The 46,152-nt window shown below is 67.5% G+C and carries 44 protein-coding genes and 1 riboswitch; of the genes, 19 read left to right on the top strand and 25 right to left on the bottom strand.

Features of this window, described 5'->3' with window-relative positions; translation table 11 throughout:
* Window positions 1–129: 129 nt before the first annotated feature.
* The 3 genes from VK682_RS00220 to VK682_RS00210 are packed head-to-tail and all read right to left on the bottom strand — an operon-like array spanning window position 130 to window position 3,387.
* Complete coding sequence (locus tag VK682_RS00220; protein ID WP_230797793.1) at window positions 130–1,395, bottom strand: acetylornithine deacetylase/succinyl-diaminopimelate desuccinylase family protein; 1,266 nt, start codon at window positions 1,393–1,395, stop codon at window positions 130–132.
* A 45-nt stretch (window positions 1,396–1,440) separates the two neighbouring features.
* On the bottom strand, window positions 1,441–2,412 hold the full coding sequence (locus VK682_RS00215) for a M23 family metallopeptidase (RefSeq protein WP_230797792.1): 972 nt from the start codon (window positions 2,410–2,412) through the stop codon (window positions 1,441–1,443).
* A 39-nt stretch (window positions 2,413–2,451) separates the two neighbouring features.
* The gene (locus VK682_RS00210) at window positions 2,452–3,387 is read right to left on the bottom strand and encodes a DUF2125 domain-containing protein (protein WP_324781276.1); all 936 of its coding nucleotides are present in this window, start codon (window positions 3,385–3,387) and stop codon (window positions 2,452–2,454) included.
* Between the two features lie 66 nt (window positions 3,388–3,453).
* Here VK682_RS00210 and VK682_RS00205 point away from each other — a divergent pair, with 66 nt between their 5' ends.
* The 4 genes from VK682_RS00205 to VK682_RS00190 are packed head-to-tail and all read left to right on the top strand — an operon-like array spanning window position 3,454 to window position 7,698.
* Complete coding sequence (locus VK682_RS00205) at window positions 3,454–3,996, top strand: gamma-glutamylcyclotransferase (RefSeq protein ID WP_089841866.1); 543 nt, start codon at window positions 3,454–3,456, stop codon at window positions 3,994–3,996.
* Between the two features lie 55 nt (window positions 3,997–4,051).
* The gene (locus VK682_RS00200) at window positions 4,052–5,272 is read left to right on the top strand and encodes a biopolymer transporter ExbB (RefSeq protein WP_089841863.1); all 1,221 of its coding nucleotides are present in this window, start codon (window positions 4,052–4,054) and stop codon (window positions 5,270–5,272) included.
* A 3-nt stretch (window positions 5,273–5,275) separates the two neighbouring features.
* On the top strand, window positions 5,276–7,114 hold the full coding sequence (locus VK682_RS00195; protein ID WP_230797789.1) for a peptidoglycan -binding protein: 1,839 nt from the start codon (window positions 5,276–5,278) through the stop codon (window positions 7,112–7,114).
* The gene (locus tag VK682_RS00190) at window positions 7,111–7,698 is read left to right on the top strand and encodes a YdeI/OmpD-associated family protein (RefSeq protein ID WP_230797788.1); all 588 of its coding nucleotides are present in this window, start codon (window positions 7,111–7,113) and stop codon (window positions 7,696–7,698) included. The genes VK682_RS00195 and VK682_RS00190 overlap by 4 nt, the downstream gene beginning before the upstream one ends.
* Before the next feature lie 3 nt (window positions 7,699–7,701).
* Here the strand turns inward: VK682_RS00190 and VK682_RS00185 are convergent, their stop codons facing one another.
* The 3 genes from VK682_RS00185 to gloB form a co-directional block, all read right to left on the bottom strand.
* Window positions 7,702–8,655 carry a M23 family metallopeptidase gene (locus VK682_RS00185; RefSeq protein ID WP_230797787.1) on the bottom strand — a complete coding sequence of 318 codons (954 nt, stop codon included), beginning with the start codon at window positions 8,653–8,655 and terminating at the stop codon, window positions 7,702–7,704.
* A 6-nt stretch (window positions 8,656–8,661) separates the two neighbouring features.
* A complete protein-coding gene (gene clpA / locus VK682_RS00180) occupies window positions 8,662–10,989 on the bottom strand; it encodes an ATP-dependent Clp protease ATP-binding subunit ClpA (RefSeq protein WP_089841849.1) in 2,328 nt (775 codons plus the stop codon).
* A 152-nt stretch (window positions 10,990–11,141) separates the two neighbouring features.
* Window positions 11,142–11,897, bottom strand: coding sequence for a hydroxyacylglutathione hydrolase (gloB, locus tag VK682_RS00175; protein ID WP_324781275.1), 756 nt, complete (start codon window positions 11,895–11,897; stop codon window positions 11,142–11,144).
* Between the two features lie 69 nt (window positions 11,898–11,966).
* On the opposite strand from gloB, the gene VK682_RS00170 reads away from it, so the two are divergent.
* From VK682_RS00170 to VK682_RS00145, 6 genes are all read left to right on the top strand, one after another.
* Window positions 11,967–12,716: a methyltransferase domain-containing protein gene (locus VK682_RS00170; protein WP_089841844.1), complete on the top strand. Its 750-nt coding sequence runs from the start codon at window positions 11,967–11,969 to the stop codon at window positions 12,714–12,716.
* Window positions 12,717–13,088: 372 nt separating this feature from the next.
* On the top strand, window positions 13,089–13,655 hold the full coding sequence (locus VK682_RS00165; RefSeq protein ID WP_089841841.1) for a F0F1 ATP synthase subunit delta: 567 nt from the start codon (window positions 13,089–13,091) through the stop codon (window positions 13,653–13,655).
* The gene (gene atpA / locus VK682_RS00160) at window positions 13,656–15,194 is read left to right on the top strand and encodes a F0F1 ATP synthase subunit alpha (protein ID WP_089841837.1); all 1,539 of its coding nucleotides are present in this window, start codon (window positions 13,656–13,658) and stop codon (window positions 15,192–15,194) included.
* Window positions 15,195–15,215: 21 nt separating this feature from the next.
* Window positions 15,216–16,091, top strand: a complete 876-nt coding sequence (locus VK682_RS00155; protein ID WP_089841833.1) for a F0F1 ATP synthase subunit gamma — start codon at window positions 15,216–15,218, stop codon at window positions 16,089–16,091.
* A 16-nt stretch (window positions 16,092–16,107) separates the two neighbouring features.
* Entirely contained in the window at window positions 16,108–17,532 is a 1,425-nt protein-coding gene (gene atpD, locus VK682_RS00150) for a F0F1 ATP synthase subunit beta (RefSeq protein WP_089841829.1), read from the top strand.
* 49 nt (window positions 17,533–17,581) lie between these two features.
* Window positions 17,582–18,019, top strand: coding sequence for a F0F1 ATP synthase subunit epsilon (locus tag VK682_RS00145; RefSeq protein ID WP_089841826.1), 438 nt, complete (start codon window positions 17,582–17,584; stop codon window positions 18,017–18,019).
* Window positions 18,020–18,088: 69 nt separating this feature from the next.
* Here VK682_RS00145 and VK682_RS00140 read toward each other — a convergent pair whose 3' ends face one another.
* Complete coding sequence (locus VK682_RS00140) at window positions 18,089–18,970, bottom strand: LysR family transcriptional regulator (RefSeq protein ID WP_230797785.1); 882 nt, start codon at window positions 18,968–18,970, stop codon at window positions 18,089–18,091.
* Window positions 18,971–19,068: 98 nt separating this feature from the next.
* Between VK682_RS00140 and VK682_RS00135 the strand changes: the two genes are divergently transcribed.
* Window positions 19,069–20,388, top strand: coding sequence for a serine hydroxymethyltransferase (locus VK682_RS00135; protein WP_230797784.1), 1,320 nt, complete (start codon window positions 19,069–19,071; stop codon window positions 20,386–20,388).
* 36 nt (window positions 20,389–20,424) lie between these two features.
* On the opposite strand, the gene VK682_RS00130 is transcribed toward VK682_RS00135, so the two are convergent.
* On the bottom strand, window positions 20,425–21,891 hold the full coding sequence (locus VK682_RS00130; RefSeq protein WP_230797783.1) for a mannitol dehydrogenase family protein: 1,467 nt from the start codon (window positions 21,889–21,891) through the stop codon (window positions 20,425–20,427).
* Window positions 21,888–23,105, bottom strand: coding sequence for a mannonate dehydratase (gene uxuA / locus VK682_RS00125; protein WP_230797782.1), 1,218 nt, complete (start codon window positions 23,103–23,105; stop codon window positions 21,888–21,890). The genes VK682_RS00130 and uxuA overlap by 4 nt, the downstream gene beginning before the upstream one ends.
* Window positions 23,106–23,207: 102 nt before the next feature.
* Between uxuA and VK682_RS00120 the strand changes: the two genes are divergently transcribed.
* From VK682_RS00120 to VK682_RS00095, 6 genes are all read left to right on the top strand, one after another.
* Window positions 23,208–23,948 carry a GntR family transcriptional regulator gene (locus tag VK682_RS00120; protein ID WP_230797781.1) on the top strand — a complete coding sequence of 247 codons (741 nt, stop codon included), beginning with the start codon at window positions 23,208–23,210 and terminating at the stop codon, window positions 23,946–23,948.
* A gap of 3 nt (window positions 23,949–23,951) precedes the next feature.
* Window positions 23,952–24,923, top strand: a complete 972-nt coding sequence (locus VK682_RS00115; RefSeq protein ID WP_380714853.1) for a TRAP transporter substrate-binding protein — start codon at window positions 23,952–23,954, stop codon at window positions 24,921–24,923.
* A gap of 75 nt (window positions 24,924–24,998) precedes the next feature.
* Window positions 24,999–25,511, top strand: coding sequence for a TRAP transporter small permease (locus VK682_RS00110; RefSeq protein WP_230797780.1), 513 nt, complete (start codon window positions 24,999–25,001; stop codon window positions 25,509–25,511).
* A gap of 3 nt (window positions 25,512–25,514) precedes the next feature.
* The gene (locus VK682_RS00105; protein WP_089841801.1) at window positions 25,515–26,792 is read left to right on the top strand and encodes a TRAP transporter large permease; all 1,278 of its coding nucleotides are present in this window, start codon (window positions 25,515–25,517) and stop codon (window positions 26,790–26,792) included.
* Between the two features lie 17 nt (window positions 26,793–26,809).
* Window positions 26,810–27,856 (top strand): L-idonate 5-dehydrogenase, encoded by a 1,047-nt coding sequence (locus VK682_RS00100; RefSeq protein WP_230797779.1) that lies wholly within the window; start codon window positions 26,810–26,812, stop codon window positions 27,854–27,856.
* A gap of 63 nt (window positions 27,857–27,919) precedes the next feature.
* Window positions 27,920–28,972 (top strand): Ldh family oxidoreductase, encoded by a 1,053-nt coding sequence (locus tag VK682_RS00095; RefSeq protein WP_324781274.1) that lies wholly within the window; start codon window positions 27,920–27,922, stop codon window positions 28,970–28,972.
* 191 nt (window positions 28,973–29,163) lie between these two features.
* On the opposite strand, the gene VK682_RS00090 is transcribed toward VK682_RS00095, so the two are convergent.
* The 13 genes from VK682_RS00090 to VK682_RS00030 all read right to left on the bottom strand — a co-directional run bounded on the left by VK682_RS00090 (window position 29,164) and on the right by VK682_RS00030 (window position 38,843).
* Window positions 29,164–29,901 carry an ABC transporter permease gene (locus VK682_RS00090; RefSeq protein ID WP_324781273.1) on the bottom strand — a complete coding sequence of 246 codons (738 nt, stop codon included), beginning with the start codon at window positions 29,899–29,901 and terminating at the stop codon, window positions 29,164–29,166.
* Entirely contained in the window at window positions 29,898–30,620 is a 723-nt protein-coding gene (locus VK682_RS00085; RefSeq protein ID WP_324781272.1) for an ABC transporter ATP-binding protein, read from the bottom strand. The genes VK682_RS00090 and VK682_RS00085 overlap by 4 nt, the downstream gene beginning before the upstream one ends.
* The gene (gene tenA / locus VK682_RS00080) at window positions 30,617–31,288 is read right to left on the bottom strand and encodes a thiaminase II (protein WP_324781271.1); all 672 of its coding nucleotides are present in this window, start codon (window positions 31,286–31,288) and stop codon (window positions 30,617–30,619) included. Before tenA ends, VK682_RS00085 begins: the two co-directional genes overlap by 4 nt.
* Complete coding sequence (locus VK682_RS00075; protein ID WP_324781270.1) at window positions 31,285–32,220, bottom strand: ABC transporter substrate-binding protein; 936 nt, start codon at window positions 32,218–32,220, stop codon at window positions 31,285–31,287. Before VK682_RS00075 ends, tenA begins: the two co-directional genes overlap by 4 nt.
* Entirely contained in the window at window positions 32,217–33,221 is a 1,005-nt protein-coding gene (locus VK682_RS00070) for a ThiF family adenylyltransferase (RefSeq protein WP_324781269.1), read from the bottom strand. The genes VK682_RS00075 and VK682_RS00070 overlap by 4 nt, the downstream gene beginning before the upstream one ends.
* The gene (locus VK682_RS00065; RefSeq protein WP_230797772.1) at window positions 33,218–33,814 is read right to left on the bottom strand and encodes a thiamine phosphate synthase; all 597 of its coding nucleotides are present in this window, start codon (window positions 33,812–33,814) and stop codon (window positions 33,218–33,220) included. The genes VK682_RS00070 and VK682_RS00065 overlap by 4 nt, the downstream gene beginning before the upstream one ends.
* Window positions 33,811–34,584 (bottom strand): thiazole synthase, encoded by a 774-nt coding sequence (locus tag VK682_RS00060; RefSeq protein WP_230797771.1) that lies wholly within the window; start codon window positions 34,582–34,584, stop codon window positions 33,811–33,813. Before VK682_RS00060 ends, VK682_RS00065 begins: the two co-directional genes overlap by 4 nt.
* A gap of 1 nt (window position 34,585) precedes the next feature.
* The gene (thiS, locus tag VK682_RS00055) at window positions 34,586–34,783 is read right to left on the bottom strand and encodes a sulfur carrier protein ThiS (RefSeq protein WP_089841769.1); all 198 of its coding nucleotides are present in this window, start codon (window positions 34,781–34,783) and stop codon (window positions 34,586–34,588) included.
* Complete coding sequence (locus tag VK682_RS00050) at window positions 34,768–35,739, bottom strand: FAD-dependent oxidoreductase (RefSeq protein WP_230797770.1); 972 nt, start codon at window positions 35,737–35,739, stop codon at window positions 34,768–34,770. Before VK682_RS00050 ends, thiS begins: the two co-directional genes overlap by 16 nt.
* Window positions 35,736–36,539, bottom strand: a complete 804-nt coding sequence (gene thiD, locus VK682_RS00045; protein WP_269062093.1) for a bifunctional hydroxymethylpyrimidine kinase/phosphomethylpyrimidine kinase — start codon at window positions 36,537–36,539, stop codon at window positions 35,736–35,738. The genes VK682_RS00050 and thiD overlap by 4 nt, the downstream gene beginning before the upstream one ends.
* 59 nt (window positions 36,540–36,598) lie before the next feature.
* Window positions 36,599–36,699: riboswitch (TPP riboswitch) on the bottom strand.
* Between the two features lie 43 nt (window positions 36,700–36,742).
* A complete protein-coding gene (locus VK682_RS00040; protein WP_089841759.1) occupies window positions 36,743–37,786 on the bottom strand; it encodes an AI-2E family transporter in 1,044 nt (347 codons plus the stop codon).
* A 151-nt stretch (window positions 37,787–37,937) separates the two neighbouring features.
* Window positions 37,938–38,540: a response regulator transcription factor gene (locus tag VK682_RS00035; protein WP_089841756.1), complete on the bottom strand. Its 603-nt coding sequence runs from the start codon at window positions 38,538–38,540 to the stop codon at window positions 37,938–37,940.
* Window positions 38,541–38,681: 141 nt separating this feature from the next.
* Entirely contained in the window at window positions 38,682–38,843 is a 162-nt protein-coding gene (locus VK682_RS00030) for a hypothetical protein (RefSeq protein WP_230797769.1), read from the bottom strand.
* 10 nt (window positions 38,844–38,853) lie between these two features.
* Here VK682_RS00030 and VK682_RS00025 point away from each other — a divergent pair, with 10 nt between their 5' ends.
* Entirely contained in the window at window positions 38,854–41,445 is a 2,592-nt protein-coding gene (locus tag VK682_RS00025; protein ID WP_230797768.1) for a hybrid sensor histidine kinase/response regulator, read from the top strand.
* A gap of 538 nt (window positions 41,446–41,983) precedes the next feature.
* Here VK682_RS00025 and rlmN read toward each other — a convergent pair.
* On the bottom strand, window positions 41,984–43,174 hold the full coding sequence (rlmN, locus tag VK682_RS00020; protein WP_230797767.1) for a dual-specificity RNA methyltransferase RlmN: 1,191 nt from the start codon (window positions 43,172–43,174) through the stop codon (window positions 41,984–41,986).
* A gap of 126 nt (window positions 43,175–43,300) precedes the next feature.
* Window positions 43,301–43,834 carry an invasion associated locus B family protein gene (locus VK682_RS00015; protein ID WP_089841747.1) on the bottom strand — a complete coding sequence of 178 codons (534 nt, stop codon included), beginning with the start codon at window positions 43,832–43,834 and terminating at the stop codon, window positions 43,301–43,303.
* A 169-nt stretch (window positions 43,835–44,003) separates the two neighbouring features.
* On the opposite strand from VK682_RS00015, the gene VK682_RS00010 reads away from it, so the two are divergent.
* A complete protein-coding gene (locus VK682_RS00010) occupies window positions 44,004–45,011 on the top strand; it encodes an asparaginase (RefSeq protein WP_230797765.1) in 1,008 nt (335 codons plus the stop codon).
* 90 nt (window positions 45,012–45,101) lie between these two features.
* Here the strand turns inward: VK682_RS00010 and serB are convergent, their stop codons facing one another.
* The gene (gene serB, locus VK682_RS00005) at window positions 45,102–45,968 is read right to left on the bottom strand and encodes a phosphoserine phosphatase SerB (RefSeq protein ID WP_230797764.1); all 867 of its coding nucleotides are present in this window, start codon (window positions 45,966–45,968) and stop codon (window positions 45,102–45,104) included.
* Between the last annotated feature and the right edge of the window lie 184 nt (window positions 45,969–46,152).

Here is a 46,152-nt window from a genome sequence, read left to right as displayed (position 1 = left end):
CGCTCCCCCCCCACCCCCGGGATATTTTACCCAAGAAGAAAGAGCGGACCGTCCCCTTCTTCTTGGGCAAAATATCCCCGCCGGAGGCAGGCGTGACCGTGCCGAAGTGGGGCGCGGGGCAGGGGCGGATCAGGCCAGCAGGATCTTTTCAAGGCTGCGGCCCATGACGCGGGCGCTGTCGAGCATGTCGGTCACGCCGATCCATTCATCGGGCTTATGCGCCAGTTCCAGCACGCCGGGACCATAGGCGATGCAGTTTTTCAGCCGCCCGATCCGGTCGATATGTTTCTGGTCGTAGCTGCCCGGCGAGGCGACATAGGACGGATCAACGCCCAGCATCTCGGTGATGGCGGCGGCGACCGTTGTGACGACGGGGGCTGTGCGGTCGGTCATCGAGGGCAGCACGCGGTTCAGTTCGCGCAGTTCATAGTCGAAATCGGGGCGGCGGGTTTTCAGATCCTCCAGCAGCGCCACGATTTCGGCGCGCACGCCCTCCACGGTTTCCTCCATCAGGAAGCGGCGGTCGATGACGATGCGGCAGCTGTCGGGCACGCAATGGGCGGGCAGGCCGTCGTGATGGTCTGGCTGGCCGCCATGGATCGAATTGATGTTCATGGTGGAACTGCGCGCGCCCTCGGGCACCACCGGCATGTCGGTGCGGCGCTGCGCCATGGCGGGAAAGAGGTGCTCCTCGAAGGCCGCAAGCACGGCGCCCATATGGCGCACCGCGCAGTCGCCCAGAAAAGGCATGGATCCATGCGCGATCTCGCCCTTGGTCTCGATCTCGGCCCACCAGCCGCCGCGATGGCCAAGGCAGATGCGGTGCTTGTCCAGCGGTTCGGGGATGATGACATGCTGCACCCGCTCGGGCGCGAACCAGCCCTGCTGTGCCAGATGCGCCACGCCGCCATAGCCGCCGGTTTCCTCGTCGGCGGTGGCGCTGAGTTCGATGGCGCCGCAATAGCCGGGGTGCTGGTCCAGAAACGCCTCGACCGCGATGACCGAGGCGGCAAGCCCGCCCTTCATGTCGCAGGCACCGCGCCCGTAGATGCGGTCGCCCTCCAGATCTGCGGCAAAGGGATCGCGGGTCCAGCCCGCCCCCAGCTCGACCACGTCATGATGCGAATTGAAATGCACGCAGGGGCCGGGGCGCGGCCCTTCGTGCCGGGCCACGAGGTTCCAGCGCGGATACCTGTCGCTGTCCCCCGGCGCGCCTTCGGCACGGATCAGCGTGGTGTCAAAGCCGCGCGCGGCCAGCCGTGCCTGCAGCAGGTCGCAGATCTCGCGGTAATGCTGACCGGGCGGGTTCAGCGTGGGAATGCGGATCAGCGCCTGCGTCAGCGCGATCAGCGCGTCGCGGCGGGTGTCGATGCGGTGGGACAGGGCGTCGGGCATGGCATCAGTCTTTCGCTGTTCCGCCGCTCTGGCAAGGGGGCTGCGTCAGGGGGCGGGGCGGATGGTCTGTCCCCGCTCCGGTTCGCCGCGCGCAATCGCGGCGCCCTCGGCGACATAGTCCTGAAACTGCGCGGGCAGGCCAAAGCCTCGGCCCAGTTCGGGCGTGGTCTGCAGATGCAGGTGCAGATGCGGCTCCGTGCTGTTGCCGCTGTTGCCGCAGCGGCCCAGCCTCTGGCCGCGCGTCACCTCTGCGCCGGGGGCGACCGCCACGCTGCCCTGCCGCAGATGGGCGAGAAAGGCATATTCGCCAGCGCCCAGATCCAGCACCACATGGTTGCCAAGCGGGCGCCGGGCCTCGGTGCTGCCGATGGGCTGGTCGGGCAGCCCGTCCTCCGCGCGCAGCACCACGCCCGGGGCGGGGGCGAGGATGGGCTGGTCCCAGCAGTGATAGCTGTCGCGCCGTGCGGGATCGCCGTCATGGCTGGCGCCGTCCCGCATCACCAGAAGATCCAGCGCAAACCGCTGGCCCGGGTCGGCGGCGTGATAATTCTGGTCGATGCTGCGCCCGCCCCAGACCACCTGCCAGTCGCCGGTGACGGGCAGGTGCAGATCGGCCTTGGTGCGGTAGGCCAGATAGGGGCTGTCGGCGGGCTGGGGAACGGGGCGGACCAGAAACCCCGCCACCCGCCCGGCGCTGTCCAGCGTCACGAGGATCTGCAGCGGCTGATCCGATCCCGACCATGCGGAGCGGCGGTCAAAGACCTGTGCCGCGCCTTCGGTCCGGGTCTCTGTGGACAGCAGCGCCGTTTCGGTGCCGAAGGCCGCCGCCAGATCGGTGCGCAGATCGCGCAGCGCCTGTGGCGTGCCCAGCACTGCCTGCAGATCCGGGGTCATCCGGTCCCAGAGCGCCGCCGCCTCGCCGTCCAGAAAGGCGCGCGCCGCCGTGGCGCCCGCCTCGGGGGCTTCGGCCAGGGCGGTGCCTGCGGCCAGAACAAGCGGGAGGGCGAGCAGCTTCATGCGGGCAGACTGCCGAAACACCCGCAGCAGGGCAAGCGGTCAGAAGCGCAGGCGCGGAGCCTCGCCGAGCGGGATCGGCCCCAGCCGCGCCATGCCCCTGTCCAGCGTCAGCGGCAGATCCAGCCGGTCCGGCGTGGCGGTGAAACTGGTGGCCAGCGTCAGCGCCTCCTCCAGCACCTCGGCCATGGCGGCGGGGATCTGGCCGCTGTCGCGCGCCAGCGCCAGCAGCGCCCGCCAGTTGTCGGCGCGCACCGTCACCTGACCGTCCATCCGGCCTTCGGCATCCAGCTCTGCCGCGCCGGTCAGCCGCAGCGCCATATCGCCCAGCGTGTATTCGGCCAGCCGCAGATCCACATGGGTCAGCTGCGGGCGATCCGCCAGACCCGGGGCCAGCGCCGCATCCAGCGTCACCACCCCGTCCAGCCGCAGCGCGCCGGTCAGCGCAGAATCGGGCAGCGCTGCTGCATCGGCGGCCAGCCCCAGATGATAGGCCGTGCCCTGCTGCCGGACCAGCGCCGCCGTCATCCCGGCCAGCGCAAGGCGGTGCGCGCCGCCAAGGTTCAGCACCCGTGCTTCCAGATTGGCGCGCAGCACCTCGCCGTTGTCCTGCACCAGACTGGCGCGCAGCCCGTCGGAGGTGATCGTGGTCTCGCCCTTGGGCCCGGTCACGGTCTGGTCGGGGGCAAAGGCAAAGATGCGGTGCCCGGCATTATAGACCATGCGGAAGGACTGGAAAAACGGCGCCTGCCAGACATAGCCTGCCTGCGGATCGGCCAGCCGCAGATCGGTGAAGCTGGTGTCGATGCGGTTGGGAAAGCCGCGCACGCTCAGATCGGCATAGCTGACCTCGGCCCCGGCGGCGCGGCGCGCCTCGGCCCAGTCGGTGACGGCGCGGCGTTCGGCCATGGCGGCCCAGACCCAGACCCCGGACCACAGCAGCGCCGCGGCGATCACCGCAATGGCAAGATGTTTCATGCGGCGGCCCCTTTTCTGCACAAACGAGTTGGTGTTTACAGCCGCCATTCGGAAAGGACCAGAACGATGGCGCTTTGGATCTTTGGCTATGGCTCGCTGCTGTGGAATCCCGGCTTTGCCGTGGCCGAGCAGGTGCATGCCAGCCTGCCCGGCTATCGCCGCAGCTTCTGCATGCGGTCGATCCATCATCGCGGCACGCCAGAGGCGCCGGGGCTGGTGCTGGCGCTGGATGCCGAACCGGGCGCTGTCTGCGACGGGCTGGCGCTGCGCGCGGCGCCGGGCACGGAAGAGGCGACGCTGGCCTATCTGCGCGACCGCGAACTGGTCTCTGCCGCCTATCTGGAGGCGCGGCTGCCGCTGACCCTGCGCGACGGGCGCAAGGTCGAGGCGGTGACCTATGTGATCGATGCCGATCACGTGCAGTATTGCGGCGGGCTGGATCTGGAAGATCAGGCGCGGATCATCGCGCAGGCCATCGGCGGGCGCGGTCCGAACCGCGAGTATCTGTGGAATACTGCCGCACATCTGGACCATCTGGGCATCCCCGATGCCGAACTGCACTGGTTGGCGGGCCGTGTGCGGCATCTGGTGGATAACGGCTTGGCTTGACCGGGGCAAACCTCTAGGGTTTCAGGCGAATTACCGCATAAGTCAGGTGTCCCGAATGGACCGACGCGACCTCGAGGCCGAGGCCCATTTCAGCCAGCCGATCCGCCAGATCCTTCTGATGCTGGCCGTGCTGGGCCTATCCGCGGCAGGCGCCGTACTGGCGCTGCCCCGCGTGCTGCCCGTGTTTCAATCGAACCCCTATCTGAACGGGTTCATCCTGCTGGTCTTCGGGCTGGGGGTGCTGGCCTGCTTCTTTCAGGCCGCGCAGCTGATCCAGTCGGTGCGCTGGATCGAAAAATTCGCCGCCGGTCAGGACACCGGGCAGGCGCCGCGCCTGCTGGCGCCGCTGGCGGCCTTGCTGCGCAGCCGCGACCGGCGGCTGCAGATCACCACCACCTCCACCCGGTCGATCCTTGATTCGGTGGCGCAGCGGATCGACGAGGCGCGGGAAATCACCCGGTACATCGTCTCGCTGCTGATCTTTCTGGGGCTTCTGGGCACGTTTTACGGTCTGGCCACCACGGTGCCCGCGCTGGTCGACACGATCCGCAGCCTTGCCCCGCAGGAGGGCGAGACCGGGGTTCAGACCTTTTCGCGGCTGATGAGCGGGCTTGAGGGCCAGCTGGGCGGCATGGGCGTGGCCTTTGCCTCCTCGCTGCTGGGTCTGACTGGATCGCTGGTGGTGGGCCTGCTGGAACTGTTCGCGGGCCATGGCCAGAACCGGTTTTACCGCGAACTGGAAGAATGGCTCAGCTCCATCACCAAGCTCAGCTTTTCCTCGGGCGATGGCGAGGGCGGCGGCGAGGCCGGGGTCATCGGTCTGGTGCTGGACAAGATGACCGAGCAGATGGAGCGGATGACCGCGCTTTTTGCCGAAACCGAACAGGGCCGCATGGATATCGAGCTGCGACTGGGGCAGCTGGCGGATTCGCTGGAACGGATGACCGAACGGATCGAGGCGACGGCGCCGTCGTCCAATTCGCTGGCGCGCATCGCCGAAGGGCAGGAACGCCTGATCGACGTGCTGGAAAGCCGCGAAAGCACCGAGGGGCTGGATGCCGAAAGCCGGATGCGCCTGCGGTCGATCGACGTGCAGATGCTGCGCATTCTCGAGGAAATCGCCGCCGGTCGGCAGGAAAGCATGGCGGAACTGCGCACCGATCTGGCCACCCTGACCCGCACCATCGCCCAGATCGGACGCACGCCGCAGCCGGGCGCCACGCCGATCCGTCCGGTACGGCCCGGCCCCGCGCGCTCTGGCGGAACCGAGGGTTAAGCCATGGCCCTGTCCCGGCGCAGCGGAGCACGGTTGCAGGCCAATATCTGGCCCGGCTTTGTCGATGCCATGACCGGGCTGCTGCTGGTGCTGATGTTCGTGCTGACCATCTTCATGGTCATCCAGTTTGCGCTGCGTGAAACCATCACCGGGCAGGAAACGCAGCTCTCCTCGCTGTCGGGGGAGGTGGCGGCGCTGGCGCAGGCGCTGGGGCTGCAGGAGCGGCGCAATTCCGAACTGAACGCCCAGCTTGGAGAGCTGGAATCCACCCTGTCGGACACCGAGGCGCAGCTGGCCGAGCAGCAGTCGCTGATCGCGTCGCTGACCGCCACCCGCGACCGGCAGGCCGCCGACCTGACCGAGGCGCAGGGCCGCATCAGCGATTTCGAGGCGCAGGTCGCCGCGCTGATTTCGGAACGCGATGATCTGGCGCAGACGCGCGACCAGCTCGCCGCCGAACGGGACACGCTGGCCGAGGATCGCGACAGCCTTGATGCGGCGCTGGCCTCCACCCGCAGCGAAATGGATGCCCAGACCGAAGCCGCCCGGCTTGCCGCCGCCCGCCGCGAGGCGCTGGAGGCGCTGGTGGCTGATCTGCGCGCCCGCAGTGCCGATCAGGAGGCGCAGATGGGCGGTCTGTCGGCGCAGGTGTCGGAGCTTGAAGCCGAGCTGTCCGAGGAAGAGGCGCAGCGTCTGGCCGAGGCCGAGGCCGCCGCCGCCCTGCGCGCCCGTCTGGAAAACGCCGATACCGAACTGACCGCCATGACCATGGCGCTGGAGGATGAACGCCGCCGCGCCGAAGAAACGCTGACGCTGCTTGCCGCCGCGCGCGAGGCCGAAGGTGATCTGAACGCGCGGCTGGCCGCAGCCCTTGCCGCCGACCAGTCCGACGAGCTGCGCGCCGATCTTGAACAGGCCCGCGCGGCGCAGGCCAAGGCCGAGGCCGATCTGGCCGAGGCGCAGGCCGCCCGCAGCGAGGTGGAACTGACCGCCGACGAGGTGCGCGACCGTCTGACCGCAGCGCTTGCCGCCCGCGCCGCCGCCGAGGCCGATCTGGCGCAGACCCGCGACCGGGCGGCGGAACGGCAGGCGCTGCTGGCGCAGGCGCGGTCCGAACTGGCCGACAGCGAAGCGGAAACCGACGCGGCACAGCGCCAGACCGAACTGCTGAACCAGCAGATGGCGGCCTTGCGCACCCAGCTGTCGCAGCTGCAGGGGCTTCTGGACGAATCGCGCGAGAAAGACGTGCAGGCGCAGGTGCAGCTGCAGTCGCTGGGCACCGATCTGAACGCCGCACTGGCCCGTGCCGCTGCCGAGGAACGCCGCCGCCGCCAGCTGGAAGAGGCCGAGCGCAAGCGGCTGGAGGCCGAGGCGCAGGATCTGGAACGCTACCGTTCGGAATTTTTTGGCCGTCTGCGCGACGTGGTGGGCGCGCAGGAAGGCATCCGCATCGAGGGCGACCGGTTCGTGTTCTCCTCCGAAGTGCTGTTCCCGCCGGGGGGCGCCGACCTTTCGCCCGCGGGCGAGGCGGAGATCGCCAAGATCGCCGGGATCATCCGCGCCATCGCCGAGGACATCCCCGAAGGCATCGACTGGGTGCTGCGCGTCGATGGCCATACCGACGACACGCCGCTGCGCCTTGGCGCGCCCTTCCGTGACAACTGGGAGCTGAGTCAGGCCCGCGCGCTGTCGGTGGTGCGCTATATGGTCGATTACCTTGGCATTCCGCCGCAGCGGCTGGCCGCCAACGGGTTCGGGCAGTTCCAGCCGGTGAATACCGAGGACACGGCAGAGGCCCGCGCCCAGAACCGGCGGATCGAACTGAAGCTGACCGAACAATGACCGAGGAGGAGGCCCGCCTGGAGGCCTTCTTCGCGGAGGCGGCCCCGTGGGAGACAGAGCTGCGCCACCTGCGCGCGATCCTGCGTGCGGGACCGGTGACCGAGACCCTCAAGTGGAAACAGCCCTGCTATACCGCGCATGGCGGCAATGTCGCGATCTTGTGGGGGATGAAGGGTCGGTTCGGCCTGTCCTTCTTCAAGGGAGTGCTGCTCACCGATCCGGAGGGGATTCTGGTGGCGCCGGGGGAAAATTCCCGATCGTCCCGCATGGTGGTCCTGACCGATCTGGCGCAGGTGGCACCTTTGGCCGACGTGCTGCAGCGCTATCTGGCCGAGGCGGTGGCGCTGGAGGCCGATGGGCGCCGCGTGACCTTTGCCAAGGACGATCTGGATCTGCCCGAAGAACTGACCGAGGCGCTGGCGCAGGATCCGGCCTTGGCCGCAGCCTTTGACGCGCTGACCCCGGGGCGGCGGCGTGGCTATATCCTGCATTTTGGAAAGGCGAAACAGGCCGATACGCGGCGGGCGCGCATTGCCCGATGGGCGCCGCGCATCCTTGCGGGCAAGGGCATGCAGGACCGCTGAGGGTCAGCGCACCGTCACATGGGCGTGGCGATGGGCGATCACCACACCGTCGCGGGTCAGCAGCGCCTCGCCCAGATATTCGCCCATGGCCCAGCCCTGCGGCGGCGCCCTGCGGCCAAAGGCGCGCATCAGGCTGACCTGCGGATCCTCCAGCACCATCCGTTCGCGAAACACCTCCGCACCATCGGGGCCGCGCGCTGACAGCACCAGCACGTCGCCGGGTTCGCCATGGCCGACATGGCCATAGACCACCAGCGGTTCGGTCGCACCAAGGCTGTCGCGCCGCGCGGTGCCCGAAGTGACCTCGGCCAGTTCCGGCACCTTGGCGGAAAACCCTGCCGTGACCAGCCCGGTGGCGGTATAGGGCGGCGGATCGGCCCAGAGCGTCACCTGCTGCGGGCCGCAGGGCAGGGCGGCATCGGGGGCGAAGGGATCCACCTCGGTGCCGTTATGCAGCACGGTCAGATGCAGATGCGGGTGGTTGGTCTGGCCCGACAGTCCCACCTCGCCCAGCAGGTCGCCGGTTGCGACGGTCTGGCCGGGGGTGACGGCGACCGAGCCGCGCTTCATGTGGCAGGACAGCGTCTGCCAGCCGTCGCCATGGTCGATCAGCACCGCATTGCCGCAGGCGTTCTGGTCGGTGACCCCGGTCATCAGCCGGTCATCGGCCATGCTGTCGCGCAGGCGCAGCACCGTGCCGGGGGCCGCCGCCCGCACGGCAACGCCCCGGTCCATCAGGTCAAAGGAGATCAGCGCCAGATCGGTGCCTTTATGGGCGTCGCGGGAATTGAGGCCGCAGGCAAAGTCACGCTGCTGCCCCGGCGCGGGGTCGTCATCGACATAATCCTCGATGAAACAGTCCTGCCCCAGCGTGCAGTCGAGCGGCCAGTGCAAAACAAAACTCTCCGCCGCGACGGGCGCGGCGGAGAGCATCAGAACCAGTGCGGCGGCGCGCATGGTGGATCAGTCGGCGGTCAGCAGCGGCGGCTTGCGCGATGACAGCCGCAGCTTGTCCGGGCCTTCGGTCTTCAGCACCAGTTCGCCATCCTTGACGGTGACCTTGACCAGACCGCCCTTGGTGAGCTTGCCGAACAGCAGTTCTTCGGCCAGCGGCTTCTTGATGTGCTCCTGAATCACGCGGCCCAGCGGGCGGGCCCCCATCTTGTCGTCATAACCCCGGTCCGCGAGCCATTCGGCGGCGGGCTTGGTCAGTTCGATGGTCACGTTGCGGTCCATCAGCTGCGCTTCAAGCTGAAGCACGAACTTTTCGACCACGGACAGGATCACCTGCTTCGGCAGCGGCTGGAAGCTGATCACCGCGTCCAGACGGTTGCGGAATTCCGGCGTGAACGTCCGTTCGATCGCCGCCGTATCCTCGCCCTCGCGCCGTTCGCGGCCAAAGCCGATGGCGGCCTTGGCCATGTCCGCCGCCCCCGCGTTCGAGGTCATGATCAGGATCACGTTGCGGAAATCCACCGACCGGCCGTTATGGTCGGTGAGCGTGCCGTGGTCCATCACCTGCAGCAGGATGTTGAACACATCCGGATGCGCCTTCTCGATTTCGTCGAGCAGCAGCACGCAATGCGGATGCTGGTCAACGCCATCGGTCAGCTGCCCGCCCTGATCAAAGCCGACATAGCCCGGAGGCGCGCCGATCAGACGGCTGACCGCGTGTTTCTCCATGTATTCCGACATGTCGAAGCGCAGCAGTTCCACCCCAAGCGACGAGGCCAGCTGTTTTGCGACCTCGGTCTTGCCCACGCCGGTCGGCCCCGCGAAGAGGTAGTTGCCGATGGGCTTTTCCGGCTCGCGCAGGCCGGCCCGCGCCAGCTTGATCGCCGAGGACAGCGCCACGATGGCGTCGTCCTGACCAAAGACCACGCGCTTCAGCGTCGCCTCCAGATCCTTCAGAACCTCGGCATCGTTCTTGCTGACGTTCTTCGGCGGGATGCGGGCGATCTTGGCGACCACATCCTCGATCTCCTTGGCACCGATGGTCTTGCGCCGCTTGCTTTCGGCAACAAGATGCTGCGCCGCCCCCGCCTCGTCGATCACGTCGATCGCCTTGTCGGGCAGCTTGCGGTCGTTGATGTAGCGCGCGGACAGTTCCACCGCCGATTTGATCGCGTCAGCGGTGTATTTGACGTGGTGATGGTCCTCGAAATAGGGCTTGAGACCCTTGAGGATTTTCACCGTGTCTTCCACCGACGGCTCGTTCACGTCGATCTTCTGGAACCGGCGCGACAGTGCGCGGTCCTTTTCGAAGTGCTGGCGGAACTCCTTGTAGGTGGTGGAGCCCATGGTGCGCAGCTTGCCGCCCTGCAGGGCAGGTTTCAGCAGGTTGGAGGCATCCATCGCCCCGCCGGAGGTGGCGCCCGCGCCGATCACCGTGTGGATCTCGTCGATGAACAGCACCGCGTCGGGATGTTCTTCCAGCTCATTGACCACGGCTTTCAGCCGCTCTTCGAAATCGCCGCGATAGCGGGTGCCCGCCAGCAGGGCGCCCATGTCCAGCGAATAGATCGTGGTCTTGGACAGCACCTCGGGGGTGTCGCCGTTGACGATCTTGCGCGCCAGACCTTCCGCGATGGCGGTCTTGCCGACGCCGGGGTCACCCACCAGCAGCGGATTGTTCTTGCGACGGCGGCACAGCACCTGAATGCAGCGTTCCACCTCGGAATGGCGCCCGATCAACGGATCCACGTCGCCCTTGCGGGACTTCGCGTTCAGATCGACGCAATATTTGGCCAGAGCCGATTCCTTGTTGTCGGCGGCCTGTGCGGTCTCGGCTTTCGTTTCTTCCTCCGACTCCTGCGCGCCGGTGACCGGGCGGCTCTCGCCATAGGCGGGGTTCTTGGCCACGCCATGCGCGATGAAATTGACCGCGTCGTAGCGGGTCATGTCCTGCTCCTGCAGGAAATAGGCGGCATTGCTTTCGCGTTCGGCAAAGATGGCGACCAGCACGTTGGCGCCCGTCACCTCGGTACGGCCGGAGCTTTGCACATGGATGGCGGCGCGCTGGATCACCCGCTGGAAGGCGGCGGTCGGCACGGCTTCGGAACCCTCGACATCGGTGACGAGGTTCGACAGATCTTCGTCGATGAATTCCACCAGCGTGGTGCGCAGTTCCTCGGTGTCGACGGAACAGGCCTTCATGACACGGGTGGCGTCGGGCTCGTCCACCAGTGCCAGCAGCAGGTGTTCAAGGGTCGCGAATTCGTGGCTGCGCGAATTGGCCAGCGCCAGCGCCGAATGGATTGCCTGCTCCAGAGTGTTAGAGAATGAAGGCACGGCGTGCTCCTTCCTGTCTGCGTCGGACCTGCGCCCAACTTTGCCTCTTGCGGTTAAAGTTTGGTCGATACCGACCATCCTTCAAGTGTTTTCTGGGGGCGCGCCGCTCACATTTGCCGCGAGGTCCGCAACGTGGCGTGAAAAGCAGCGGCTCAGAAGCGGTCCTTCCTGGCACGTATTTCGGCAAAAACCTCGGCATCGGTGGCCTTGGTCATACCGAGCCCCGCCCGGATGGCGGGAACGTGCGGGCGCAAGAAGGGGTTGGTGGCCAGTTCCTCGGACAGCATGCAGGCGGCGGTGGGGCGTCCCTCTGTCCGGGCTTTGGCGATGGCGTCGACCCGAGATTTAAGCGTGGCGCTGTCTGGTTCAATGGTCAAAGCAAATTTCGCATTTGATGTGGTGTATTCGTGTCCGGAATAAACAATTGTTTCGGACGGCAGGGCGGCCAGCCGCTGCAGGCTGTCCCACATCATCGCGGGCGTGCCCTCGAACAGCCGACCGCAGCCAAGCGCCATCAGGCTGTCGGCGGTGAACACGGCCTCCGCCTCCGGCATGTAGAACGCCACATGGCCCAGCGTATGGCCGGGCACGTCGATCACCCTGACCGCGAGTCCCGCCACCTGCAGACTGTCTTCGCCGCGAACTGCCTGATCCATGGGCGGAATCTTGTCCGCCTCGGCGGCGGGGCCGATCACGCGGCAGCCATAGCGGGCGCGCAGCGGCTCGATGCCGTCGACATGATCCCAGTGGTGATGCGTGACCAGAATCGTGTCCAGCCCCCAGCCCCGCGCGTCCAGAGCGGCCTCGATCGGGGGTGCGTCGGGTGCGTCAATCAGGCAGACTCCGTCGGGGCCTTTCACCAGATAGGCATAATTGTCGTCTAGGCAGGGGACGGTGACGATTTCCATAGGCATTTACTTTTCCTTCTCGGCTTTGCCAGACTGCACTCAGCTTGACGGAAGGGGCGCGGAGCCGCAATGCATCTGGATGTTCAGACCCTGCGCGATTTTTACTACCGCAGTGCGCTTGGGCGCGCAGCGCAGCGCGCCGTGCGCGATCAGGTGCTGCGATTCTGGCCCGAAGCGCAGGGCCAGACCGTAGCGGGATACGGCTTTGCGGCCCCGTTGCTGCGGCCCTACCTGTCGCAGGCGCGGCGGGTGATCGCGCTGATGCCCGGACCGCAGGGGGTGATGCCATGGCCTGCGGGCCTGCCTTCGGTGTCGGTGCTGGTGGAGGAAACGCGCTGGCCGCTGGAAACCGGGCATGTCGACCGGCTGGTGGTCATGCACGGGCTGGAGACGACCGACAGCGCGTCGGATCTGCTGGACGAATGTTACCGCGTGCTGGGGCCGGGGGGCGAGGTGCTGTTCATCGTGCCCAACCGCTCGGGGCTCTGGGCACGGTCCGATGCCACGCCGTTCGGCTATGGCCGTCCCTATTCGCTGAGCCAGCTTGATACCCAGCTGAAGCAGCATGATTTCCTGCGCATGGCCAATGCCTCCGTGCTCTATCAGCCGCCCTCGACCCGGCGGTTCTGGATGAAGACTGCGCCGGCATGGGAACGCATCGGGCGGGCCATTCCGGCGGTGATGGCGGGCGGCGTGCTGATCGTGCGCGCCTCGAAGCGGCATCCGCCGCAGCGCACCGGGCTGGGCCAGAAAGTGCGGGTGCCGAATCCGCTGGGCGTGCTGGCGCCGGGCTCCGGATCAAAGCCGAAGGTGGTCTGACCCGCACCGGATTCGCCGCACCGCCGGAACCGGGCGCAGAGGGGTGCGAGTTTTCTTTTTTCCGAATGTGTTAACCCGCCAAAACCGGGGTTCGCGCTAACGCGGGGCGCGGCACCACGTCGCGCCCCGCAGCGCGGAGATCACGAAAAAAAGAGTATTTCCATACCGCTGGCGGAGTCAGGCCTGCCCAAGGGCTGCACAGGGTGCAAAAAGCGCCTGTGACATGAGTCTTAAAACGCCGTTAGTATGTTGCGAGGGAAGGGAGGCTCTGCTAGATCGGCCCTGATTTCGACGCCTTGAAGGCATCAGGGCAGGGACAACGCCTCCGGACGCCGGCTCACCCGCGCGTCGCGGGGGCCTCATATCGGAAGGGTGGACGTGTCTGAACCAGCTTCGATCTCCAGCGGCATCGCGGCACGCTATGCCACGGCGATCTTCGGGATCGCCAAAGAGAATTCCCAGCTCGAAGCGCTGGAAGGCAGCATCGCCGACCTCAGCGCCGCGCTTGATGACAGTGCCGACCTGCGCGATCTGATCGCGTCTCCGATCTATACGCGTGCGGATCAGGGGCAGGCCATGGGCGCTGTCGCGGCCCGCATGGACCTGATCCCGGTGATGCAGAACGCGCTTGGCGTCATGGCTGCCAAACGCCGCCTCTTTGTGCTGCCGCATGTGCTGCGCAAGCTGCGCGAGATGATCGCGGCAGAGAAGGGCGAAGTGACCGCAGAGGTGATTTCGGCAGTGGAACTGAGCCCTGAACAGCGGAGCCAGCTTGCCGAGACGCTGACGGCCCGGATCGGCTCGGACGTGAAGATCAAATCGACCGTGGATGAAGGCCTCATTGGCGGTCTCGTTGTTAAGGTGGGCTCGAAGATGATCGACACCTCGATCCGCGCGAAGCTCAACTCTCTCCAGAATGCAATGAAAGAGGTCGGATAAATGGGTATCCAAGCAGCCGAGATTTCTGCGATCCTAAAGGAGCAGATCAAGAACTTCGGTCAGGAGGCCGAAGTCGCCGAAGTGGGTCGTGTGCTTTCCGTCGGTGACGGGATTGCCCGGGTCCATGGTCTCGACAGCGTGAAGGCCGGCGAGATGGTGGAGTTTCCCGGCGGCATCATGGGGATGGCGCTGAACCTCGAAACCGACAACGTCGGCGTCGTGATCTTCGGCTCCGACCGCGACATCAAAGAAGGCGATGTCGTCAAGCGCACCAACTCCATCGTGGACGTGCCCGCAGGCGAAGCCCTGCTGGGCCGCGTTGTCGATGGTCTGGGCAACCCGATCGACGGCAAGGGCCCCATCGCCACCACCGAACGCCGCGTGGCGGACGTGAAGGCGCCGGGCATCATCCCGCGGAAATCGGTGCACGAGCCCATGGCGACCGGCCTGAAGGCCGTGGACGCGATGATTCCGATCGGTCGCGGCCAGCGCGAACTGATCATTGGCGACCGTCAGACCGGCAAGACCGCCATCGCGCTCGACGCCATCCTGAACCAGAAGTCCTATAACGACGCCGCAGGCGACGACGAAAGCAAGAAGCTTTACTGCGTCTATGTCGCCATCGGCCAGAAGCGGTCCACCGTGGCCCAGCTGGTGAAGCGTCTGGAAGCCACCGGCGCCATCGATTATTCGATCGTCGTGGCCGCCACCGCGTCGGACCCCGCGCCGATGCAGTTCCTTGCGCCCTATGCCGCGACCGCCATGGCGGAATATTTCCGCGACAACGGCAAGCACGCGCTGATCATCTATGATGACCTGTCCAAGCAGGCCGTGGCTTACCGCCAGATGTCGCTGCTGCTGCGCCGTCCGCCGGGCCGTGAAGCCTATCCGGGGGACGTGTTCTATCTCCACTCGCGCCTGCTGGAGCGCTCGGCCAAGCTGAACGAAGATCACGGCGCAGGCTCGCTGACCGCGCTGCCGATCATCGAAACGCAGGGCGGCGACGTGTCGGCCTTCATTCCGACCAACGTGATCTCGATCACCGACGGCCAGATCTTCCTTGAAACCGAACTGTTCTTCCAGGGCGTGCGTCCTGCGGTGAACACCGGTCTGTCGGTGTCCCGCGTGGGCTCCTCGGCGCAGACCAAGGCGATGTCCTCGGTGGCGGGTCCGGTGAAGCTGAGCCTTGCGCAGTATCGCGAAATGGCGGCCTTCGCCCAGTTCGGCTCCGACCTCGACGCGGCGACGCAGAAGCTGCTGAACCGTGGCGCGCGTCTGACCGAACTGATGAAGCAGCCGCAGTATTCGCCGCTGACCAACGCCGAAATCGTCTGCATCATCTTCGCAGGCACCAACGGCTATCTGGACAGCGTTCCGGTCCGCGAAGTGGCGAAATACGAAGCAGCGCTGCTGGCGTTCCTGCGCGGCCAGCGCAAGGACATCCTCGACTGGATCGAAACTTCGGATCCGAAGATCAAAGGCGAACCCGCTGACAAGCTCAAGGCTGCGCTCGACGAATTCGCCGCAACCTACGCCTGAGCGGCCTGAAAGGACGGGATCATGCCTAGCCTAAAGGACCTCAAGAACCGGATCTCCTCGGTCAAATCGACCCGGAAGATCACGAAGGCCATGCAGATGGTGGCCGCCGCAAAACTGCGGCGGGCCCAGGATGCTGCCGAAATGTCGCGGCCCTACACCGAGCGTTTCAACAAGGTGTTGGGTGCGCTGGCCGGGTCGGTGGCGGGCAGCTCGACCGCCCCGAAACTGCTGGCAGGAACCGGTAAGGACGACGTGCATCTGCTCGTCGTCATGACTGCGGAACGCGGGCTCTGCGGGGGCTTCAACAGCTCCATCGTGAAGCTGACCCGCATCCATGTGGAAAAGCTGCGCGCGGCAGGCAAGACGGTGAAGATTCTCACCGTCGGCAAGAAAGGCCGCGAACAGCTCAAGCGGGATTATGGCAACCTGTTTGTCGGCCATGTCGACCTGAGCGAGGTGAAGAAGCTCGGCTATGCCGAGGCGCAGTCCGTCGCCAAGGACGTGCTGGCCCGTTTCGACGCGGGCGAGTTCGACGTCGCCACGATCTTCTACGCGAAATTCCAGTCGGTGATCTCCCAGACGCCGACCGCGCAGCAGATCGTCCCCGCCAAGTTCGAAACTGTCGAGGACGCGGGCGAGTCCACGCTCTATGACTACGAACCCGGCGAGGAAGCCATCCTTGCCGACCTTCTGCCCCGTGGTGTCGCAACCCAGATCTTCTCGGCTCTGCTGGAGAACGCCGCTTCGGAACAGGGGGCTCGGATGAGCGCCATGGACAACGCCACGCGCAACGCGGGCGACATGATCGACCGGCTGACGATCGAATATAACCGGTCGCGGCAGGCGGTCATCACCAACGAACTCATCGAAATCATCTCGGGCGCCGAGGCGCTCTAAGAACCGGAGACGATAAATGGCAAACGCAAATGGCAAAGTGACCCAGGTCATCGGCGCCGTGGTCGACGTTCAGTTCGACGGCCACCTGCCCGAGATTCTGAACGCCCTGACCACCGAGAATGACGGCCGTAAACTGGTTCTGGAAGTGGCGCAGCACCTTGGCGAATCCACCGTGCGCACCATCGCGATGGACTCCACCGAAGGTCTGGTCCGCGGTCAGCCCGTGACCGACACCGGCGGCCCGATTTCCGTGCCCGTGGGCAACGCGACGCTGGGCCGCATCCTGAACGTCGTGGGCGAGCCCGTGGACGAGCAGGGCCCGGTCAATGCCGACGAATACCGGTCCATCCACCAGCCCGCGCCGATGTTCGACGACCAGTCGACGGAATCGGAAGTGCTGGTCACCGGGATCAAGGTCATCGACCTGCTGGCCCCCTATTCCAAGGGCGGCAAGATCGGCCTGTTCGGCGGCGCCGGTGTGGGCAAGACCGTTCTGATCATGGAACTGATCAACAACATCGCCAAGGTGCACTCGGGCTATTCCGTGTTCGCCGGTGTGGGCGAGCGGACCCGTGAAGGTAACGACCTTTACCACGAGATGATCGAATCGAACGTCATCAAGCCCGACAACCTGTCGGAGTCGCAGGTGGCGCTTGTTTACGGTCAGATGAACGAGCCTCCGGGCGCGCGTGCCCGCGTGGCGCTGACCGGCCTGACGCTGGCCGAACAGTTCCGCGACCAGTCCGGCACCGACGTTCTGTTCTTCGTGGACAACATCTTCCGCTTCACGCAGGCAGGCTCGGAAGTGTCGGCTCTGCTGGGCCGGATCCCTTCCGCCGTGGGCTACCAGCCGACGCTGGCCACCGACATGGGCGCGATGCAGGAACGCATCACCTCCACCAAGAACGGGTCGATCACGTCGATTCAGGCCGTCTACGTTCCCGCGGACGACCTTACCGACCCGGCGCCCGCCACCACCTTCGCCCACCTCGACGCGACCACGGTTCTGTCGCGCTCCATCTCGGAGCTTGGCATCTACCCGGCTGTGGACCCGCTCGACAGCTCGTCGCGTCTGCTTGACCCGGCGGTGATCGGCGAAGAGCACTATCAGGTCGCGCGTGACGTGCAGGGCATCCTGCAGCGTTACAAGTCGCTGCAGGACATCATCGCCATCCTCGGGATGGACGAACTGTCCGAAGAGGACAAGCTGACCGTCTCGCGCGCGCGCAAGATCCAGCGGTTCCTGTCGCAGCCCTTCGACGTGGCAAAGGTGTTCACCGGCGCCGACGGCATTCAGGTGCCGCTGGAAGACACGATCTCGTCGTTCAAGGCGGTTGTGGCTGGCGAATACGACCACCTGCCCGAAGCGGCCTTCTACATGGTGGGCGGCATCGCCGACGTGCTGGCCAAGGCCGAGAAGATGGCTGCCGAAGCCGCCTGATCGCGTAACGACCCGGGGGGCCTCGTGCCCCCCATAACCGGAGGCCCAAATGGCTGAAACGATGCAATTCGATCTGGTGAGCCCCGAGCGCAGCCTGATGTCGGCGCAGGTCACGGCGGTGTCGATCCCGGGGGCCGAGGGCGATCTGACGGCGATGCCCATGCATGCGCCGATGATCACCACCCTGCGTCCGGGCATCCTCAAGGTCGAGACCGAGAAGGGCACGCAGGAATTCGTCGTGACCGGCGGCTTCGCCGAGATCGGCGCCAGCGTGACGGTTCTGGCGGAAAAAGCCGTGCCGCATGCCGACATGGATCAGGCCACCTACGAGGCGCTGGTGCAGGAGGCACACGAATCCTACCTGTCGCTGAAAGCGGCGGATACCGGCAACGAGCCGGGCCGCGTGGCCGAGGCCGCGAAGCTGCTGCAGGACATGGTGGCCGTGGGCACGCATATCGGGCTGGACCCGAAGCAGCCCAACCTCTGACCGGCAGATCCTGACAGATCTCAAGGCCCCGCCCCGTGCGGGGCCTTTTGCCGTTCCGGGGCGGCAGGGTCAGGCCAGATGTTTCAGCGCCGCCATGACCTGTGCCATGCGCGGATTGCGCCGCGCCTCGGGAAGGGACCACAGCGCAAGGTGGCGGGGCAGCGTCACCCGCGCGGCAAAGGGCGCCACCAGCGCGCCGCTGGCCAGATGCTGCGCCACCAGCGCGCCATGCGCCATCAGCACCCCCGCGCCCTGAAGCGCCTCCTGCAGCGCCAGCGCATAAAGCGAAAACACCGGCCCGCGCGGGCTCAGATCCAGACCCGGTGCGGCGATGGCGGCCCAGTGGGCCCAGTCTTCGGACCATGTGGCATCGGTCAGGCAGACCGCATGGCGCAGGTCGGCGGGGGTGCTGAGGCGGCGCGCCAGATCGGGGGTGCAGACCGGCAGGATCTGGTCCGCGCCCAGATCCACGGCGCCGGGGGGCAGCTCGCGCGTGTAGAACAGGCACAGGTCAAAGGGCACGCGTTTGAGGTTGGGCGGCTGTTCCAGCGCTGTCACCGACACGTCGACGCCCGGCAGCCGCGCCCGCAGCGCGGGCAGGCGCGGGCCAAGCCACAGCTGTGCCAGCGCGGGCAGGGCGGCCACATGCACCCGCGCCGGGGCCGCGTCGTGGCGCAGCCCGCGCATCGCCGCCGCCAGCCCGTCAAAGGCCGCGACAAATTCCGGCAGGGCGCGCTGGCCCAGCGGTGTCAGCCGCACGCCGCGCGCGTGCCGGTCGAACAGCGGCGCACCCAGATCCTGCTCCAGCGCCTTGATCTGCGCGGCCACCGCCCCCGGGCTGACCTGAAGCTCCTCTGCCGCCTGCGCGAATCCTCCCAGCCGCGCTGCGGCTTCAAAGGCGCGCAGCGCGTTCAGCGAGGGCAGGCGGGGGAAGGGCGGCGCGACGGGCATTCGAGACTCAGATTTTCTGACCCTATATTTCAGGAAAGCTTGGTTGTGGCAAAGGGGCAGCGGCGCGATGATCGGCGGCAGTCGCACAGGAGCCCGTCATGACCGTTCATCCCGCCCAGCCTTGGCTATCGCCCGCCGCCACCGCCCGCATCACCACGCTTCAGGAGGCGCTGCCGCAGGACAGCGCGGGGCTGGACGCGCGGCTGCACCAGCTTGTCGCGGACAACCGCCAGATCCACGAACGCGCCTGTTTCAACCTGAACCCCGCGACCAATGTGATGAACCCGCGCGCCGAGGCGCTGCTGGCCTGCGGTCTGGGCTCGCGCCCCTCGCTGGGCCATCCGGGCGAGAAATACGAGATGGGGCTGGAGGCGATCGAAGAGATCGAGGTCATCGCCGCCCAGCTGGCCTGCGAGATCTTCCATGCGAAACATGCCGAAATCCGGGTGGGCTCGGGCGCGCTGGCCAATCTTTACGCCTTCATGGCGACCACGAAACCCGGCGACGCGATCATCGCGCCGCCGGCTTCGGTGGGCGGGCATGTGACCCATCACGCGGCGGGCTGTGCCGGGCTTTACGGACTGACCACGCATGAGGCGCCGGTGGCTGCCGATGGCTATGGCCTTGATCTTGAAGACCTGCGGGCGCTGGCGCAGCGGGTGCGGCCCAAGCTCATCACCATCGGCATGAGCCTCAACCTGTTCCCGCATCCGGTGGCAGAGATCCGCGCCATCGCCGACGAGGTGGGGGCAAAGGTGCTGTTCGACGCGGCGCATCAATGCGGCATGATCGCGGGCGGGATCTTTGCCGATCCGCTGGCCGAGGGCGCGCATCTGATGACCATGAGCACCTATAAAAGCCTTGGCGGGCCTGCGGGCGGGCTGATCGTGACCAATGACGACGGGCTGGCGCAGCGGCTGGATGCCATCGCCTATCCGGGCCTGACCGCAAATTTCGACGTGGCGAAATCGGCGGCGCTGGCGCTGTCGCTGCTGGACTGGCGCGACTGCGGCGCGGGTTATGCGCGGGCCATGGTCGATACCGCGCAGGTGCTGGCCGAGGCGCTGGAGGCAGAGGGCCTGCCGGTGTTCCGCACCACGCGCGGCATCACCGCCTCGCATCAGTTCGCGCTGGAGGCAGAGGTCTGGGGCGGCGGGCAGGCGGCCTCGCATCTGCTGCGCCGGGCCGGGATGCTGGCCTGCGGCATCGGCCTGCCGCGCCCGCCCGTGGCGGGGGATGTGAACGGGCTGCGGCTTGGCACGCCGGAACTGGTGCGCTGGGGCATGACGCCCGATCACATGCCGCGTCTGGCCGGGCTGATCGCCGCCGCGCTGCGCAGCGAGGTGCCGGAGCAGCTTGCCCCCGAAGTGGCGGCATGGCGGCAGGAGTTCACCCAGCTGCATCATATCCGCAGCTGAGGTGGTAGGGGGCCCGCTTGGCGGGCCCCTTTGGGCTCAGGCGGCTTCTGCCGCGATGGCGGCGGGCATGCCGTCGCGCAGCATCCGGTCCAGCCGGGTGATGACGGCGGTGCGGAACGTGGCATCCTGCGCCAGTGCGGCGGGCACCAGCCCCGGCAGCGCGAATAGCGCGCCTGCCACGGCCTCCGCCCCGTCGGCGCCCGACACGGCCTTGGTCAGCGCCGCCTCGCGCGGGTCGCGCAGGGCATAGGCCGTGCCGTCATCGTGGCGGCCCAGCGTGTAGCGCATCCATGCGGCGGTGGCGAAAGCGAAGGCGTCAAGCGGCTGGCCCTGCGCCTGTGCCAGCAGCGCAGGCGCAAGGATGCGCTGCGGCAGCTTTTCGGTGCCGTCCATGGCGATCTGGTAGGTGGCATGGGCCAGATGCGGATTGGCGAAACGCGTGGTCAGCGCCGTGGCATAGGCGGCAAAATCCACGCCGTCCAGCGGAGCAAGCGTGGCGGCGGCGGCGTCCAGATGCCGGGCCACCAGCCGCGCCAGCGCGGCATCGCCCATCACGTCGCGCACAAAGTCGTGCCCGGCCAGAAACCCCGCATAGGCCAGCATGGAATGCGCGCCGTTGAGCATCCGCAGCTTCATGTCCTCGAACGGGCGGACATCGGTGGCAAAGATCGCGCCGCCCGCTTCCCATGCCGGGCGCCCGGTGGGGAAGTGATCCTCGATCACCCATTGCCGGAAGGTTTCGGTCTCGACGGCGGCGGCATCTTCCAGCCCGGTCAGCTGCCGCGCCAGCGCCAGCGTCGCGTCAGTGCGGGCCGGGGTGATGCGGTCGACCATGGTGGCGGGAAAGGCCACCTCGGTCGCGATGTGATCCGCCAGATCGGGTGCGGCGGCACGGGCGAAATCGGTGAGCCAGCCGCGCAGCATCGGGCCGTTTTCCGGCAGGTTGTCACAGCAGAGCACGGTAAAGGCCGGGATGCCCGCCGCGCGCCGCGCCGCCAGCGCCTGCAGCAGCAGTCCCGCCACGCCCTGCGGCGCGTCGGGATGGGCCAGATCATGGGCGATGGCGGGATGGCTGCGGTCGATGCCGCCGGTGGCGCGGTCGATGCCATAGCCCTTTTCGGTCACGGTCAGCGACACGATGCGGGTGGCGGGATCGGCCAGCGCGGCGGTAATCTCTGCCCGCGCGTCTGCCAGACAGGCGGCGCGGGCGATGGCGCCGATCACGCGGGCGCTTGTGCCCTCTGCCCCGCGTTCGATCAGGGTATAGCGGCCTTCCTGCGGGGTCAGCTCGGCAGCGGGGTCCGGGCTGCGCAGGCTGACGCCGAAGATGCGCCAGTCGCCGCCCGCCGCCGCCAGCGCATCCTCGGTATAGGCGGCCTGATGCGCCTTGTGAAAGGCGCCCAGACCGATATGCACGATCCCCATGCCATGCGCCTGCGGGGCGTAGCCGGGGGCCGTGACGGCCTCCGGCAGCGGGGAGGTGGCGGACAGGCGCGCGGTCATGCCGTTTCGCGCGCGATGCGCGGTTCGAGGGCGGCGATGATGCCGCGAAGTTCCGCGAGCCCCTTGAGCCGCCCGATGGAGGGGTAGCCCGGCTGCGCGCGGCGGCCCAGATCGTCAAGGATGTCCTGCCCGTGATCGGGGCGGAACGGGATGGACCAGTCGGCGCGGCCCGCGGCACGGCGGCGGGCCTCTTCGCGCAGCGCGGCTTCGACCAGCGCCACCATGTCGGTGTCGCCGCCCAGATGCTCGGCCTCGTAGAACGAGCCGCGGATGCCGTCGCTTTCGCGGGTGACGTTGCGCAGGTGCAGGAAATGCACACGGTCGCCAAGCCGCTCCATCATGCCGGGCAGGTCATTGTCGGGCCGCGCCCCCAGCGAGCCGGAGCACAGCGTGATGCCGTTGGCGGGACGGTCCACCGCCTGCATCAGCTTGGTGTAATGCGCCTCGGTCGACATGACGCGCGGCAGACCCAGCAGCGGGAAGGGCGGATCGTCGGGGTGGCAGCACATGCGCAGGCCAAGTTCCTCGCAGGTGGGGATGACCTCGGACAGGAAATCCACCAGATGACCGCGCAGCGTGTCTTCGGTCATGGCGGCATATTGCGCCAGATGGGCGCGCACGTCGTCCAGCGTGAAGCTTTCGGCGGAACCGGGCAGGCCGAACACCACGTTCTTGGCCAGCGCCGCCTTCTCCGCGTCGCTGAGTTCGGCAAGGCGGCGGGCGGCGGCCTCTTTCAGCGCGTCGTCATAATCTTCGGCGGCACCGGGGCGCTGCAGCACATGCAGGTCGAACACCGCGAAGTCGATCAGATCGAAGCGCATGCAGGTGGCGCCGCTGCGCAGCCGCCATGCCAGATCGGTGCGGGTCCAGTCCAGCACCGGCATGAAGTTGTAGCAGATCACCTCGATCCCGGCATCGGCAAGGTGGCGCAGGCTGGTGCGGTAGGCGTCGATATGTGCGCGCCAGTCGCCCTGCTGCTTCTTGATGTCTTCGGACACCGGCAGGCTTTCCACCACGTCCCAGCCGATGCCGGACGGGCTGCCATCAGACAGCTGGCCCACTTCGGCCTGCCGCTGCGCGATCTCTTCCGGGGTCCAGACCGCCCCGGTGGGCACATGGTGCAGCGCCGACACGATCCCCGTCGCGCCCGCCTGCACCACATCGTCGATGGAGACCAGATCCTTCGGTCCGAACCAGCGCCATGTCTGTTGCACGTCATGTCCTCCCACTGTCGAGTTTCGGAACGGGATTAGCAGCATTCTGGATTGCTGACTAGTATGGAAGTATGGTAGCGACGCGCCATGGTGGGAGGAATCATGAAAACGGATCAGGATCCGGTCCATGCGCTGGACCCCACCTCGGCCATTGCCCCGCAGATCGCGCGCATCCTGCGCGACCGCATCATCCGCAACCAGCTGAGCCCCGGCAACCGCATCTCGGAATCCGAGATCGCGCGCGGCTGGGATGTCAGCCGCCAGCCGGTGCGCGAGGCCTTCATCAAGCTGGCCGAACAGGGGCTGGTGGCGATCCTGCCGCAGCGGGGCACGGTGATTTCCCGCATCGCCTATTCGGCGGTGATGGACGCCCGTTTCCTGCGCGAGGCGATCGAGGCCGACATTTCCACCATCCTTGCGCATCGCGCCGATGCCGCACTGGTGGCCGAGCTGCGCGCGCAGCTTGTGGCGCAGGAACGGGCCGCCGAGCGGGACCGCGACGAGTTCATCGCGCTGGACGAGCGGTTTCACCGCACGCTGGCCGAGGCGGCGGGCAAGGGCGGGGCGTGGAAGCAGATCGAGGGGCTGAAATCCCAGATGGACCGAGTGCGCTTCCTGTCGCTGCACCGCTTTCCCATGGCCAAGCTGATCGCCCAGCACAGCGCCATCGTCGAGGGCATCGCCCATGGCGACTGCGCCGAGGCCGAAGGCGCGATCCGCCGCCACATGCGCGAGATCCTGTTCGACCTGCCGGAAATTCTGTCCGCGAACCCCGAGTTTTTCGACCTGCCGGAGGGGGATCTTCCCGCTCCGGTCAATGTACCCATCCAAGGAGGAGACTGACCCATGGCCCTGACCTGGAAAACATCCGCGCTTGCCGCCGCCACCGCCGTGCTGATGGCGGTGCCCGCCGTGGCACAGGAGGTCACGCTGAAGCTTGGCCACCTCGCCAACGAGGAAAACTCGTGGCACAAGGCCTCCGTCAAGTTCGGCGAAGAGCTGTCGGCGCTGACCGATGGCCGCATCGCCGTCGAGGTCTATCCCAACGAATCGCTGGGCAAGGAAATCGACCTGATCAACGGCATGCAGCTTGGCACCGTGGACATGACCATCACCGGCGAAAGCCTGCAGAACTGGTCGCCCATGGCGGCCCTGCTGGCGGTGCCCTATGCCTATCGCTCGCTGGAGCATATGGACGAGGTCGCCAGCGGCGAGATCGGCGACCAGATCGAGGCGCAGATCCTGCAGAACGCGCAGATCCGCCCCATCGCCTATTTCGCCCGCGGCGCGCGTGAACTGACCGCCAACCGCGCCATCAGCACGCCCGACGATCTGCAGGGCCTGCGGATGCGCGTGCCCAACGTGCCGCTCTTCGTGGACGTGTGGCGGTCGCTGGGCGCGCAGCCCACCCCGATGGCCTTCTCCGAGGTGTTCACCTCGCTGCAGAACGGCACCATCGACGCGCAGGAAAACCCGCTGGCGCTGATCCGCTCGGCCAATTTCAACGAAGTGCAGAGCCATGTGAACCTGACCGATCACGTCCGGTCGTGGATTTACCTGACCATTTCGGAACTGACCTGGGCCAAGCTGTCCGAAGAAGATCAGGCCGCCGTCATGGAAGCCGCCGCCCGCGCGCAGGACTACGAGCGTGGCCTGTTCGAGCAGTCGCTGGCCGATGACCGCGCATGGCTGGAAGAGAACGGCATGACCTTCCACGAGGTGGACGCCGCCGCCTTCCAGGCGAAAGCCAAGGATGCCGTGCTGTCGAACGTCTCCGACGAGATCAAGCCCATCGTGGAAGATCTGTTCAACAACTGATCGGCCGAGGTCGATCCGCCCGGCCCCGCGCCTCCCGCGGGACCGGGCCCCTTCTTCAACCCGCAGGACAAAAGCATGAAAGCAGCCGAGCGCATCATTCAGGCCATCGTGGTCCTTGCCCGGATCGGGGCTGGGCTGGCCTTTCTTCTTCTCATCATCGCGGTGCTGGTGCAGGTGGTGGGCCGTACGACGGGCAATTCGCCGGTCTGGTCCGAGGAACTGACCCGCTTCGCGCTGCTCTATCTGGTGGCTTTTGGTGCGGGCCTGTCGCTGCGCACCGGCGACATGGTCAATGTCGACGTGATCTCGGAAAACCTGCCCGGCAAGCTGCCGTGGATCCTGCGGCTGGTTTCGGCTGCGGCGACGGCGGGTCTTGCGCTGTATCTGCTGCCGCATGCGTGGCGCTTCACCGCCATCGGGCAGATGCAAAGCTCGCCCGCGCTGGGGCTGAAGATGAGCTATGTGCATTTTACCGTGTTCCTGTTCCTTGCGCTGCTGGCGCTTTTCGCCGTGCTGCGGGTGATCGCCATGCTGACCGGCGCTGAAGACGGCAAACCCGAAAAAGCGCTCGACGCGCCGGAGATCTGATCCATGGAAGTCTGGATTCTGTTTGCCGTCTTTGTGGGCGGCCTTGTGGTGGGGATTCCCGTCGCGATCACGCTGGGGCTGTCCTCGCTGGTCTATCTGCTGATGTCGGGCATCCCGCCCGTGGTCATGCCGCAGAAGATGTATGCGGGCATGGACGTGTTCGTGCTGCTGTCCATTCCCGGCTTCATCCTTGCCGGCAACCTGATGAATCAGGGCGGCATCACCAACCGCATCATTCGCTTCGCGCAGGCGCTGATCGGCTGGGTGCGCGGCGGGCTGGGCCTGACCAATATCGCGGCCTCCATGCTGTTTGGCGGCATCACCGGCACGGCGGTGGCGGATGCCGCCTCCATCGGCGGCGTGATGATCCCCGGCATGAAAAAGGCGGGCTATCCGGCGGCCTTTTCCGCTGCGGTCACGGCGGCCTCGTCCACCGTGGGCCCGATCATTCCGCCCTCGGTGCCGATGATCATCGTCGGCGCGCTGTCGGGCATTTCCGTGGGCAAGATGTTCCTTGCAGGGGCGGTGCCGGGCATCCTGATGGGGCTTGCCATGATGGTCACCGCCTACTGGATTTCGCGCCGCAACAACCACCCGCGCGAGGCATGGGCGGGCTGGGGCGAGGTCGCGCGCAGCTTTGCGGGCGCCTTCTGGGCGCTGTTCATGACCTTCCTCATCGTCTACGGCCTGCTGTCGGGCCTGTCGACGCCCACTGAAACCGCCGTGGTCGCCAGCGTCTATGCGCTGCTGGTGGGGGTGCTGATCTACCGCGAACTGCGCCTGCGCGCGCTGCCGGGCATCATCATCGAAAGCGCGGTTTCGGCGGCGGGCATTCTGGCGCTGGTGGGCTTTGCCAATGTCTTTGGCTGGATCCTCGTGTCGGAACGCATCCCGCAGGCCATCGCGGACGGGGTTCTGGGCATCACCGACAACAAGTTTCTGGTGATCCTCATCATCAACCTGCTGCTGCTGTTTGTCGGCATGTTCATGGAAACCATCGCGGCGCTTATCATCCTGTTCGTGCCGCTTCTGTCGCTGGCGGAGGCGGTGGGGATCGACCCGCTGCATTTCGCCACCTTCGCGGTGCTGAACCTGATGATCGGCCTGACCACGCCGCCGGTGGGGGTGTGCCTCTTCGTCTGCGCGGGCATCGCCCGGCTGCCGCTGGCGCCAGTGGTGGTGGCCATCGTGCCCTTCCTGCTGACGAACATCCTTGTGCTGCTGCTGGTGTCCTATATCCCCGCACTGGCCACATGGCTGCCCAACACCCTGATGCCCTGAGGGAGAGAGACCTGACTATGGACACGCGCGTCTGCCGCCTGCTGAAGCAGGAAGACATCCGGATCGAAACGCTTGCCGTGGCCGAACCCGGCCCCGGCGAGGTGCTGCTGGCCGTGGCCGCAGGCGGTATCTGCGGATCGGATCTGCATTATTACCAGCATGGCGGCTTTGGCCCCATCGTGGTCAAGGAACCGATCATCCTTGGTCATGAAGCCTCGGGCCGGGTGCTGGCGGTGGGGGCGGGCGTCAGCCATGTCGCCCCCGGCGATCCGGTGGCGATCAACCCGTCGCGCCCCTGCGGTTCCTGCGAATACTGCGAAAAGGGCCTGCCGACCCATTGCCTGAACATGCGCTTTTCCGGATCCGCCATGCGGTTTCCGCATGAACAGGGACTGTTCCGCGACCGCATCGTGGTCGATGCCGCGCAGGCGGTGAAGGTCAGCCGCGAGGTGTCGCTGGCCGAGGCCGCCTGTTCCGAACCTCTGGCGGTCTGCACCCATGCGCATGCCATGTCCGGCGGCACCGAAGGCAAGCGCGTGCTGGTCACCGGATCCGGCCCCATCGGCGTGCTCTGCGCCGCCATCGCCGCCGCCAATGGCGCGGCACAGGTGGTGGTGACCGACCTGCAGGATTTCCCGCTGTCGAAAGCCGCCGAAATGGGCGCGACCGAGGTGATCAACACCGGCAGCCAGTCCGACCGCTTTGCCCGCTTCACCGAGGGCAAGGGCTATTTCGACGTGGCCTTCGACTGTTCGGCGGCCTCGCCCGCCATCGCTTCGGCCATCGCGGCGCTGCGTCCGCAGGGGCGGCTGGTGCAGGTCGGCACCGGCGGCAGCGCCACCATCCCGCTCAGCATGCTGGTGGGTAAGGAACTGTCGTGGCAGGGCACGCAGCGCTTCCTGCGCGAGGATTTCGAGGCGGCGGCAGAGGCGATTTCCACGCGCCGCGTCGACGTGCGCCCGATGATCACCGGCGCCTATCCACTGGAGGAGGCCGATGCCGCCTTCAAGGTGGCAGGCGACCGCAGCCGCGCCGTGAAGGTGCATCTGACCTTCGCGGACTGATCCACATATCCGGGGCGGCCTGCGGGCCGCCCCACTCATGACCGACGGGAGGAGGAGACCCCGATGACAGACCGTTACGCCCGCGAGGCGCTCAAGACGCTGGCGCAGGACATGCTGAGCAAGGGCGGGCTTGCCGCCGACAAGGCCGAAGTGGTGGCCGAACTGCTGGTGCGCACCGACGAGCTGGGCGTCACCACGCATGGCCTGTCCATGGTGCCCTATTACCTGCCGGAACTTGCCTCGGGGAACATGACCCGCGACGGCGTGCACGAGGTGGTGTCGGATCGCGGCGCGACGCTGGTCTGGGATGGCAACTATCTGCCCGGTCACTGGATCATGCAGCAGGCGCTGGAGGTCTGCATGGACCGCGCCCGCGAGCTTGGCGTGGTCTGCCTGTCGATCCGGCGCAGCCATCACATCGGCTGCCTGTCCACGCTGACCCGGATCGCCGCCGCGCAGGGGCTGATCTGCATGATCTCCACCTCCGATCCGTCGGGGCGCTGGGTCGCGCCTTTTGGCGGCACCGATGCGGTGCTGACCCCGAACCCGTGGGCCGTGGGCTATCCCGCCGCCGATCACCCGGTGCTGATCGACACCTGTGCCTCCATCACCACGGTGTCGAAGGTGCGCGAGCATATCAACAGCGGCACGCAGTTTGCGCATCCGTGGATGCTGGACTCGCAGGGCAATGCCACCACGGATCCCACCGTGGTCAACCAGACCCCCAAGGGCACGATCCTGCCGGTGGGCGGGGCGGATCACGGCCACAAGGGCTATGCCATGGCGCTGACGGTAGAGATGCTGACGCAGGCGCTGTCCGGGCATGGCCGGTCCGAAGACGTGACGCGCTGGGGCGGCAACGTCTTCCTGCAGATCATGGATCCGGCGGCCTTTGCCGGGGCCGATCCCTTTGTGCGCGAGGTGGAGGCGCTGAACGCCGCCTGTCGCGCCAGCCGTCCCGCGCCCGGGTTCGATGCCGTGCGCATCCCCGGCGACCGCGCGGCGCGGATGCTGGACCGCAGCCGGACCGAGGGCATCGCCCTGCCGGACGAGGTCTGGACCCGCGTGCGTGCCGCCGCCGAAACTCTGGGCGTGGCGCTGCCCTCGGCCTTGTGAGCACAAAAGATGTTTCCCGGGTTGCCCTTTGGCCCGGGATACGATTTTAGGACGCTATCAGTCGGGGCCGGGGCTGCCATCTGCCCCTCCCGACCGGACGCCCCGCTGCCCACCAGCGGGGCGTTTTCGTGTCTATGGGGGCGAGCGCTGGCGTGGCGCCTCCAGCTCACTTTAGTCTCCGCGCTTCCAGCTCACCTTAATCTCCGCGCTTCCAGCGCGAGGCACCCCCGGTCCACGGCCCGGTGCAGCGCCAGCGTCAGCACCGCCAGCACCAGCAGCGCCGCGAACATCAGGTCGGTCTTGGCCCGCCCGTTGGCCAGCAGCATCAGATAGCCCAAGCCCCGCGACGCGCCCACCCATTCGCCCAGCACCGCACCAATGGGGGCATAGACCGCCGCCAGCCGCAGCCCGGACAGAAAGCCGGGCAGGGCGGCGGGGATGCGGATGTGCCACAGGATGCGGGCGGGACTGCCGCCCATCACCCGCGCCATCGCCGCCCACCCCGCAGGCGGGCGCATCAGCGCGTCAAAAAACGCCGAGGTCACCGGGAAATAGATGATGAGCAGGGTCATGGCGATTTTCGATCCGATGCCATAGCCGAACCACAGCGTCAGGATCGGCGCCAGCGCGAAGACCGGCACCGCCTGACTGAACACCAGAAGCGGGCGCAGGAGCCGTGCCGCCCCCGGCGACAGCGCCAGCCCCACCGCCGAGATCCAGCCCAGCCCTGCGCCCAGAGCCAGCCCGGCCAGCACCTCGGTCAGTGTCACCATGGCATGATCGGCGAGCAATGCCCGGCTGGTCCAGAGCGTGCCCGCCACCCGCAGCGGATCGGGCAGGATGAAGGGCGGCATGGCCAGCAGCGTGACCGCGCCCTGCCACAGCGCCAGTGCCAGCATCACCGGCAGGAACAGGCGCAGCGCGGTCATGCGGCCTCCAGCAGCAGGCGGGTCAGGCGCCCGGTGGCGGAGAGCGTGGCGGTGGCATCGGGGGCGCGGGGCGGCGCGTCGGGGGGCGGCTCCACGGCGCGGATCTGTCCTCCCGCCAGCAGCAGGATGCTGTCGCCAAGCCGCGCCGCCTCGGCGGCGTCATGGGTCACATGCAGCACCGTGCGTCCGCGCAGCGCATGGGCGGCCATGTCCTGCACCGCCAGCCGTGTGGCGACATCCAGCGCGGAAAACGGCTCGTCCAGCAGGACCACGGGGCGATCCTCCAGCAGGGTGCGGGCCAGCGCCACGCGCTGCCGCTGCCCGCCCGACAGCGCGCCGGGCTTGCGCGCGCCCATGCCTGCAAGGCCCAGCCTGTCCAGCAGCGCCTCGGCCTGCGCACGCGAAGGGCGCGTGCCGCGCAGCCGGGCGCCGATGCGGATATTGTCGCAAAGATCAAGCCAAGGCAGCAGCAGGTCGGTCTGGGCCATCAGCGCCACCCGCCCCGCCAGCGGCGCGCCATCCCCGGCGCGGGCCGATCCGTCCAGCGTCACGGCGCCGGACGTGCCCGCCAGCAGGTGCAGCAGGCTGGATTTGCCCGCGCCCGACGGCCCCAGCAGGCAGCACCAGCCGCCGCCGGGCACGGCCAGATCCAGCGGCCCGAACAGCACCCGGCCCCCGACGCGGGCGGTGCCGGTCAGCCGCAGCGCCGGGGCGGTCACGCGAGGCCCATGTCCCAGAACCCCACCTCCAGCCGGGTGGCGGTGCGGAAGGTCTGGCACAGATCGCCCCAGCGCGGGCTGACCTCGGGGGCTGGCCCCAGACGCCGGGCCGCCACGCCATCCAGCAGCGCGCCCATTTCGGCGCAAAGCTGCTGGTAGCCGGGGCTGGCATAGGTGTCGATCCAGTCGCGATAGGGGCTGTCGCGCTCTGCCTCGCGCGACAGGCGCTGCCCGATCTCGCCATAGCCCAGCACGCAGGGCGCGAGCGCCGCCAGCAGATCCAGCACATCGCCGGCATGGCCGGTGGCCAGCACGAAGCGGGTATAGGCCAGCGTCGCGGGCGCCTCTTCGACCTGCTGCAGCCGGGGTTCGGGCAGGCCCGCCTCGGCGCAGATGCGGATGTGCAGCGGCAGTTCCTCGGACAGCAGCGCCTGCACGGTGGCCGCACAGGCGCGCATGTCGGCCACGGTATCGGCCTTGGTTACCGCCAGCGCCCATGCCCGCGAAAACTGGATCAGGAACAGGTAATCCTGCACCAGATAGCGCAGGAAATTTTCGCGCGGCAGCGACCCGGTGCCCAGCCCCGCCACGAAGTCGTGCCGGGTATAGTCCTGCCAGACCGGGGCGCAGGCATCGCGCCAGAGCGGAAAGGTGCGGCCATAGCTCATTGCGGCGCCCCCAGATCCCGCGCCAGACCGACCACGTCGCGCGGCGTCTCGATCAGCCCGGCCTCGTGCAGGAAGGTTTCGAACCGGGCATAGCGGGCGTGGTCCAGCGCGGCGGGGCGCAGGGCAAAGCGTGGCAGCGTGTCGGTCCAGGCCTGCGCGTTCAGCGCGTCATCAAGTTCGGGCGCCGAGTCCGCAAAGATCCGCCAGCTGTCTTCGGGGTGGTTGACCATATACTGCACCGCGCGTTCGGTGGCGGCCAGAAAGCGGCTGATCCGGTCAGGGTCCAGCGTGTCGGGATTGGCGACATAGATCAGTTCGTCATAGGGCGGCAGCCCGTGTTCTTCGGGGAAGAAACAGCGGCCTTCGATGCCTTCCAGCGCCATCTGGGTCAGTTCGAAATTGCGGAAGGCGCCGATCACCGCATCGACCTGCCCGGACATCACCGCAGGCGACAGTGACCAGTTGACGTTCACCATTTCCAGATCGCCGGTGCCAAGCCCGGCGGGGGCCAGCATCGCGGCCAGCATCGCCTCTTCGACGCCCGCGACCGAAAAGCCCACCTTGCGCCCGCGCAGATCGGCGATCTGCTGCACCGGGCCATCCGCCAGCACCAGCAGGCAGTTGAGCGGCGTGGCGACCAGCGTGCCGACGCGGGTCAGCGGCATGCCTTCGGCCACCTGCAGATGCAGCTGCGGCTGATAGGACACCGCCAGATCGGCGCGGCCTGCGGCGGCCATCTTGGGCGGATCGGAGGGGTCGGCGGGGGCGATCACCTCGACCTCCAGCCCGGCATCAGAGAAATAGCCCAGTTCCTGCGCCACGATGATCGGCCCGTGATCGGGGTTCACGAACCAGTCCAGCACCAGCGTCAGACGGTCCTGCGCGGCGGCGGGACCGGCCAGCAGCAGAAGGGGAAGCAGAAAGCGGATCATGAAGGGTCTCCATTTGGGTCGCCCATGGCGAGAAGGACAATTTCGCCGTCCCAGTCTTTGGCCAAGTCCTTGGCCCAGACCGGGGCGAGCTGTTGTGCGGCCTGCCAGGAGCGCAGGCCGGAGCGGCAGCAGAGCACGGCGCGGCGACCGGGGGCGGGGGGCTGTGCGGTGACGATCCCCTCCACGCTCAGCCGCTGCGCGTCGGGATGGACCAGCGGCGCCTCGGTCGCCGCGCGCAGGTCGACGATCCAGTCGCTGCTCCGCAGGTCGGAGGCGGCGATGAAGCGCGGGCTTTGCGCCGGTTCGGGGGCGCCATGGAAGGCGAAGCCGCCGAAGCGCAAGGTGGCGGCATCGACGCTGACCAGCCGCCCCAGCGGCGACGGATCGAGCCGCCCCGCCAAGGCCAGCGCCATCTGCGCCTGCAGGCTGCCCAGCAGGCCCACCACCGGACCCAGCACGCCGTCTTCGGCACAGGATCCCATGCGGGCGGGCAGGTCGGGGAACACCGCGCGCAGGCTCGGCGCCCCGCCGCAGAACGCGCCCACATAACCTTCGAGCCCCAGCACCGAGGCGCTGACCAGCGGGCGGTCGCTGTCGCGGCAGAGATCCGACAGGATGTAGCTGACCGCAAAGCTGTCGGCGCAGTCGAGGATCAGGTCGCAGCCTTCCGCCAGCGCGTCGGCATTGGCGGGATCAAGCGCCTGCGCGATGGCCTCCACCTCCACCTCGGGGTTCAGCGCGCGCAGGCTGCGGGCGGCGGCACAGGCCTTGCGCGCACCGATGTCACTTTCGCGGAACAGCGTCTGGCGGTGCAGGTTGCCCCGGTCGACGCGGTCGGGATCGACAAGGCGGATATGCCCCACCCCGGCCCCCACCAGATAGGGCAGCACCGGCGCGGCAAGCCCGCCCGCGCCGACCACCAGCAGCCGCGTGGCGCGCAGCCAGTCCTGCGCCACCGCGCCAAAGCCGGGCACGGCGATCTGTCTGTCATAGCGGCTCATCTCGTGGCCTCGATCCATGTGGCCAGCCGCGTCTCTGGCGTGGGGTTCAGGGTGATGTCGGTGACCACCGACACGATGTCGGCCCCCGCGCCAAAGGCCTGCGGCGCCCGCTCGGGGGTCAGCCCGCCGATGGCCACCAGCGGCAGCGCGCCGATGCGGTCTTTCCACAGCCGGACCCGGTCCAGCCCCTGTTCGTGCCATTTCATCTTCTTGAGGATCGTCGGCCAGACCGGCCCCAGCGCCACGTAATCGGGCGCGCAGGACAGGGCGCGGTCCAGTTCCGCCTCGTCATGGGTGGAGATCCCCAGCCGCAGACCGCCCCGGCGCAGCACCGGCAGATCGGCCTCGTCCAGATCCTCCTGCCCCAGATGCACCCAGTCGCAGCCCAGTTCCAGCGCCAGCCGCCAGTGATCGTTGACCACCAGCACCGCCCCCGCCGCCCGGCACAGATCGCGCGACGTGGCCAGAAGCGGGCGCAGTTCGGCCTCGGGGCGGTCCTTGATCCGCATCTGCACCAGCTTCACCCCCAGCGGCAGGGCAAGGCGCAGCCAGTCGGGATGGTCGAAGATCGGGTAAAAGCGGTCGAGCCTCATGCCAGCACCGCCAGTCCCAGCAGCGGGGTGGAGGGCGCGGCCATATCGCGCGGCTCCATCGGGTCGGCCTCATAGGCCAGCCGCCCCGCCTCCAGCGCGCGGGCAAAGCCTGTTGCCATGGCGGCGGGATCGCCCGCGCGGGCCACGGCGGTGTTCAGCAGCACGGCGTCAAATCCCAGTTCCATGGCGCGGGCGGCCTGACTGGGCAGGCCAAGCCCGGCATCGATCACCATCGGCACCTCGGGGAATTGCGCGCGCAGGGTGCGCAGCCCGTAAAGGTTGTTAAGCCCAAGCCCGGTGCCGATCGGCGCGCCCCAAGGCATCAGCACCTCGCAGCCCACATCCAGCAGGCGGCCCCCCAGCACGCCGTCTTCGGTGGTATAGGGAAAGACCTTGAACCCGTCGGCGCAGAGGATGCGCGCCGCCTCCAGCAGGCCGAAGGGATCGGGCTGCAGCGTGTCGGCATGGCCGATCACCTCCAGCTTGATCCAGTCGGTGCCGAAATATTCGCGCGCCATATGGGCGGTGGTCACCGCCTCGCGCACGCTGTGGCAGCCGGCGGTGTTGGGCAGCACCGGCAGGCCCAGATCGCGGATCATGTCCCAGAAGGCCGCGCCCTCGGCACCGCCCGCCGCCTCGCGCCGCAGCGACACGGTGGCGATGCCCGCGCCGGAGCGGCGGAACGCCTCGGCCAGCACCGAGGGCGAGGGGTATTGCGCCGTGCCCAGCATCAGGCGCGAGGCGACTTCGGTTCCGTAAAAGACGGGCATCTCAGCCTCCCTGACGTGGTGCGAGGATTTCCAGACGGTCGCCTTCGGCCAGCGGATGGCTGGCGCGGGCGGCGGCGGGCACGAAGCTTTCGTTGACCGCCGTGGCGACGCGGGCCTCGGCATAGCCCAGATCGGCCAGAGCCGCGGCCAGCGTGGTGGCGGTGGTCTGACGGGGCGTGCCGTTTACGAAGATCTGCATGGGGGTAACTCCTTCAGCTTGGCCAGCACCAAGGCCGCGGCCTGTCGCGCCAGAGCGGGCGCCATCAGAAAACCGTGCCGGAAGAGGCCGTTGACGTGGATCCTGCCGTCACGCTCCAGCACGCGGGGCAGGTTGTCGGGAAAGGCGGGGCGGGCATCGGCGCCCAGTTCCAGCACCTCTGCCTCGCCAAAACCGGGGTCGAGCGCATAGGCCGCGCTGAGCAGTTCCACCACCGAGCGCAGCGTGGCGGGGCCGCGCGCCGCACTTTCGATCTGCGTGGCGCCCAGCATGAACACGCCGTCGCCGCGCGGCACGATGTACAGCGGATGGCGCGGGTGCAGCAGCCGGACCGGGCAGGGCAGGGTCACGCCGGGCGCGCGCAGCACCGCCATTTCGCCGCGCACGCCGCGCAGGTCGGGCAGCAGGTCGCGCGCGGCAAGGCCCCGGCAGTCGACGGTCAGCCCCGGCGCGGGGGCCTCCGGCTGCACCGTCACGCCCTGCCGCGCGAGCCCGTCGCGCAGCGCCGACAGCGCCTGTCGCGGCGCCAGATGCGCCTCTGTCGGGAAGTGGAGCGCGCTGGCGTGACGGTCGGCCAGACCGGGGTCAAGCCCCGCCAGCCCCTCCCGGTCAAGCCGGACATGGCCGGAGGTGCGGCGGGCGAAGCGGTCCAGCTCCTGCCGGTCGCGCTGCAGCGTCACCACCAGCGAGCCCGCGCGGGTCACCTCTGCGCCCGCCTGCTGCCACCAGTCGGCGGCCTCCTGACCCTGCGCCACGATCTGCGGATCGGCGGATTCGCCTTCGCAGAAGGGCGCGAGCATGCCGCCCGCCCACCATGAACAGCCCTGCGGCCCCGGTCCGCCCGACGGATCGACCAGCTGCACCGCGATGCCACAGCGCAGCAGTTCGGTCGCGGTGCAGAGCCCGGCGACGCCCGCGCCCAGAATGGTGACGGTCATGGCCAGACCTCGTGGAAGTGATGCACCGGGCCATGACCCGCGCCTATCCCAAGCCTGTCGGCGGCTCGGATCGCACCCTGCAGCCAGCCATGGGCGCGGGCCACCGCCTCGGGCAGGACCACGCCCTTGGCCAGTTCGGCGGCAATGGCGGAGGCATAGGAACAGCCGGTGCCATGGGTGTTGCGGGTGGTCTGCCGCGGCGCGCTGAAGCTGTGGGTGCGCTGCGGCGTGACCAGCAGATCGCTGCAGGTGGTGCCGCTGGCATGGCCGCCCTTCATCAGCACCGCCGCCGCGCCAAGCGCCAGCAGCGCGTGGCCCTGCGCCTCGGCCTCGGGCAGGGAGCGGGCGGGGGCCGTGCCCAGAAGCCGCGCGGCTTCGGGCAGGTTGGGGGTCAGCAGCGCGGCGCGGGGCAGCAGATGCGTGCAGAGCGCCTGTTCGGCCTCGGGCGCCAGCAGCGCATCACCGGATTTGGCGACCATCACCGGATCCAGCACGATCGGCGCTGTGGTCTTGGCCAGCGCGCGGGCCACCGCCATGGTCACCCCGGCGCTGCCCAGCATGCCGATCTTGACCGCATCCGCGCCGATGTCGTCCAGAACCGACGCGATCTGCGCCGCGACCAGATCAGGCGGCAGCACCTGCACCGCCTGCACGCCCACGGTGTTCTGGGCGGTGATGGCGGTGAGGGCGGTGGTTGCATAGACGCCGCGCGCCGAGGCGGATTTCAGGTCGGCCTGTATGCCCGCCCCGCCGCCGCTATCGGAGCCGGCCACGATCAGAAGTCTGGGGATTCCTCCCATGCGCGTCCTCCAAGCTTGGGGTGCCATGGAAAACGGGCGCATGCCGGGCCTGTGACGACCGAAGATGTGGTCCCGTTCCCTACGCCGGCATTGCCCGGATCAGGTTCGACGGGTTGGCGGCTGCCTCTCAGCCCCTTGCAGGGCACCCCGACGGAATGGTTGAACGCTAAATCAGTTTGGAGCCAGGTGCAAGACGGCGGTTTTCAGATGCGCCCGGAGGCGGAGAGCATGATGGCGATGGGCCGCGTCGCGTTGATTTCCCCCAGCACGATGATCAGGCTGGCGGTGAGCGGCACCGCCAGAACCGCGCCGGGAATGCCCCAGAGCGCGCTCCAGAAGGCCAGCGCGAAAAGCACGACAAAGGGGCTGAGGTTGAAGGCACGGCCCATCATCCGCGGCTCCAGCACGCCGGCCACGAACATCTGCGCTGCGGTCAGCCCCAGCGCCAGCAGCGCCGCGGTGCCCAGATCGCCGAACTGGGCAAGGCCCAGCAGCACCGGAAAGATCACCGCCACCATCGAGCCGATATAGGGGATGTAGTTCAGGAACCCGATCAGGATGGCCCAGAACAGCGCAAATTCCAGCCCGAACGGCAGCATGACCCCATAGGACAGTCCGGCGAGGATGACATTGACCACGGTCTTGACCGACAGGTATTCGCCCACCCGCGTGTTGATCCGCCGCAGCAGATCCAGCGTGCGCGCCCCCCGGTCCTGATCGCCAAGCGCCTGCGTCAGCTTGGCGGGCATCCGCGCACGCTCCGCCATGGAGAAAGAGGCATAGAGCACGACCAGAAACAGCATCCCGCCCAGCCCCTGCAGGGAGTAAAGCACCGGCGTCACGATCTGCTGCACGTTCAGCCGGTCGATGGTGGACTGGCGGATGGTTTCCCATGTCGGTTCGTTTTCGATCCCCATGATGCGGGCGGACTGGGTCACCAGCCCTTCGAGGTTGGATTCGTATTTCGGCAGGGCCTGCGCCACTTTGGTGAAGCTGTCGACGATATGGCTGAACAGCAGCAGCATGCCGATGGCGAAGAGAAACAGCACCAGCGCGCGGCGGGCGAATCCCGGCAGGCGCCCGAGAATCGGAATGGACTGCATGCGCTGGGCCGCCGCCGACAGGACATAGACCACGATCATGGCGATCAGGACCGGCAGCAGAACCGGCTTGCCGATGTGGAGAAGCCAGCCGATCATGATCGAGACCGCCACAAAGTAGGTAAAATCGCGTAGCTGGACATTCATGCGCTGCCAGTCTCCTTCCCCTCTTCCTGAGGGATGAAGGTGACCTTGCAACCGGCTGGTGGCAAGGGCGAGGCGACGGTTTCCGGTCATGGCCGGGGCAAGTGCCTGTCCAAAGGCAGCGCCGGGACTGGAAACTGGTGGAAACGACAGGTCAGGCGATGTTCAGCTCCTTCGCGATCATGGCGGCATGGGTGCGGTTGCGCGCCTCCAGCTTGCGGCTCAGCGTCTTGACGTGAAGCTTGATGGTCACCTCCTGCAGGTCGAGATCCCGCGCGATTTCCTTGTTCGATTTCCCCTCGCACAGACCGCGCAGCACTTCGCGTTCGCGTGAGGTCAGGTCCGCCCCCTTGCCCTTTGGCTCCTGCGTCATGAAGCGGTAGGGCGCGAAAATCTCTCCGCCAGCCATGACATGGGCGGCGCTGACGATGGTGCGGGCAGGCAGTGTTTTGGGAATGAACCCGGCGGCGCCGCTGCGGATCGCTGCCTCCGCAATATCGGGCGTAGCGGTGCCCGACAGCAGCGCCACGGGGCGCTGGCCGTTCGCTGCGCGCATCCGGTCCATGCCGGACAGGCCGCCCATGCCCGGCATGTTGTAGTCCAGCAGCACCAGATCGAATCCGTCCTGCTCCGCCACCTTCTGGAGCGCGTCGTCAAGGTCGGCGGCGGTTTCGACCTCCTCGATCCCTTCGGCGCGCAGAAAGGCCGCGAGCGTTTCGCGCACCAGGTCGTGATCGTCTGCAACCAGAATGCGCATGTGTCATGTCCTGTCATCGTCTTCCCGACCCTCTGTATGGCCCCCAGTCCTTACCTTTTGGTTTCCTTGCGTCAGAAAATCTGCCGATCAGGTCTTTGCGCTTTGGTAAGGCTTCTGGGCGACAAGGGGGCAGTCTTCGAGTCAGGAGCCCGCCCGCGATGCCCCCCATGCCAGCTGTCCGCCGCCGTCGCCGCCGGTGCCGCGGGCGAATCCCAAGGCCATGAAGGTGCCGGGGCTCTGGGACCGGTCGCCGCCACGCTGGCGCTGGGTGCTGCTGAGCGCGCCCCTGATCGCGCTGTGCATCAGCGGTATCATGCTGCTAAGCCGCGATGCTGCAAAGGAAATCCAGTCTCTGGCCACAGCAAATTCCGACAGCACGCAATGGTCGCTGGCGCAGGTCGAGGTGGAATTCGACGGGCTGGAGATGGCGTTGGGGGCGGCACGCGGCGCCCTGCAGCTGGAGGATCTGCGCCGCCGGTTCGACATTTTCTACAGCCGCTTTGCGACAGTGGCTGACGGTGCGGTCTATGCGCCGCTGGCCGCCGATCCACGCGCGCAGCTGTCCTATGCCGCGATCAGGCGTTTTCTCGCGGAGAGCGTGCCACTGATGGATGGTCCCGACTCCGGTCTGGTCGCGGCGCTGCCGGAGCTTCGCCGACAGGTCGGTGCGCTGCGCCCCGAGGTGCGGCAGATCTCGCTGACCGGGGTGCGGGTGTTTTCCGAACGGGCCGATGCGCAGCGGAACAAGGTGATGCGGACGCTGATTCGCGTCACGCTGCTGGCTGCGGCCCTGGTTCTGGCTCTGGCGCTGGGCGTCGCGGCCTTGCTGCGGCTGATGTATGTGGCGCGGGACGAGGCACGCCACCGCCAGATGGCGAATCACCGGCTGGCGGCTGTGGTTTCCACCTCGCTGGACGGGATCGTGGTGACCAACGGGGCCGGTCGCATCCTTGATTTCAACGGCGCGGCCGAGACGCTGTTCCGTTTGTCTCGTGCCCGCGTTCTGGGTGAGCGGGCCTCGCAGCTGCTGTTTCCTCCGGACCGCGCCGAATCGGCAGAGGCGGGGCTCGCCGCCTTGGCGGGCCGGGGCCGCGTGCGCGGCGAAGCGCTGCGCGCAGATGGCACGCGGTTTCCGGTGGAACTGTCCGTGACCCTGTCCGAACGGCACGGCAACGTGCTGCGGGTGATCTATCTGCGGGACATCGTGGCGCAGCTGGCTGCCGAGGAGGAACTTGTGGTGGCGCGCGACCGCGCCGTGGCCGGCGAAAAGGCCAAGGCGAGTTTTCTTGCCGTCATGAGCCATGAAATGCGCACGCCGCTCAATGGCATGATCGGTGCGCTGGAACTTCTGGCCACCACCGATCTGGGCCCCGACCAGCAGGAATATCTGAGCATTCTGCGCCGCTCTGGCGACATGTTGCTGAGCCATGTCAATGACGTGCTGGATCTGTCCCGGCTGGAACATGGGCGGTTTTCCTTCGCGCAGGAGCCGTATGTGCCCGGCGCTCTGGCGGCGGAGGTGGTGGATGCGCTGCGCGCGGCCGCCGCGGCGCGAGGCAATGCTCTGGCGCTGAAGCTGGCCGATCCCGCTCTGGCCGAGGAGAGCGTTCTGGGCGACGCCCAGCGGCTGCGGCAGGCGCTGGTGAATCTTGTCGGAAACGCGGTCAAATTTACCGAAAACGGCGAGATCCGCGTCGGTGTCGCGCGCCGCGGCGAAAATCTGGAGCTGCAGGTCAGCGACACGGGGATAGGCATACCCCCGGACCAGCTTCACCGGATTTTCGAAGATTTTGTCACGCTGGACAGTTCTTACATGCGGGCCGCAGAGGGAACGGGACTTGGGCTTGGCATCGTGCGGCGGCTGGTCGAAGGCATGGGCGGACAGGTTCTGGTCGACAGCATGCCGGGGCAGGGCACCACCTTCACGCTGCGTCTGCCCGCGCCGCCTGCGCCCGCCGCAGCCCTGCGCCCGCCGGTGCCTGCTTCGCCGCCGCCGCTGCGACCGTGCCGGATCCTGCTGGTGGAGGATAATCCGGTGAACCGGCTGGTCGCGACGGCGATGTTGCGCAAGATGGGCCATAAGGTGGCAGAGGCGGAGGATGGCGCCAGCGGCCTGCATCTGGCTGAAGCACGACAACATGACCTGATCCTTATGGATATCAGCATGCCTGGGCTCGACGGCATCGAGACGACGCGCCGGATCCGCGCAGGGCAGGGGCCCAATGCCGCGACCCCCATCATCGCGCTGACCGCGCATGCCCTCCCGCAGGACATGGCGCGATTTCAGGCTGCGGGCATGACGCATACCTTGACCAAGCCGATCACATGGAAGGCGCTTGCCGCCATACTTGCCGAGGTCGAACCGCTGGCTTCTGCCGCGGATGCCGATCAGGCGGAGGATCAGGTCATCGACATTGCCGTGCTGCAGGCCGCACAGGAGGCGCTCGGGCCAAAGGCCTTCCGTGACCTGCGCAGCCGGTTCCTGCAGGAGACCGAAGCCGCGCTCGCGGATTTGGCCGAGATGCTGTCACGGGGTCTTGCCCCCGACCGCTACGCAGCACTGGTGCATCGCATGGCGGGCTCTGCCGCTGTCTTCGGGGCCAGCGCACTGCATGCCGCCCTGCGTAGGCAGGAGGATCTGGCCCGCGCAGGACAGCCGCCCGCGCCCGACGCATTGGATCGACTCCTGCCGATCTGGCAGGTGACCAGGCGCGCGCTGCAGCACATCTCGCACCCGGGCATCCCGTCGCGCCGGGACAGTCTTGCGGACAATGGCGAGAGTCCGGAGCCAGAGCCCGAGGCCGGGCAGCTGCCCCCTTTCGCGATGGTCGCAAACAACGAGGCCGCTCGTGGCCAGAGCCTGCGCGGCCCTGGGCATCCTCCTCAGCCCGGCGACCCTCCCTGAGCCCCGCTGCGCGGCAGAACTGGCGGCGAGCGGTCTTGGCACACTGGAGCCTGATCTCGCCTTGCTCGCGCCGACGCAGCTGGCTCAGCTATGTGGCACCAGTCACAAGCGGCAGGTCTGCCCTCGGGGTGACAACCATCATGGCCTCAGTCAGCGCGTCCTCCCGCTCCTGTTCTGAGCCGGCCCCCCCTGACCGGGCCGCGCCGCGTTCTCGCTTAGCCCCGCGGCAATGAGGCGCTGCACCAGCGCGGCGCGCCAGACAAGAAACTGAAATTTATGGGGAATTTCTCGAACGCCCGCAGGCTAAGCTGTGCCCGCAGACCGCCAAGCGCCCCGCGCCGCTCGACTCTAGCCAATGCCCAGCCCCTCGCGCGATGCCGCCAAACCAGTCGCACCCGCCCGCGCCACGACGGGCACAGGCGGGCCATGTCGCTCAAGACCCAGTGTCGCAAATGCCGCCGTTCGAACAGAAACAGGCGTCAGGGCGTGGCTTCCGTGCTGCCTGAGTTCGGATTTTCCGAGTCCTAAGCCGGAACTCTCAGGCCACCCCGTCGAGCCCCGCTTCCGCGGCGATCTGGGCGCGGGATTTCCGGGCCCGTTCCGTGGCGGATTTCAGCTGCCCGCAGGCCGCCATGATGTCCTCGCCCCGCGGCGTGCGGATCGGAGACGCATAGCCCGCCTTGTAGATGATGTCGGCAAAGGCTTCGATCCGCGCCCAGTCCGACCGCTGATAGGGCGCGCCGGGCCATTCGTTGAAGGGGATGAGGTTGATCTTGGCCGGAATGCCCGCGATCAGTTTCACCAGCCGCCGCGCATCGGCATCGCTGTCATTCACATCCTTCAGCATGACATATTCGAAGGTGATGCGTTCGGAATTGGACAGCCGAGGATAGTCGCGCAGCGTTGCCAGCAGCGTTTCGATGTTCCAGCGCTTGTTGATCGGCACCAGCACGTTGCGCACCTCATCGGTGGTGGCGTGAAAGCTGACCGCCAGAAGGCAGCCGATCTCTTCGGCGCAGCGCGCGATCTCGGGCACCACGCCCGAGGTCGACAGCGTGATGCGGCGGCGGCTGAGCGCAATGCCCTCGCCATCCATCACGATCTTCATCGCGTCGCGCACATGGTCGAAATTGTAAAGCGGCTCGCCCATGCCCATCAGCACCACGTTGGACAGAAGCCGGGTCTCGTCCCGCGCCGTGCCGGGTTCGGGCCATTCGCCCAGATCGTCCCGCGCCAGCATGATCTGGCCGACGATTTCACCCGCCGTCAGGTTGCGCACCAGCTTCTGCGTGCCGGTATGGCAGAATGTGCAGGTCAGCGTGCAGCCCACCTGAGAGGAGACGCAGAGCGTGCCGCGCCCCTCTTCGGGAATATAGACCACCTCGACCTCGTGCCCGCCCGCGATGCGCACCAGATATTTGCGCGTGCCATCCGCAGAGACCTGCTTGGACACGATCTCCGGCAGCTCGATCACGAAGCGCTCCGCCAGCAGCGCGCGATAGTCCTTGGCCAGATTGGTCATGGCGGCAAAATCGCGCACGCCCCAGTGATACAGCCACTGCCAGATCTGGTTGACCCGCATCTTCGCCTGTTTTTCCGGAGTGCCAGCCTCGATCAGCGCAGCGCGCAGCGCGTCGCGGGTGAGCCCGATCAGGTTCACCTTGCCGCTTTCGGGCAGCTTGCGGGGGATCGTCAGCACGTCCTGGGTGATGGGTGCAGTCGTGGTCATCACGTCATCCTCGGAAAAGAAGCCAACCCCATACAGGATTCGCCCCAAAAGCACAAAGGGAACGCGCAGCCGCGTCCCCCCTTCCTTTTGTCCGTCGCAGGGCAGGGCAGTGGCGCCCCGCCAACCTCAGCCAGAGCAGCGCTTCTGCGCGTCTTCCACCGCTGCGGTGAAACCCAGCAGCGAGAAAGTGTCCTTGGTGATGGTGCCGCGGCTGGACCGGGCGGTCAGCACCGCATCCGCGCCCCGCTTCATCGCGGCCACCACCTGCGCATCCTCCTGCGGCGTCGCGGGCCAGGCCCAGTCGCCATCGGTGGCGAGGGCAAAGGTGGAGTCGCCCACGGCCATCTCCACGGTGGAGCCCGGCGCAAACGGATAGCCGCCGGTAAAGGTCACCTGCCCGGTCACCCCGGCTTCGGGACGGTAGAACACCATCAGCAGGATGTCGCCGCGCGACACCGCCTTGGGCTGACCCGATTCGTCCGTGTTCAGACTTTCCTTATAGGTGGTCACCGCCCAGCATTCGCGCGGGCTGTTGCCTTCGAACACCGACCAGTCGGTGATGGCATTCACACGGTTCGTGCTTTCCTCCTGCGCCGACGCGACCGTCATGCTCAGCGCCAGAAGGACGCTTCCCAGACTTCCCCCGAGAATTGACTTCATACCTGCAGCCTCCAGCCGTCCTTGCCCCATGTTCCGCCCTGCCTGCCCTGCCTGTCCCGGCGGGTCGTGCGGCGCAACCATTTTATGCTCGACGGCGGGACAATAGCCTGAAACACACGAAACGAAAAAGCCCCGTTGGCGGAATATCGCTCGTTTGTGAGGTGAGACCATGACCATCCTTCCCGCGCCCATGGCCGAAATCCACCGTGGCCCTCTGGCCGAAAGCCTGCATTCCGGCCATGCGGTGATCTGTGATGCCAGCGGCCAGATCGTGGAATGCTGGGGCGACCCGCAGGCGATGATCCTGCCGCGCAGTTCCGCCAAGATGATTCAGGCGCTGCCGCTGGTGGCCTCCGGTGCCGCCGCCGCGTGGCATCTGATGCCGCCGCAGCTGGCGCTGGCCTGTGCCTCGCATGAGGGGGCGCCGCTGCATGTGGCCGCCGTCAACGCATGGCTGGAGGATCTGGGGCTGGGCGACGACGATCTGCGCTGCGGCCCGCAGCCCACCCGCGACGCGGCGCTGAAGCGGCAGATGATCCTCGACGGCAGCGCGCCCTGTCAGGTGCACAACAACTGCTCGGGCAAACATGCGGGTTTCCTGACGCTGACGGCGCATCTGGGCGCGGGCCCTGATTATGTGGAGCCTGACCACCCGGTGCAGCTTGCCGTCCGCGACGCCTTCGAGGAGGTGACCGCCGAACACAGCCCCGGCTTCGGCATCGATGGCTGTTCGGCGCCGAATTTCGCCACCACGATGCATGGCATGGCCCGCGCCATGGCGTGGTTTGCCAGCGCGCATCAGCGACCGGACGCGCTGAGCCGGGCGGGCGCGCAGCTGGTGGAGGCGATGTACAGCTATCCCGATCTTGTCGCCGGCGAGGGGCGCGCCTGCACCCTGCTGATGCGCGCGGTCACCGAACCCGTCGCCATCAAGACCGGCGCCGAGGGGTTTTTCGTGGCGATGCTGCCGCAGCGCGGCCTTGGCATCGCGCTGAAGATCGTCGATGGCGCCACCCGCGCCTCGGAATGCGCGATTGCGGCGCTGCTGGTGCGGCTTGGCGTGGCCGACCCCGCCCATCCCGACGTGAAGCGCTTTCTCAACCCCGAGATCCGCAACTTCCGCGGCCTGCTCGCCGGAGAGATTCGCCCCGCGCCCGGCCTGCTGCCCGAGGCCTGATCCGCCCCTTCTTCTTGGCGGAAATATCCCGGGGAGCGCGAGGGGCAGAGCCCCTCGTCTCTTCGCGTGTTGCAGCGCGGCGGCGCCGGGTCAGGCGGCGAATTCCGCCCGGGAATAGCCCTGCAGGAACAGCAGCGCGGTCAGATCGCCGTGATTCACCCGCAGCGCACAGCGCTCCTGCACAGAAGGCTTGGCATGCAGGGCCACGCCCATCCCGGCGCGGTCCAGCATGCCCAGATCATTGGCGCCATCGCCCACCGCGATCACGTCGCTTTCGGCGATCCCCAGCCGGGCGGTGATCTCCTCCAGCGCCGTCACCTTGGCTTCGCGGCCAAGGATCGGTAGCGCCACCTCGCCGGTCAGATGTCCCGCTTCGGCCAGCAGCGTGTTGGCGCGATGCTCGGCAAAGCCGATCCGGGCCGCCACCTGTTCGGTAAAGGCGGTGAATCCGCCCGACACCAGCGCCGCATGGCCGCCCGCGCGGGTCATCGTCGCCACCAGCGTGCGCCCGCCCGGCATCGGCGTGATGCGCTCCGCCAGAACCTTGGCGATCACCGTCTCCGGCAGGCCCTTCAGCAGCGCCACCCGTTCGGTCAGCGCGCCCTCGAAATCCAGCTCGCCATTCATGGCGCGGGCGGTGATGGCCTTCACATGCGGGCCCACGCCCGCTTCCTCGGCCAGTTCGTCGATGCATTCCTGCTCGATCATCGTGCTGTCCATGTCGGCCAGCAGCATGGCCTTGCGGCGTCCCTCGGCGGGCAGCAGGTTCAGATCGACCTGATCCGCGATATCCGCGCGCACCGCGTCAAAATTCGACGGCGCGGCGAGCAGGGCGAATTCTGCCGCCTCGCCTTCGGACAGCCAGACCACCACGCCGCCGCCCCAGGCGTTGCGCAGGCTGTCCACCAGCGCCGCGTCCAGCGCGCCGGGTTTTGCGATAAGCGAGACAATGTCCATGCGGAGCCTCCTGCAGATGACGCCGCGCTTCTGGCACGGCCCGCGCGCCGTTTCCAGCCCGGAACATGCCGCAGCCGAGGTTGCGTTGGCCGCCGAACCGCTTCACAACTCGGACGAAATTCATTTCAAGGAGATGTTCCCATGCGGACACGTGCAGCCGTAGCCCTTGCAGCGGGTCAGCCGC

The sequence above is a fragment of the Salipiger marinus genome (genome assembly GCF_035481585.1).
GTDB lineage: Bacteria > Pseudomonadota > Alphaproteobacteria > Rhodobacterales > Rhodobacteraceae > Salipiger > Salipiger marinus.
This window is presented reverse-complemented; position numbering and strand designations above follow the sequence as displayed.

What these genes read in the sequence shown, in the direction of transcription:
- VK682_RS00110 (WP_230797780.1), top strand. Translation starts at nt 24,999, where the DNA reads ATGAAAGCAGCCGAGCGCATCATTCAGGCCATCGTGGTCCTTGCCCGG.
- thiD (WP_269062093.1), bottom strand. Translation starts at nt 36,539, where the DNA reads ATGGGAGGAATCCCCAGACTTCTGATCGTGGCCGGCTCCGATAGCGGC.
- VK682_RS00100 (WP_230797779.1), top strand. Translation starts at nt 26,810, where the DNA reads ATGGACACGCGCGTCTGCCGCCTGCTGAAGCAGGAAGACATCCGGATC.
- VK682_RS00195 (WP_230797789.1), top strand. Translation starts at nt 5,276, where the DNA reads ATGGCCCTGTCCCGGCGCAGCGGAGCACGGTTGCAGGCCAATATCTGG.
- VK682_RS00040 (WP_089841759.1), bottom strand. Translation starts at nt 37,786, where the DNA reads ATGAATGTCCAGCTACGCGATTTTACCTACTTTGTGGCGGTCTCGATC.
- tenA (WP_324781271.1), bottom strand. Translation starts at nt 31,288, where the DNA reads ATGAGCTATGGCCGCACCTTTCCGCTCTGGCGCGATGCCTGCGCCCCG.
- VK682_RS00010 (WP_230797765.1), top strand. Translation starts at nt 44,004, where the DNA reads ATGACCATCCTTCCCGCGCCCATGGCCGAAATCCACCGTGGCCCTCTG.
- VK682_RS00170 (WP_089841844.1), top strand. Translation starts at nt 11,967, where the DNA reads ATGCATCTGGATGTTCAGACCCTGCGCGATTTTTACTACCGCAGTGCG.
- thiS (WP_089841769.1), bottom strand. Translation starts at nt 34,783, where the DNA reads ATGCAGATCTTCGTAAACGGCACGCCCCGTCAGACCACCGCCACCACG.
- gloB (WP_324781275.1), bottom strand. Translation starts at nt 11,897, where the DNA reads ATGGAAATCGTCACCGTCCCCTGCCTAGACGACAATTATGCCTATCTG.
- VK682_RS00060 (WP_230797771.1), bottom strand. Translation starts at nt 34,584, where the DNA reads ATGCCCGTCTTTTACGGAACCGAAGTCGCCTCGCGCCTGATGCTGGGC.
- VK682_RS00140 (WP_230797785.1), bottom strand. Translation starts at nt 18,970, where the DNA reads ATGCCCGTCGCGCCGCCCTTCCCCCGCCTGCCCTCGCTGAACGCGCTG.
- VK682_RS00190 (WP_230797788.1), top strand. Translation starts at nt 7,111, where the DNA reads ATGACCGAGGAGGAGGCCCGCCTGGAGGCCTTCTTCGCGGAGGCGGCC.
- VK682_RS00075 (WP_324781270.1), bottom strand. Translation starts at nt 32,220, where the DNA reads ATGATCCGCTTTCTGCTTCCCCTTCTGCTGCTGGCCGGTCCCGCCGCC.
- VK682_RS00215 (WP_230797792.1), bottom strand. Translation starts at nt 2,412, where the DNA reads ATGAAGCTGCTCGCCCTCCCGCTTGTTCTGGCCGCAGGCACCGCCCTG.
- VK682_RS00090 (WP_324781273.1), bottom strand. Translation starts at nt 29,901, where the DNA reads ATGACCGCGCTGCGCCTGTTCCTGCCGGTGATGCTGGCACTGGCGCTG.
- VK682_RS00135 (WP_230797784.1), top strand. Translation starts at nt 19,069, where the DNA reads ATGACCGTTCATCCCGCCCAGCCTTGGCTATCGCCCGCCGCCACCGCC.
- rlmN (WP_230797767.1), bottom strand. Translation starts at nt 43,174, where the DNA reads ATGACCACGACTGCACCCATCACCCAGGACGTGCTGACGATCCCCCGC.
- atpA (WP_089841837.1), top strand. Translation starts at nt 13,656, where the DNA reads ATGGGTATCCAAGCAGCCGAGATTTCTGCGATCCTAAAGGAGCAGATC.
- VK682_RS00015 (WP_089841747.1), bottom strand. Translation starts at nt 43,834, where the DNA reads ATGAAGTCAATTCTCGGGGGAAGTCTGGGAAGCGTCCTTCTGGCGCTG.
- VK682_RS00210 (WP_324781276.1), bottom strand. Translation starts at nt 3,387, where the DNA reads ATGAAACATCTTGCCATTGCGGTGATCGCCGCGGCGCTGCTGTGGTCC.
- VK682_RS00115 (WP_380714853.1), top strand. Translation starts at nt 23,952, where the DNA reads ATGGCCCTGACCTGGAAAACATCCGCGCTTGCCGCCGCCACCGCCGTG.
- VK682_RS00185 (WP_230797787.1), bottom strand. Translation starts at nt 8,655, where the DNA reads ATGCGCGCCGCCGCACTGGTTCTGATGCTCTCCGCCGCGCCCGTCGCG.
- VK682_RS00030 (WP_230797769.1), bottom strand. Translation starts at nt 38,843, where the DNA reads ATGCACAGCGCGATCAGGGGCGCGCTCAGCAGCACCCAGCGCCAGCGT.
- VK682_RS00025 (WP_230797768.1), top strand. Translation starts at nt 38,854, where the DNA reads ATGCTGCTAAGCCGCGATGCTGCAAAGGAAATCCAGTCTCTGGCCACA.
- VK682_RS00070 (WP_324781269.1), bottom strand. Translation starts at nt 33,221, where the DNA reads ATGAGCCGCTATGACAGACAGATCGCCGTGCCCGGCTTTGGCGCGGTG.
- VK682_RS00120 (WP_230797781.1), top strand. Translation starts at nt 23,208, where the DNA reads ATGAAAACGGATCAGGATCCGGTCCATGCGCTGGACCCCACCTCGGCC.
- VK682_RS00130 (WP_230797783.1), bottom strand. Translation starts at nt 21,891, where the DNA reads ATGACCGCGCGCCTGTCCGCCACCTCCCCGCTGCCGGAGGCCGTCACG.
- VK682_RS00155 (WP_089841833.1), top strand. Translation starts at nt 15,216, where the DNA reads ATGCCTAGCCTAAAGGACCTCAAGAACCGGATCTCCTCGGTCAAATCG.
- VK682_RS00035 (WP_089841756.1), bottom strand. Translation starts at nt 38,540, where the DNA reads ATGCGCATTCTGGTTGCAGACGATCACGACCTGGTGCGCGAAACGCTC.
- VK682_RS00205 (WP_089841866.1), top strand. Translation starts at nt 3,454, where the DNA reads ATGGCGCTTTGGATCTTTGGCTATGGCTCGCTGCTGTGGAATCCCGGC.
- VK682_RS00105 (WP_089841801.1), top strand. Translation starts at nt 25,515, where the DNA reads ATGGAAGTCTGGATTCTGTTTGCCGTCTTTGTGGGCGGCCTTGTGGTG.
- VK682_RS00220 (WP_230797793.1), bottom strand. Translation starts at nt 1,395, where the DNA reads ATGCCCGACGCCCTGTCCCACCGCATCGACACCCGCCGCGACGCGCTG.
- VK682_RS00065 (WP_230797772.1), bottom strand. Translation starts at nt 33,814, where the DNA reads ATGAGGCTCGACCGCTTTTACCCGATCTTCGACCATCCCGACTGGCTG.
- VK682_RS00200 (WP_089841863.1), top strand. Translation starts at nt 4,052, where the DNA reads ATGGACCGACGCGACCTCGAGGCCGAGGCCCATTTCAGCCAGCCGATC.
- VK682_RS00095 (WP_324781274.1), top strand. Translation starts at nt 27,920, where the DNA reads ATGACAGACCGTTACGCCCGCGAGGCGCTCAAGACGCTGGCGCAGGAC.
- serB (WP_230797764.1), bottom strand. Translation starts at nt 45,968, where the DNA reads ATGGACATTGTCTCGCTTATCGCAAAACCCGGCGCGCTGGACGCGGCG.
- VK682_RS00145 (WP_089841826.1), top strand. Translation starts at nt 17,582, where the DNA reads ATGGCTGAAACGATGCAATTCGATCTGGTGAGCCCCGAGCGCAGCCTG.
- VK682_RS00050 (WP_230797770.1), bottom strand. Translation starts at nt 35,739, where the DNA reads ATGACCGTCACCATTCTGGGCGCGGGCGTCGCCGGGCTCTGCACCGCG.
- atpD (WP_089841829.1), top strand. Translation starts at nt 16,108, where the DNA reads ATGGCAAACGCAAATGGCAAAGTGACCCAGGTCATCGGCGCCGTGGTC.